We start from the raw sequence: 54545 nt of genomic DNA on the forward strand, positions 1-54545 counted from the left end.
GGTTGATAGGCCAGGTGTGGAAGACCGGTAACGGTTGGAGCTGACTGGTACTAATAGGCCGAGGGCTTGTCCTCAGTTGCTCGCGTCCACTGTGTAGGTTCTGAAGTAACGACCTGTGTCAATGCCGGGTTGGTTAACTTCATAGTGTTTCGGTGGTCATAGCGTTAGGGAAACGCCCGGTTACATTCCGAACCCGGAAGCTAAGCCTTTCAGCGCCGATGGTACTGCAGGGGGGACCCTGTGGGAGAGTAGGACGCCGCCGAACAAATTGTGAAGCCGCAGGCCCTGAGTCTTTGACTCGGGGCCTGCGGCATTTTTGCGTTCAGGGTGATTCCGTGTGCGTTCAGGGTGCGTTATGCCAGGCGATCGAGGTCCTCCCTCCGCACCTCGCCCCGCAGCCGGTGCCCGCGCACCCAGCGTCTGACCTCCTCCACCGCGTACGCGCCGAGCCGGCGGACCTCGCTGCCCTGTGCTCCCGCGATATGCGGCGTGACCAGAACATTCGGCATTCCGAACAGCGGATGCCCTGGCGGCAGCGGCTCCGGATCGGTGACGTCCAGAAAGGCGGCCAGGCGTCCCGAGGCGCATTCCCGCACCAGAGCCTCCGTGTCCACGAGCGTGCCGCGCGCGGTGTTGACGACCGTGCCGCCGTCCGGAATGAGGGCCAGGCGTGCCGCGGTCAGCAGACCTCGAGTCTCCGGCAATTCCGGTGCATGGAGGGTGATGATCGAGCTGTTGCCGCACAGGGTGTCGAGATCGACGGCCGTGGCTCCCAACTCCCGGGCTTCCGCAGCCGATACATACGGGTCGTACAGCAGAATGCGATATCCGGCATCCGCCGTGCGCAGCCGGTCCATGACCAGACGGCCGATGCGCGAGGCCCCGACGACACCGACCGTTCGGGCGTCGGCGCCCCTGCGTTCGTGGAAGTCCGGCCACTGGGATACGGCCGAGTACGCGGCAGCGGCGGGGAGAGCCCTTTTCGAGGCCAGGACGATCAATGCGTAGGTGTAGTCCGCGACCGGGCCCGCATTGGCGGCCGCGGCGGACGAGACGACGATTCCCCGCTCCCAGACGGCCGGCGTGAGCAGCCATTTGACCGAACCGGCAGCGTGAATGACGGCTCGCAGCCGAGGGGCCCGGCCGAGGAGTTGCTCCGTGAGCCGGGGGCTTCCCCAGCCCGTGAGCAGGACGTCGGCACGGGCCAGTTCGTCCTGGTCGGCCACGACACCGAATTCCGCGAGCCGGGCGCGTAGGTCTGCGGGGAGCACGGCCGTGGCCTCGTCCGTACCCATGGCGATCACGATGGTTCGGGCGTCCTCCATCATGCGCTGCCCACTGCCCGCCGCGTGGCGAGCGAAAACGTGCTGAGCGACATCGTGCTGAGCGAAATCGCGCGTGCAGGCGTTGTCCGCGTCATTCGGGCACGCGAGGATCGGTGAATGCACCAGATCGTCACGGCCGTTCGGGCCGCCCGGCCGCCGAGGGCCGGATGCCGTCCCTGATACTCCGGCTCCGTCCTTCCAACCCGTGGGCCGTCGACGCCCTGATCACCGCCGTCGTCCAGGCCGCGGTGACGATTCCCTTCGTCGTACCGCGCCCGGCCGACGCCCCGCCCGCCACCTGGCCCATGTACGGCATGACCACGCTGACCGTGCTGCCTCTGCTCTGGCGTACGCGGGCGCCGTTCACCGCCTTGCTGTGCATCACGGCCGCCGGCTTCGTCTATCTGCCGCTGGAAGGGCCGGGGCAGCCGATGCCGTACAGCCCGGTGGTGGCGATCTTCAGCGTTGCCGCCCACGCGGGGCTCCGGCAGCGGCGGTTCACCATCGGGCTCGGCCTTCCGCTGGTCGCGGTGGCCGTGGCCCTCAAGACGAACACGGCCCGCGAGTACCTCTTCTCCTACTTCCTCTTCGGCATGGTGTACGTGCTCGGGGTGCTGGCCCGCACCCGTCAGGCCTACACGGAGACGGTCGAACTGCGGGCTGCCGAGCTGGAGAAGGCGCGGCAGGTGGAGGCGGAGCGGGCGGCGGAGCGGGAACGGGCGCGGATCGCGCGCGAGATGCACGACATCCTGTCCCACGCCGTGAGCCTGATGATCGTGCAGGCCGAGGCGGGGCCCCTGGTCGTACGGTCCGATCCCGAGCGGGCGGAGGCGGCCTTCGACGCCATCGCGGGGGCGGGGCGGGACGCGATGGTGCAGTTGCGCCGGATGCTCGGCGTGCTCCGGGACGATCCCTCGGATGGCAGCGAGCCCGGCGGATCGCGCAGCCCGCAGCCCACGCTGGCCGGGATCGAGGACCTGGTCGCCGCCGTCCGGCGTACCGGGCTCTCGGTGACCTGCGGGGTGGACGGGGACCCTCGACCGCTCGCCCCGGACGTCCAGGTGACGGTGTACCGGGTCGTCCAGGAGGCCCTCACCAACGTGCTCAAGCACGCCGACGCCTCGACCGTGTCCGTACGCCTCACATGGACGCCGGACGGCCGTCTCGGCGTCACTGTCGAGAACGACACGGTCGACGACGCCGTGGGTGCGCGGGAGGGGCGTACGGGCGCCGGAGGCGGCCGTGGGCTGATCGGCATCCGCGAGCGTGCGGCGGCCCATGGCGGGACGGCTTCCGCGGGGCCCGGGCCCGGCGGCCGGGGGTTCCGCGTTGCCGTGGACCTGCCCGTCGTGTTCTCCTCTGGCTCGGAGCGCTCGGAGGTGCGAAGTTGACGATCCGTGTGGTGGTGGCCGACGACCAGGAGCTGGTGCGCGGCGGCTTCGCGATGATCCTGGTGGCGCAGCCGGACATCGACGTGGTCGCGGAGGCCGGCGACGGGGTCGAGGCGGTCGAGGCCGTGCGGCGTCATGCGCCGGACGTCGTGCTGCTGGACATCAGGATGCCGCGCATGGACGGCATCGAGGCGGCCCGGAAGATCTGCGCGGAACCCGGGACCAAGGCCGTCATGCTGACGACGTTCGATCAGGACGACTATGTGTACGAGGCGTTGCACGCCGGCGCGAGCGGCTTTCCCCTGAAGGACGTACGCCGTGACGATCTCGTGCACGCGGTACGGGTCGTGGTCGCGGGGGACTCGCTGCTGGCGCCCTCGGTGGCCCGGCGTCTGGTCGCGGACTACGTCGGGCGCGGTCCGCAGCGCGGGCCCTCGCCCGAGCTGGGGGCGCTGACCGCGCGCGAGAGCGAGACGCTCGTCCTGCTCGGGCGGGGGATGTCGAACGCGGAGATCGCGGCCGAGCTGGTCGTCAGCGAGCACACCGTGAAGACCCATGTGAGCAATGTGCTGTCGAAGTTGGGGCTGCGCGATCGCATACAGGCGGTGATCTGCGCGTACGAGACCGGCCTGATCGCGCCCGGTCGGCTCTGACCCCGGCTGTCCGGCGCGAGGCCGTGCGCGTCCGTATCCCTCGCGCGAGGGATACGGACGGGCCGTGGAACCGCTCGCGTCGGCGATTCGCCGGGCGTCGCCGGTCTCCAGGATGGAGCACGTCAGCAAGTGCTCCATCGAGACCTGGGGGAACCCGTCGTGCACCGAAGCCCTGTGAGAGCCGTCGTCATCGCCGCCGCAGTCGTCGCCATGAGCGCAGGTGCGGTCGCTCCGTCGCTTGCCGCGCAGGCCGCTGAACGAGCGCCCGGGCACGCGCCCGCGCACGCGCAGAAGCTCACTCCGTCGGCCTCGGACGCACTGCGCAAGGCCATAGCCGGGCTCCCGGACCCGGCGGTCGCCACCGCCGCGCAGGTGCGGCTCGGCGGCAAGGAGGAGAGCCGGCAGGGCACCTCCGGCGAAGCCGACATCCGGACGCACCGCGCTCCGAAGGGGGACGAGCGCTTCCGGGCCGGCAGCATCACCAAGACGTTCACGGCCGCCGTCGTGCTGCAGCTCGTGCACGAGGGGAAGCTGAGCCTCGACGGGACCGTGCAGCAGTACCTGCCGGGTCTGCTGCCCGCCCGCTACCCGGACGTCCGGGTCAGGCACCTGCTGAACTACACCAGCGGCCTGCCGAGCGCCGACGGCTCCCAGGCTTCCGATTTCGCGCACCGGTTCACCAGCTGGGACCACCGGGAGCTGGTGCGGCGGGGCTTCGGCAAGCCCATGGAGTTCACTCCGGGGACGCGGCAGCACTACTCGAACATCGGCTACAACGTGCTGGGCCTGCTGATCGAGAAGGTCACCGGCCGTTCGTACGAGAGCCAGATCCAGGACCGTGTCGTACGCCGTGCCGGGCTGACGGACACGTACAGCCCGGGCGATGACCCGACGATCCGGGGCCGGCACACGCGCGGCTACCAGAGGGTGAGCGGGCCCGGCGGTTCCGCCGGGCTCGTCGACGTCACCGAGTGGAACCAGTCGATCACCTGGGCCTCCGGCGATCTGATCACGACCACCGCCGACCTCGAGCGCTTCACGGCCGCGCTCTTCCGGGGCCGTATCGTGCCGAAGCCCGAACTGAAGCTGATGTTCACCGTCCCTGACGTCCCTTCGTACGAGGACGGCGGGAAGGCGTCCCACTCCAGCGGCATGAGCCGCATCGAGGTCGGTGACAGCGTCGTCTGGGGCAAGTCGGGCGGCCGCTACGGCTACCTCAACGGCTTCGGCGCCACCGAGGACCTCTCCCGCACGCTCGTCTACTCGGTCAACGCCACGGACGCGAAGAGCGAGCAGCGCAATCCGGTGGTCGACCGGATCATCGCCGCGGCGGGTTTCTGACCCCCGCGGACGCATCAGCGCGCCGGGGCCCTACCGGGGCGAGAGGGTGTGGCGGGGCCAGCGGGCGCGGGCCTGTTCCTCGGAGCGCATCAGGGCGAAGGTGGGCAGGCCCTGCGCCTCCCCGCTCTCCAGCAGCTCCGGGAGGGCGGGGAGCGGGGCCACGGCAGCCACGTCGTCGAGGACGAGGGTGAGTGGTGGGTCGAGCCGGCCGGAGGATGACCGTTCGGCCATGCGGCGGCCGCGCTCGACCACGCTCGAGGCGAGTGCGGTGAGCAGCGGCATCGCACCCGGGCGGGTGCGGGGATCCTCAATCGCCTCACCCACCACGTACAGCGTTCCCCCTTCGGCGATGAATGATTCCGATGCCGACGAATTGGCTCGATTGGGGTTGCACGCGTCGCGGATGTGGACCGAGGCGAGCGCGCCGAGGGCCCGTGCCGCCAACTCCTGGGCCATGTCGCGGCGCTCGGGATGGCCGGTGAGGGCGGACTCCAGCTCGCCGGCCGTGCCGCCGGTGGCCTTGGGGTTCGTACGCAGGATGCGGACGGGCTCATGGGCCGACGTGCCCTGTGCCCAGCGGTGCACCTGGCGGAAGGGGCGGCCGTCCACAGCGGCGGCGTGCAGCCAGCAGCGCAGCAGGGTCTCGGCTGTGTCGGCGGTGGCCGAGTCGAGGGCGCTCAGCGGACGTACGGGCGCGAGCAGGGCTGCCGCGCGGGAGGCGGCCGCCGCACGGGACTCGCAGCCGGTGGTGGGGTTCCAGCGGAGGCGGTCGGGGGTGTCGAGCAGGTGGGCCGGGTCGAAGACGTGGACCGGGCCCAGCTTGGCGCGGGGCGCCTTGGTGTCGGCCCAGAGCCCGGGGTCGCTGGTGACGACGAGCACGGGGCCGGTGGCCTCGAAGACCGCGCGGGTGGCGGGGCCGCGGCGCTCGGTGGTGTAGACGAGGTGCCGGGGGGTCTCGGGGGCGGGGGCGGGAGGCTGGGGGCGGGGGGAGCTCGGGGCCGGCGCTTCGGGGGGTGTGGCGGTGACCGCGGCCGGTGGTGCTGCTGAGGTCGCCGCCGCTGCGGTTGCTGCGGTCGGCGCGTGCCATAGGCCCGGGGCGGGGCCGCCTGGCGCCGGGGCCGTCGCCATCGGTGCCGTTCCTGCGGCCGGTTGGCTCTGGCCGGGAATTCCGCCGTGAGCCTGGCTCTGGACCTGGGCCTGGGCCTGGGCCTGGGCTTGGGCCTGGGCCTGGGCTTGGGCCTGGACCTGATTCGGCCCCTGTCCCGGCCCCTGCCCCAGCTGTCCTTGCCTCCGTGCCCGCGTCCCCCGCCACCGGGCCACCGTCCCGATCACGAAGGTCATCAGGACCACCGTCACCAGGACCTCGCTGACGAGGATCCCCCAGAACAGCCCGTACCCCGACAGCTCGTCCGGCGACGTCTCCGACCAGGCGGCGGGCAGGTCGCGCGGCTGCGTCATGAGGTGCCGCAGGGCCTGGGGCGTACGGGTGAGGGAGACGCCCTCCGGCCAGGCGCCGTGCGCGAGGAGGGCCGCGAGGCCGGTCGCCGTCCAGACCAGCAGGGTCAGCCCCAGCAGGAAGGCGAGGATGCTGACCAGGAGGCCATCCGGAATTCCACGTTCCGGTGCGGGTTCCCGGTCCCGTATGGGGGCCACGTCACGCCACCGTCGGCTCGGACCCGTAGGGCTCGTCAGTTAACCGCGCGTCCAGGGCCGCGGCCGCCCGCTCGGCGGCGGCCGCCTCGGCCGCGAGCTCGCGCGCGAAGTCACCGTCCTCCGTCATGGCCCGGTCGGTGTAGACCAGCGGGCGTTCGGCGTCCGTGATGAGGTGCTTGACGACCTGCACGTTGCCGTTGACGTCCCAGACGGCGATGCCCGGCGTGAGCGTCGGAATGATCTCGACCGCCCACCGGGGCAGGCCCAGCACCCGGCCCGTGGCCCGGGCCTCGTCCGCCTTCTGGGCGTAGACGGTCCGCGTCGAGGCCATCTTCAGGATCGCCGCCGCCTCCCGCGCGGCTGCGCCGTCGACGACGTCGGACAGGTGGTGGACCACCGCCACGAAGGACAGGCCGAGCCGTCGGCCGAACTTGAGCAGGCGCTGGAAGAGCTGGGCGACGAAGGGCGAGTTGATGATGTGCCAGGCCTCTTCCACCAGGAAGATGCGCTTCTTGCGGTCCGGCCGGATCCAGGTGTGCTCCAGCCAGACGCCGACGATCGCCATCAGGATGGGCATGGCGATGGAGTTGCGGTCGATGTGGGAGAGGTCGAAGACGATCAGCGGGGCGTCGAGGTCGATGCCGGCCGTCGTGGGGCCGTCGAACATGCCGCGCAGGTCACCGTCGACCAGCCGGTCCAGGACGAGCGCCACGTCCAGGCCCCAGGCCCTTACATCGTCTATGTCGACATTCATCGACTCGGCGGACTCGGCCTCGGGGTGGCGCAGTTGCTCGACGATGTCGGTCAGGACCGGCTGGCGGTCGAGGATGGTGTCGTTGACGTAGGCGTGTGCCACCTTCAGAGCGAAGCCGGCCCGTTCGTCGAGGCCGCGGCCGGTGGCGACCTCGATGATCGTGCGGAGGAGGGCGAGCTGGCCGGTCGTGGTGATCGCCGGGTCGAGCGGGTTGAGCCGGATACCGCCGTTGAGGGCGGCCGTCGGGTCGAGCCGGATGGGGGTTATGCCCAGCTGCTGCGCGATGAGGTTCCACTCGCCGACGCCGTCCTCGCCCTGGGCGTCCAGGACGACGACCTGCCGGTCGCGGAAGCGCAGCTGGCGCAGGACGTACGTCTTCTCCAGCGCGGACTTGCCGTTGCCGGACTCGCCGAGGACGAGCCAGTGCGGGGCGGGCAGTTGCTGACCGTAGAGCTGGAACGGGTCGTAGATGTAGCCCTTGCCGGAGTAGACCTCACGCCCGATGATCACGCCCGAGTCGCCGAGGCCGGGGGCCGCGGTGGGGAGGTAGACGGCCTGCGCCTGACCGGTGGAGGTACGGACGGGCAGCCGGGTGGTTTCGACCTTTCCGAAGAGGAAACTGGTGAACGCGTCGGTGACGGCGGCGAGCGGATCGAGCACGGCATTGCCCCTATCGTCGGATGCCGGTCGCGAACGGCAGCGTGTTGACGAACGCCCGGTGGTGCTCGCGGTCGCACCATTCGAGCTTGAGGTAGCTCTTGCCTGCCGACGCTCTTATGGTCCGCTTGTCGCGCGCCAGCGCCTCCGGTGAGCGGGACGAGACGGTGATGTACCCGACGAGGTTGACGCCGGCCGCGCCACTGGCGAGGTCCTCGCCGCGCTGGTCGACGCGGGAGTGGTGGGCGACGTCGCGCGGGTCGACGACCCGGTTCATCTTGGCGGCGCGGGAGGCGTCCGCGTCGTCGTTCGTCTTCTCGGTGAGCATCCGCTCGATGGCCACGTCGGTCGGCTCCAGGTCCATGCAGACCGCGACCGTACGGATCACGTCCGGGGTGTGGACGAGGAGGGGCGCGAGGAAGTTGACGCCCACCGGCGTCATCGGCCACTCCTTCACCCACGCGGTGGAGTGGCACCAGGGCGCGCGCGTGGACGACTCGCGCGTCTTCGCCTGGAGGAAGGTGGCCTCCATGGCGTCCAGTTCCGCCGGCCAGGCGTTCCGCTTCGTCATCGCCTGGATGTGGTCGATGGGGTGGTCCGGGTCGTACATGGAGTGCACGAGCGACGCGAGCCGGCCCTGCCCGAGCGGCTGGCGCACCCGGATGTCCGCCTCGGCCAGTCGTGCGCAGATATCCGTCAGCTCACGGGCCATGACCACGGCCAGTCCCGCGTCGCGGTCCAGCCGGCGCTTGCCGCCCTCGTGCCGGGACGCCCGGGCGATGGCCTGCGCCTCGGCGGCCAGCTCACGGCCGTAATGCATGCAGGCGACGAGGTAGGCGCGGTGCTGCTCCGAGGACGTCGACACCATCGACTGCAGCTGGTCGTACGAATCCTTCAGCCACTCCGGCGCCGTGCCGTCGCCGCGCCGCTCGACGTCCTTGGCGTGCGCGTCGGGGTCGGCGGGGAGCGTACGGGCCAGCATCTGGATGCGGGTGACGTAGCCGTCCCCGTTGGCGACATGCTTCAGGAGCGTGCCGAACCGCTCGACCAGGGCCTCCTGGTCCTCCGAGTCGCGCAGCCCGACGCCCGGGCCCTCGATCTCGATGGCGGCGGTGACGGTACGGCGGTCGGCGTGCAGCAGCACGGCGATCTCGTCGGGCCCGAAGGGCGCCGAGAGCCAGTTGATCCGCCCGATGCCGGGCGGCGGACCCACCTCGACCTCGCGTCCGTCCAGACGCGTGCCCGCCTCCATGGTGCCGGAACGGTACGTCGTGCCCCGGCGCAGCGTCCGTTTGTACGACCGGTTGATTTCAAACCACTTGTAGAACGTGCGGTTCTTGTACGGCACGTAGACGGCGGCCAGCGCCAACGCCGGGAAGCCGGTGAGGGTGAGGATCCGCAGGGGCAGGATCGGCACCAGCAGCCCGGACATCATGCCCAGGAACGCGCCCGCGATGATCAGCGCGATCTCGCCGGTCTCGCGGTTCTTGCCGACGACCGCGTTGGGGCGCGCACGGCCGATCAGATACGTACGGCGGGCCGCGATCGGCTGGGACTGGGCCGGGACCGTCAACTCCGCTCACCTCCGGATGTATTGCTCGTGCTGTTGTTCTGTGCGCGGGGCGCGGGGGCCGGTGCTGCGGAGGGAGCGCTTCCATTGCCGCCGTGGCCGCCGCCGGTGGCGGCGGGGCGGGCACTGTGGGCGGCGACACCGCCGGAGACGGGGTTGGCCGGTCGGGCCTGCTGGGGAGCGCCGCCGTTGCCGCGGGCGCTGTGGGTGGTGATGCCCTGCTTGACGAGGGCGGCGGGGGAGGAGATCACGGCGGCGGCCTGGCGGGACGCCGCGTCGTTGCTGGCGTTGCGGCTCTTGACGATCTCGTCGCCGAAGCCGGGGACGAAGCGGTAGATCATCGCGCTGGCGAAGATCGCGAGAATGATGATCGCGAGCCCGGACACGACGGCTGAGAAGGCGGTCGGCCCGTCACCGGAGGACAGCGCTCCGGCGAGACCGAGCACGATCATGATGATGGGCTTCACCAGGATCACCGCGATCATGATCCCGGCCCAGCGGCGCACGTGGCCCCACATGTTCTTGTCGACGAGCCCCGAGTACACGGCCGTGCCGAGCAGCGCGCCGACGTAGAGCAGGGCGGCCCTGATGACCAGCTCCAGCCAGAGCACGCCGGCGGCGAGGACGGACACCAGGGAGACGACGATCAGCATGATCGGCCCGCCGCCGATGCCCTCGCCCTTCTTGAGGGCCTCGGCGAAGCCGCCGAAGAAGGCGTCGTTGTTGACCCCCGAGCCGCTGGCGATGACGTCGGTCACGGCGTCGGTGGCCGATACGACGGTGTAGAGCACGAGGGGGGTGAACGCGGACGCCAGCACCGTCAGCCACAGGAACCCCACGGCCTCGGTGATCGCCTCCGTCACGGGCACGCCCCGTACGGCCCGCTTGGCCACGGCCAGCAGCCACAGGACGAGGGTGAGGATGGTGGAGGCGGCGAAGACGACGGCGTACTGGCGGAGGAAGGGCGCGTTGGTGAAGTCGACGTTGCCGGTGGAGCGGATGGCCTCGGAGAGCTTGCCGATGATCCAGGAGCCGGCGTCGGCACAGCCTTTGGCCAGGGAGGCGAGGGGGTCGAGGGCGGCTTGGTCGGAGGGGGGCGTCACACTGCCGGAGCCGCCGCTGCCGCCTTTGCCGCCTTGGCAGTACTCCTTGGCGGGGCCGACGATGAGGTCGCAGTTGTCCTTGGCGGACGCGCTCGGGCCCGGCGTCGGTGTCGCGTTCGGTGTTCCCGTCGGTGTGGGCGTTGCGCCGGGAGACGCACCCGGGGAGGAAGGAGGCGGCGACGGCGCGGCGACGGCGCGGGACGCCAGGAGGATGAGGCTCGCCTGGGCGCTGGTCAGGACAGCGGCGAGCCGAAGGCTGCGTCGGGGGGGCTTACCGGGCATAAGTAAACCCTCCGTACTGCTCGACTGCCTTCGCGATCTCATCGGCGTTGGATGCGGTCCTGTCGCTGTTGACCGGGGCCGGGCCGTCCTTCTGCGAGAAGCCTTCGGCCTTCCAGTCGTCGTTCACCCAGCGCAGGTTGATGGTCATGGTGAACCAGTCGTTGGCCACCGGGTTGGTGGAGCTCGTCCCGGCAGTCCCGAACGCTCCTGTGCACCAGACCTCGACGGATGCGGCCGCATCGCTGTAGGCCGTGGCCTTGGTCCCCACGGGGGCGGTGCGCGACACGTAGATCATGCCCTTGGCGGCCTCGCCCTTCTCGTTCAGTCCGAGCTTGGACAAGAAGTCCTTCGAGTAGGCGGCGTCGAGTTTGCCCTGGAGTTCGGTGACCTTGTCGCTGACGAAGATCTGCGGAACGATCGCGTGCCGTCTCTCCGGCTTGAGGATGTCTGCCGACACCAACGCCACCGCGAAATTCGCCGCCGCGGACTGCGCCCCCTGCTCCGAGTGGGCGAACCCGGAAGCGATTCCTCCGGTCTTGCCGTCCACCGGCTTGACGCCCGACGGCGCGGTCGCCTCGCTGCGGGCGCCCTTGCCGCCGTCGCCGCCGCCCTCCGAGCCGCCGGAGCCGGAACCGCCGCCTCTGTTGGCGAAGGCGATGGCGGCGATGAGCAGCACGACGACGCCGACCACCGTCATCAGGCTCCGGCTGGAGGACCGCCCCGCGCGCCCGCCGCGGCCGCCACCGCGCCGCGGTGGGGCGTACGGGTCGACCTCGCCCTCGGGGAGCCGCGTACGCGTCACGTGCTGATCGCCGCCACTGCCGTAGCCGTCGTCGCCGAGACTCATCGCTCGCCTGCTCCCTCATACGTCGTGGCTGGCTTGCCGCCCGTATATGACGGTAGCGGTGTGAAGGGAATCCGGGGGGAGGACGAGGGGGAGTGAGGGGGCATCAGGTGGCAGCCTCGGTGCGGGGGGACTCGGGGACGAGGGGGTCTGCGCGGGGGCGATGCGCGGTGGGGCAGACGGGGGCGGAAGGGGGGCGCGTGGGGCGGCTCAGACCGCCATGCCGTAGACGATCGTGAACAACGTGCCGAGCGAGCCGATGATGAACACACCGGTGAGACCGGCGACGATCAGGCCCTTGCCCTGTTCCGCGCTGAAGGTGTCGCGAAGCGCCGTGGCGCCGATCCGCTGCTTCGCCGCTCCCCAGATCGCGATCGCCAGGCACAGGAGGATCGCTGCTGCCATGATGACCTCGATCATCACGCGGGCCTCCTGGCCGAGTTGGCCAAATGGACCCCATTTCGGGGCGATTCCCCCAATGATGAGGTTGATGTCGCCCTTGCCGGCAGCCAAAAACATTTCTAACTCACCGCCCCTTATGGGTTGTTGTATCCCCTCTGCCGCACGGCAAAGGTCAGGACCTATCTTCGCCGACGATGCCGCCCTTGCATGTCGATTTGGCGGCAATTTTTGTCGGGACCCGTATGGGTGAGCGGTGGTACCGCTCTGACCTGCGGCGAAGCCCTGTTGTCAGTGGGGAGCCCTAGGGTGACTCTGTGTATCACGCGTATGGACGCCGAGCAATGTTCGGTGGGGCAGGGGGGCGCGGAGATGTTCAAACGACAGTGTGTTCGGTGGGTACTCTTCGTGATCGGCGCATGGGTCGAGATCAAGGGTGGTACGGGTGCTGGTTGCCGGTCGTTACCGGTTGGGGGAGCCGCTCGGCCGGGGCGGCATGGGCGAAGTCTGGCAGGGCCACGACGAAGTGCTGGGCCGTCAGGTGGCGGTCAAGCTGCTGCTGGGCGACGACGGCGACGAGTCGGCCGCGATCCGCTTCCGGATGGAAGCGCAGACGGCCGCCCGCCTGAATCACCCTCAAGTCGTCGCGGTGTACGACTTCGGCGAGTGGGAGGGCCGCTTCTACCTGGTCATGGAGCTGGTCAAGGGGCCGAGCCTGGCCGCCGAGCTGTCCGCGCAGGGCATGCTCGCCGTGCCGCGCGTCGCCGACCTGGCCGCTCAGACGGCCTCCGGCCTGGCGGCGGCGCACCGGCAGGGTGTGGTCCACCGGGACGTGAAGCCGGGCAACCTCATGGTCGACGCCTCGAGCGGCGCGCTGAAGATCGGCGACTTCGGCATCGCCCGCTTCGTCGACGAGACCTCGGCCGGGCTGACCCGGGCGGGCCAGATCGTCGGTACGAGCACGTACCTCGCCCCCGAACGGGCCCTGGGCCGGACCGCGGGTCCGGAGTCGGACGTGTACGCGCTGGGATGCGTGCTGTACCAGCTGCTGGTCGGCCGGCCGCCGTTCTGGTCGGACAGCCCGACCACGTTGCTCTACATGCACGTGGACACCCCGCCCGAGTCGCCGCGGCTGCGGCGCGGCGAGGTGCCGTACGCCTTCGAGGCGTATCTGCTGCGGATGCTGGCCAAGCAGCCGGAGGAGCGGCCGTCGGCGCAGGAGGTGGCGGACTTCTTCGCGGGCTCGTCCTGGCAGGACACCCCCCAGCCGCTGCCGCCGCCCGTCGCGCCGCCCGTCGCGCCGGCCGCGATGCCGCAGGCGCCGTTCGCCCGGCCTGCCGCACCGGCCCCCTTGCCGCGGGCGCCGTTCGCGCCGCCTGCGGTGCCACCACCGGCGGCGCGGCAGGAGAGGACGACGACCTACGCGGCGGTTCCTGCGGCGAACCGGAAGAGAAAGGTGCTGCTCGGCGCCACGGCCGGCGTGGTGGCCTTCGTGGCGGCGGCGCTGATCGGTGCGTCACTGTTCGAGTCCGACAGCGGCTCCGACAGCCCGCGCCCGGCCCAGGCGCCGAGCACCGCTCCGCATGCCGACCTCGACCCGGACGCCGGTCCCGCACAGGAGACGAGGCGGCCGAAGCCGGTGAAGCCGTCACCGTCGTCGAGCAAGCACAAGAAGCCGTCGAAGCCGAAGTCGTCGAAGTCGCCGAAGCGGGAGGAGGTCGATGACGACGACCGGGCCTGAGGGCCGTCAGTCGTCGAGGCCCTCAAGGCCCTCGACGAAGTGGTCGAACTCCCCGGCCTTCACGCCGAGGACGAAGGCGTCCCACTTGGCGTCCGTGGTCACGACGACCTTGCCGGGGTTGATGTTCTCCCGGATGTAGACATTGCCGTCGTCACCGAAGGCGACCTCCAGATACTCGGTGACCGTCTCGTCGTCGGTGGCCGGGATCCAGTTGAGCTCGGGCACGTCCTGCCCTCCTCGCGGGGTGGGATGTTCGGATGAACGCCGCCGCTCACCATAGAGGAGGAGCCTGCGTCCGGGCTCGCGATCAAGCAGGCTCGTGGATCTGTACCCCGAGCGCCTCCAACAACGCCGTACAGGACCGGCAAGGCCGAGTCGGCTGACCGTGCTCGGGATCACCATCGGGCCGGATCTTCCGGGACATGATGATCGCTCCCTGGAAGTGAGGCAGAGCCTCCGCGAGGGTGGTGGTACGGCCGTCGTGACGCTCCGAGTCCAGCGCCCGAAACTGGTCGGAGACGAGGGCGGACTCGGCACAGGTTCCGATGTAGCGCTCGCGCTGGTCGGCCGGCAGGCTGTCAAGGAATTCCTGCACGGCCGGATGCAGTTGGGGGACGCCCTCGCCGAAAAGGCTTGTGAGACTGACGATCGTGCCCTTTACGAGCAAGGAAGCAGCCACGGATGGAGTGATGTCAGACAAAGAAATCCTCCGCATCAGGGCGAGACTTTCCGCTCAACGCACGATCAAACGCTTCGTATTCGTTCTCGCCCAGAAAGTAACCGCCGGTGTGATGTAGGTAGAAGAATCGACCGATCTCGTCAACGAGCCAGATCCCGAACTCGTGAGTTTCGTAGCCTACCGGGAAGATCTTCTTGCCCAGTCCTTGGGCAAGTTCATCGAACGCTTCCACGTCCCCGTCGTATCCTGCTGTCGGGTCGAATTTCAAAGCGGCTTCAAGTGGCGCCCACGGGTACGGAAGCTCAAGCTCCCCGTAGGAACGAATGAAGCGGGTCGCCGTCTCGAGGTCGCCCAGATGCCAGCCCTGACGCGCGGCATCCTCGACTCTGATCCGAATAAGATCATCAGCCATCGAACCGATGTCGCGGCTGGGAGACCAGCCGTTTGAGGTAAGCCAATCGGCAACCTCAGCGGTGTGCTTGCTCAGTGTCACAGAACGAATCCCTTCTTCAACCGCTCACCCTTATACGGGGAGAATCCCAAGCTCTGGAAGGATGTGAGTGCACGTACCGCAAGGTGGCAGGTAATCGCCATGGCGTTGCATCACCTCACCCGTTTTCCTGGAAACGAAGTCTCCGATCTTCCGGGTGTGGATCTTTGCGCCCTCCAGTTCCCGCTTGGCGTCGTCGAGAGTCCGTATCTGCACACCATTGTTTTCCAGCATTTTGATCCGGTCGTTGATGAGCGCGATCTCGGCGCACTTCCCATGCCCAGAGCCTGTGGGAGGTATCACCCCGGCGTCGCTCTGAGCCTTGATCCTATCGAGCAGACCCTTGAGCACCGGATGAGTGTCAGGCATCGCCTGCCCACTCATCTTGGTCATGCTGGTGTGGGAGGTGATCACGTTGTCGTGGAGCAGGCTTCCCGCACATGCCTCGACGAGCTTGTTCTCCCCGGGATTAGGCTGTTTCTGCTTGGCCTTGGCCTTCTTCTCCGCCTCAGTCAGTGGCTCCTGCAGCGCCTCGTCAGCCAGCTGCACGGTCCTTTGCTCAAGGGCGGCAACTTGCTCAGCAGGGCTCAGATGACTCACGGATTCTGCGGGGAACCGGTAGTGCCGCATCTTGCCGGCGCTCTCCCCATGCCAACCCGGCTGCGGATCCAGCTGCACGCCTCGCGGCCCGCTACCCCTTCCGCCCTGGCCACTACCGTCATGGCCGTGCGGCGACGTGGCGTCGGAGCCATGGGCCCCACCGGAGTCGGCGGCATGGTCGGAGGGTCCACTCGCCTCTTGGGCGTGTGCACCATCGGCGTCGTGGACGCCGTGACCGCCAGTGTCGTGACCGCCGTGGCCCGAGCCCGTACCCGGCGTGTTGTGACCGGAGTGTGCCGGGGTGCCGTGGCCGCCACCGGACGGCGTGTGCGAACCCGAGCCGCCACCGGTGGGATGGTCCGCGGCGTGGCCGCCCGTCGGGTGTGTCCCGTCCCCCGGGTGCGCCGAGCTCGAGTGGCCCGCCACGTTCTCCACGCGGCTGGGGCCGCCCGCGCCCTCGAGGATTTTCTCGCGCTTCCTGACCGGCGGCACGTCCTCGGGTTTGACGTTGGGCAGGTCGTGCTTGCTCGGTTCCTTCCGCGCCTGGGAGCCGGGCTGTTCCACTTCCTTGGCGTTGCGGATGGTGCCGTCGATGTCCAGGTACCTGGTGGTGCCGTCTGCGGCGTCGTACTTGAGGGATGTCGGGGTGTGATCGGACGTCCGGCCCAGGCTCGGCTTGAGCTCGGACACCAGGTCGCCGATCTTCGGTATCGCGGTTTTCGTCGCGTTCACGCCCAGCCCGGTGGCCTTCCAGACATACGTCCCGGGGTCGCTGTAGAGGCCGACCTTGCCGATCGCGGCGGCCGCCCTCGCGGCAGCACTGGCTTCACCGGCGGCTGTGCCGGCTGCGCCCGTTCTCCCTGCCATGCCGGCCTTCGTGAGAGGGCCGGAAGCGAGGGTGACCACGTTGAAGGCGGTTGCTCCGAATGCGCGTCCCGGGTTCTTCTGCCACTGGTCCCAGGCGACGAAGGACTTGCCGAACTCTCTGGCGGCCTTCTTCGCACGGATCTGGTCGGCGCTGTCCTTGTCCCTGAGCATGGTCTGGTCGAAGACCATGTCGAACGGCTTCGTGGCGTACAGGCCGATGCCATGAGCGACCGTGCCGAGGTTGCGCCAGGCTTCCTCGCATTTTTCGGAGTCAGTGAAGTTGGCCAGGGTGAAGAGCCCCTTGGCGGCGGCCCCTACGCCGTCCACGAAGAAGCCCTTGACGAGGCCGGTCGCGTTGTCCGACGTCCAGTGCCAGACCGCTTCCAGGCCGTCGTAGTCACGGCCCTCGACCGTGCCCCAAGGGGTCTTTTCTGCCTTCCCCGCGTCGCTCGGCTTGTAGCCGTACATCCCCTTCTTGTGGGTGCCGTCGTCCACGGTCAGCTGGAGGCTCTTGTCGAAGAGGCCGGTGATTTTGTTGAACGCGGTGCGTTCCGCCGCGTGGAACTTCTCCTGGGCGACCGCCACCGCCTGGATCAGGTGCTTGTTGCGGTCGACCTTGCCCTGGTCCTTGAGCCAGCGGTCGCTGTCGCCTATGTCCGCGCGGAACGCAACGGCCTGTTCGCGGAGCTGGTCCAGCTCCTTCACGATCGGGCGGATCTCCGTCGCGTACTCGGACAGCGCGGACTTCACCTTCTCGAGGTTGTCCGCGAATTGGTCCGCCCTCTGACTCACCGGGAGGGTGGAGTCCAGCAGCTGCTTGGCCTCGGGGGCTACGTAGCAGGACGACAGGCCCTGGAAAGTGGAGTGGGTGTCCGCGCCCGTGGTGCGGATGTCGGAGGCGTCCTTCGCCAGGGCCGCTACGTCCTTCTCCAGGGCGCCGATGTCGCCCGTGAAGTGGGGGATGAATATCGGGTCGATCGGGGAGCTGTTCACTTCTCGCTCCCCTTCGTGACCGCCTTGAGCTCCTCCGGGGTGGGGGCCTGACACGCCGTTCGCTGTGTGTTCGCGGCCATTTCCAGGTCGCCCTCCTCGTAGTGGCCCGTCGCGTCCATCGCGCCCTGCAGCGACTTCCTCGCCCGCGCCGCGATGAAGACGAGCTCCGGGGTGGCGTGCTGGGTGTATGCCGCCAGGGCCAGGCCCACCAGCCCCTGGCTGGCGTCGCACGGGCCCACGAGGGCACCGGCGTGGCCGCCGGCGGACTGCGCGTGATTGCCGTACGACGTGGCCTGATCGCCGAGCTTTCCGGCGACGTCCGCCGTCCGGCCGACCACCGCTCGTACACCGGCGGGCTTGATGTCCCATCCCCCAGACATGGCGGTGCCTTCCCCCAGGAATAATTCTGTTTGGCAGTCAGGTGGATGCCCTCATGCATCCGGCCTGGAGTGACAGTGTGTCACTTCAGGGACTGGAGGGTCGTGAGTATTCGTACTCACGTTTGATGGTTGCCCCGGAGGGTGGGTCGGGCATCGGGTGGCTGTGGCACAGTCTCCACCCGTGGAAGCACTACGCCCTCAGGACCCCGCAAGCATCGGTACGCACACTGTTCTCGCCCGGATCGGGGCCGGGGGAATGGGACAGGTGTATCTGGGGAGGTCGCCCGGGGGGCGGCAGTTGGCCATCAAGGTCATTCGGGAGGACTTCGCCGAGTCGCCCGAGGCCCTGGCGCGCTTCCGGCGCGAGGTGGCGACCGTACGGGCCGTGCGCAGTGCGTTCACCGCGAACCTGATCGACGCCTCGCTGGACGCGGCGCCGTACTGGCTGGCCACGGAGTACGTGCCCGGGCCCACGCTGATCGAGGCGATACGCGAGCGGGGACCGGTCCCCGCCGCCACGTGTTCGCGGCTGTTCGCCGCGCTCGCCGAGGCGCTGGCCGATGTGCACGCGCACGGGGTGATGCACCGGGACCTGAAGCCGCACAACATCATCCTGTCGGCGGTCGGGCCCAAGCTCATCGACTTCGGCATCGCCCGCGGGGCCGAGCAGACCGCCCTGACGCAGGCGGGGACCGCGCCGGGCACGCCCGGCTACACCGCCCCCGAGATCATCACCCGCAACGACGTCACGGCCGCCGCCGACGTGTTCGCGCTGGGTGCGACCGTCGCCGCCGCGGCGACCGGCCGGCCGCCCTATGGTGAGGGCTCGCTGGAGTCGGTGACGTACCGGGTCGTCCACGGCGAGATCGACGTGGCCGGGGTCGAGCCGGCACTGGCGGAGCTCGTTCGGGCGTGCGTGGCGGGTGACCCGGCGAAGCGGCCCACCCCCGCCGAGATCATCAGCCGGTGCGCGGTGACCTCCGCGCTCGTCGAGGACCCGGTGTACCAGGAGCTGGCGGGCAGCGGGCCCGGGGCGCCGCCGTCGCCCGGCTACGTACCGACGGTGATGTCCGCCCAGGCCGCGCCCCCGGCCGCCTCCCCGGCCGCATTCCCCGCCGCGCCCACGGCGCCCGGGACGCCTCCGGCTCCCGGGGCCCTCCCGGTGCCGCCTCCGTCCCCAGCGCCCCAGCGGCCGCGCACGAAGCTGTTGCTCGCGGTCTGCGCCGCCTCGGTCGTGCTCGGGGTCATCGTGGCGATCTCGGTCCAGGCGGCCGGCGACGACTCCAAGCAGGGCGGGCAGAAGACGGCCGGTACGGCGGACGCCAAGCCTTCGGCGTCGTCCTCGCCGTCCGCGGCCGATTCCGGCGCTCCGTCGGGTCCGGCCGGGAAGGAGCCCGCCTACCTCGAGGCGACCGCTCCGAACCGCGACTACTGGACGCCGCAGGAGGGCTCCAGCCCCGGCGAAGGAGCCTGTCAGCTTCCTGCGGAGGAGCGTTCCCCGCAGTTCCAGTTCTCGGTCGTGAACGCCGAGAACCCCGACATCAATGTGATGTCCGGCAAGGTGAAGGCCACATTCCGCTTGAAGTACGTCGCGCCCGAGCTCGGCAAGTCCTACTACGTCTCCGTGTCCGTCAAGCCTCCGCACGAGATCGACGCGAAGACCGGCAAGCCGTTCGAGGGCCTGCGCCAGCAGAACCTCGGCCTGGGCTACACCAGCAAGCCCGTGGACCTCATCGCCAAGAGCGACGGCTACGGGACCTCGTCCGTCGAGTTGACCTACCCCGACGACTTCAAGCAGACGGTCAACGGCAAGCCCTATGCGGACGGCATCCCCGTCGCCAACGACCCCGGGAACTGGACGGTGCTCTTCCAGCACGTCAAGGGCCCGAAGGAGTATGCGAGCATCGCCTGTTACGGCTTCACCGCGAAATAGGGGAGCGAGGGCCCGGAACACAGGACATTCCGGAAACGGCAGTGCACCGGCCCCGCGTTGGGGGAAGGTTGACGGGTGCGCAAGTTCTGGGTGGGCGTGGGTGTCGGCATCGGGATGTGCCTGTGTTTCCTCGGGCTGCTCGTCGCCGGGGTGTACGCAGCCGCTGGGAACATCATGGGCGGCGGCGGCAAGGGCACGGTCGGGCTGGCCAAGGGCGCGGTGCCGGACCAGTACCAGGCCCTCGTCACCAAGTGGGGCAACCTCTGTTCCGCCCTCAACCCCGCCATCCTCGCAGCCCAGCTCTACACCGAGAGCAACTGGGACCCGACGGCGGAGAGCCACGCCGCGGCGCAGGGGATAGCGCAATTCATCCCCGAGACGTGGGCGACGCAGGGGATGGACGGCAACGGCGACGGCAAGCGGAACGTCTGGGATCCGGCGGATGCCATTCCGTCAGCCGCCTCCTACGACTGCGAGTTGGCCAAGGACGTCAAGGGCGTATCGGGCGATCTGACGGACAATATGCTCGCCGCGTACAACGCCGGCCCGTACCGGGTCATCAAGGCCGGCGGGATCCCGTCGATCAGTGAGACCCAGGGCTACGTGAAGTCCATCCGCAGCCTGGAGAAGAGCTTCGCCCGGCCCGTCGGCAGGGTCGCGCCCTCGCAGGCGGCCGCCGGCGCGATCTACTACGCGCAGGACAAGCTCGGCACGCCCTACCTGTGGGGCGGTGACGGGACGAAGGAGGACGGCGGCCGGTTCGACTGCTCGGGGCTGACGAAGGCCGCATACGCCTCGGTCGGGATCGAATTGCCGCGCGTGGCCAACGACCAGTGGAACGCCGGCGCCCACCCCAAGCGGGACGAATTGCTGCCGGGAGACCTGGTCTTCTTCGCCAACGACCTGAAGGACCCACGGACGATCCACCACGTGGGGCTGTACGTCGGGGGCGGGTACATGATCCACGCGCCGCGCACGGGGGCCGTGATCCGGTTCGAGAAGATCGACGCGCAACCGGACTACATCGGGGCGACCCGGGTGACCGCTGACGGAGCGAAAGCTCTCCCGAAGCCGGACAGGGCATGAACGGCGGACCCTGGAACCGGACGATCGGTCACCCTTCGATAACGTCCTGGTGATCATTGGGTGGAGAGTGGAACGGCTGGCCGGAGTCGGGCGTTCCATGGAAGTGTCGAAGCAGCGCCGCGGCTGCGGCGCACGGACCACGGGGGTCGGTAGCTGGACGTAGCGACGGGCGACAGATAGGGGCCGGGGCGATGGCTGGACTCGTGACGGGAGACTCCATGCCGGTGGCCGGGGGTGAGTCGAACCCCGACGTCAGCCTGCTCTACGACATCAACGGCATCGCCAAGTCCGCGCCGAACTGGGCGGACCGGACGATGGAGTTCATCGGCGAGTACGGCATCGTGTTCGGGCTCGCCGTGCTCATGCTCTGCGCCTGGTGGAGCCTGCGGAAGAGCGCGGACGCCCCCGCGGGCGTCGCCGCGCTGCTGTGGTCCCCCCTCGCGGCCGGGATCGCCCTGCTCGTCAACATCCCCATCCGGGACTTCGTCCGGCGGCCACGGCCCTTCCTCGACCATCCCGGGCTGGAGGTGCTGGTCGACGGCAAGAAGGACTACTCCTTCGTCAGCGACCACGCGACGCTGACCATGGCGCTCGCCGTCGGCTTGTTCGTAGCGAACCGGAAGTACGGGTTCATCGGCATCGGCCTGGCGCTCCTCGAAGGCTTCTGCCGCGTCTACATGGGAGTGCACTACCCGACCGACGTCGTCGGCGGTCTCGCCCTGGGCACGGCCGTGGCGCTGCTCCTCGCGCCGCTGGCCATGATGCTGCTCACCCCCCTGACCCGGATGATCGCGGGCACCCGCGCCGGACGGCTCGTACGGTCGCCCGACGCGCCCCTGCCCGTGGTGCCGGCCGCCGGCGACCCGGCGCTGCCCGGGCAGCAGCCGTTCCACCACGACCGCGACCTCGCCGCCTAGCCCAGCGGGGGCGACGCCCGGCGCTGGCCGGGGAGATCGCCGCCCGCCGTCGTCACATGGGTCTCGGCGTCCTCACGGGCCAGCGAACGGGCCCGGCGCGCCGGGCCGTACCAGCCGCAGGAGCAGCGGGCCGTGCAGAACGAGCCGCGCTCGCTCGTCGTGGTGCTGTGTGCGGCGCCGGACGGCGCGAAAGCTGGTTCGGACACGGGACCACGCTACCCGGCCGTGACGGCTACCCCGGGGCGGTCGTTGAAGAGAACGGGTTCCACTAGCGTGCGGCAGGGGGCTTTCCTTCATGGCGGTGCAGGGGCGCAGACGCAAAGGCGCGGTCGTCGCCGGCGCGGTCGCGGGCGGCCTGGCCCTCGGGCTGCTCGTGGTGTCCGGCTGCGCCGAACCGCCGCAGGGCGACGAGGCCCGGGGCGCCGGTGCCGCCCACGGCCGTGGGAGCAGCCAGGTCCGGCAGGTCCACGAGGCGGCGGGCCCCGCGGCCGCCGACCCCGCCCGCGCGCTCGCCGCCGTGCGGCACGCCCCGAAGGCCCTGGCGGGCGTGGGCGGGGCGCGGGTGCGTACGTCAATGGAGACCGTCAGCGGTGGCACCCGGCTGACCATCCGGGGCAGGGGCGTCTACGACTTCACCCGGCCGGTCGGGCGGTTGACGGTGATGTTGCCGGAGGGGTCGGCAGGCCGGGCCGGGCACCGCCCGATCACCGAGGTCTTCGCGCCCGGCGCCCTGTATATGAAGAACCGCGGAGCCGGGGTGCCCGCCGGCAAGTGGGTACGCATCGACACGGGCGCCCTCCCCGACGGCGATCTGCTCACCAGCGGGGCCACCGACCCCCTCGCCGCGGCCGAGCTGCTGGGCGGCGCGCGCGAGGTCGCGTACGTCGGGGACGAGCGGGTCGACGGGGAGCGGGTGACGCACTACTGGGGGACGATCGACCTCTCCCGGGCCGCGCGCGTCGCGCCCGCGCGGGACCGGGCGGCGCTGGCCGCTGCGGCGAAAGGGTTCTCCAGTGGGACGGTGGGTTTCGACGCGTACCTCGACGAGCGGGGCAGGCCGCGCCTGCTGCGCTACCGCTTCGGGGTCGCGGACAGGGTCGCCGCCCGTGAGCGGACGCCGGGGGACGGCCAGCGGCCGGTGACGACGGCGGCGGCCTCGGCGATGGCGCCGGCCGCGTCCGTCTCCCCGGCCGCCGTGGCCACGGGGGCCGCCGTTTCGGCCCCGCCGTCACCCATGACGGTGGTCTCGACCGTGGAACTGTTCGCCTTTGGACACCGGCCGGTCATCGCCTTGCCCGCACCGGCCGAAATCTATGCGGGCACGGTCGCTTCGCCGCAGAAATAGCGCGGCAGGGCGTAGTTGGCCATGGAAATGGTCCTTCTGTGCCATGCGCGGAGTGTGTACCGATCACTACGCTGGAAGGCCGTGGGCGAGGTGACCCGAGGAGGTGAATCACGTGGTTTCGCGACGCGGTTCGTCCGGCGGGCCGGATCCCGTGGCCCTCATCGAGATCGATCTCTACGGGGAGCTGATGATCGCGGCGTCCAGTGCCGTTGAGGAACGGCTCAGCTTTGACCGGATCGATGAGGTTTTGCGGGTTGTGCGAGGGCAACGGGCTGAGGGGGCCGTGGAGCCCGAGGCCTGAGCGCTGGCGCGGGTCGGGGGTGGGCGCAAACGGGTTACGTCCTCAGCAGGCGGGCGATTGCTGCGCTGGCTTCTTCTACCTTTGCGTCGATCTCCGTGCCGCCCTTCAGGGCCGCGTCGGCCACGCAGTGGCGGAGGTGTTCCTGGAGCAGCTGGAGGGCGAAGGACTGGAGGGCCTTGGTGCCGGCCGACACCTGGGTCAATATGTCGATGCAGTAGACGTCCTCCTCGACCATGCGCTGCAGGCCCCGGATCTGGCCCTCGATGCGGCGCAGCCGCTTGAGGTGCTGGTCCTTCTGCTTGCTGTAGCCGTGGGGGCCCGGATGGGCGCTCTGGTCACCCTGGACGGCGGTGTCGCCGTGGCAGGAGCCGCCCGCCGCTTCAGTGGTGCTGGTCACTGTGGCATCCGTGGGCGTCATGGCGTCCTCCGTTGTCCTGCCGGCGCCTCAGTGCGCGCTGGTCATCAGCCCGTGGCGGGGGCGTCGCGCCGCGTGGTGGCCGCATGTCGGCTATCCGCCATTTGCATACCCCCGCCGGGTATATGGTACCGAAATTTATCGCCGGAGGCCCGTACCGCCTTCATGAGCACTCTGCCCGATGGGCGACACTGAGGGAATGCCAGTTAGCTGTGGCTGGATGATGCGCCTAGCATCAACGAGACCGAATCCGCTGCACCCCGAGGATCCCACGTGCGCTTTCGTCTGACCCCCAGGGAGACGAGCTTCTACGACATGTTCGCCGCCTCCGCGGACAACATCGTCACGGGCTCCAAGCTCCTGATGGAACTGCTCGGAGCGGAGACCTCCGCCCGGGCCGAGATCGCCGAGCGGATGCGTGCAGCGGAACACGCCGGGGACGACGCGACGCATGCGATCTTCCACCAGCTGAACTCCTCTTTCATCACGCCGTTCGACCGTGAGGACATCTACTCCCTCGCGGGTTCGCTCGACGACATCATGGATTTCATGGAAGAGGCGGTCGACCTGGTCGTCCTCTACCAGGTGGAGGAATTGCCGAAGGGCGTCGAGCAGCAGATCGAGGTCCTCGCGCGGGCCGCGGAGCTGACCGCCGAGGCGATGCCGAATCTGCGGACCATGACGAACCTCACCGAGTACTGGATCGAGGTGAACCGGCTCGAGAACCAGGCCGACCAGATTCACCGCAAGCTCCTCGCCCAGCTCTTCAACGGCAAGTACGACGCCATCGAGGTTCTGAAGCTCAAGCAGATCGTGGACGTGCTGGAGGAGGCCGCCGACGCGTTCGAGCACGTCGCGAACACGGTCGAGACCATCGCGGTCAAGGAGTCCTGACCCCCGGTGGATACGTTTGCGCTTGTCGTGACCATCGGGGTCGCGCTCGGATTCACCTATACGAACGGCTTTCACGACTCCGCGAACGCCATCGCCACCTCGGTCTCCACGCGGGCGCTGACCCCGCGGGCGGCCCTGGCGATGGCGGCGGTCATGAACCTTGCCGGTGCCTTCCTGGGCAGCGGGGTCGCCAAGACCGTCAGCAAGGGCCTGATCGAGACGCCGGTGGGCGACAAGGGGATGGGCATCCTCTTCGCCGCGCTGGTCGGCGCGATCGTCTGGAACATGGTCACCTGGTACTTCGGCCTGCCCTCGTCCTCCTCGCACGCCCTGTTCGGCGGCATGGTGGGCGCGGCGCTCGCGGGCGGTACGACCGTCATCTGGTCGGGCGTCGTCGAGAAGGTCGTCATCCCGATGTTCCTCTCGCCGTTCGTCGGCCTGATCATCGGCTATCTGGTGATGGTCGCGATCATGTGGATGTTCCGGAAGGCCAACCCGCACAAGGCGAAGCGCGGCTTCCGTATCGCCCAGACCGTCTCCGCGGCGGGCATGGCGCTCGGCCACGGTCTGCAGGACGCCCAGAAGACCATGGGCATCGTGGTGATGGCCCTGGTCATCGGTGACGTCCAGGACAAGGACGCCGCGATCCCGCTGTGGGTCAAGCTGGCCTGTGCGATCACGCTGTCGCTGGGTACGTACGCGGGCGGCTGGCGCATCATGCGGACGCTGGGGCGCCGCATCATCGAGCTGGACCCGCCGCAGGGCTTCGCCGCCGAGACGACGGCCGCCTCCGTGATGTACACGGCATCGTTCATGTTCCACGCGCCGATCTCCACGACGCATGTCATCACCTCCGCGATCATGGGCGTCGGCTCCACGAAGGGCACGCGCGCGGTCCGCTGGGGCGTCGCCAAGAACATCGTGATGGGCTGGTTCATCACCATGCCGGCCGCGGCGATCGTCGCCGCGTTCAGCTTCTGGATCGTGAACCTGGCATTCGGGTGACCCTCCCGGATCTCGTCCGTTGAACGGATCGGGCCCGCCCCCTGGTACGAACAGGGGGCGGGCCCTTTGCCTTGCGGCGGCACCGCCATGCAGCACCGCAAGGCGGCTGGGGGAGGGGCGGCTCAGCCGAAGCGGCCGGAGATGTAGTCCTCCGTGGCCTGGACCGAGGGGTTGGAGAAGATCCGCTCCGTGTCGTCGATCTCGACCAGCTTGCCCGGCTGGCCGACGCCCGCCAGGTTGAAGAAGGCGGTGCGGTCGGAGACGCGGGCCGCCTGCTGCATGTTGTGGGTCACGATGACGATCGTGAACCGCTCCTTCAGCTCGCCGATCAGATCCTCGATGGCGAGCGTGGAGATCGGGTCGAGGGCCGAACAGGGCTCGTCCATCAGCAGGACCTGCGGCTCCACCGCGATGGCCCGAGCGATGCACAGTCGCTGCTGCTGGCCGCCGGACAGGCCCGCGCCGGGCTTGGTCAGGCGGTCCTTGACCTCCTTCCAGAGGTTGGCGCCCTTGAGGGACTTCTCCACGATCGCGTCCAGCTCCGCCTTGCGGATCCGGCCGCCGTTGAGGCGGACGCCGGCGGCGACGTTCTCGTAGATGGACATCGTGGGGAAGGGGTTCGGCCGCTGGAAGACCATGCCGACGGTGCGGCGCACGGAGACGGGGTCGACGCCGGGGCCGTAGAGGTTCTCGTCGTCCAGCATCACCTTGCCCTCGACGCGGCCACCGGGGGTGACCTCGTGCATGCGGTTCAGGGTGCGCAGGAAGGTGGACTTGCCGCAGCCGGAGGGGCCGATGAAGGCGGTCACGGAGCGGGGCTCCACAGTCATCGAGATGTCCTCGATGGCCTTGTGGGAGCCGTAGTAGGCGGTGAGGCCGCTGACGTCGATTCGCTTGGCCATGGGGATCACTACTTCTTTCGTACGGACGGTCAGCGACCGGTCTTGGGGGCCTTCCAGCGGGCGATGCCGCGGGCCCCCAGGTTGAGGAGCATGACGAAGGCGATGAGGACCAGGGCCGCCGCCCAGGCGCGGTCGTAGCTGGCCTCGTTGCCCGCCGCCCACTGCTCGTAGATGTAGTACGGCAGGGAGGACTGGGCGCCTTCGAAGGGGTTGTTGTTGATCAGCTGGGAGCCGAAGACCAGCAGGACGATCGGGGCGGACTCGCCGGCGATGCGGGCCACCGCGAGCATCACGCCGGTGGCGATGCCACCGATGGCGGTCGGCAGGACGACCTTGAGGATCGTGCGCCACTTCGGCACGCCGAGCGCCAGGGAGGCCTCGCGCAGCTCGTTCGGGACGAGCTTGAGCATCTCCTCCGTGGAGCGGACGACCACCGGCATCATCAGGATCGCCAGGGCCATGGAGCCGGCGAATCCGGAGTAGCCGTTGTCCAGCATCAGGATCCAGAAGCTGAGGATGAACAGGCCCGCGACGATCGAGGGGATGCCCGTCATGACGTCGACGAAGAAGGTCACGGCCTTGGCGAGCCGCCCGCGCCCGTACTCCACCAGGTAGATCGCCGTCAGCAGGCCGATGGGGGCCGCGATGGCGGTGGCGATGCCGACCTGCTCCAGGGTGCCGATGATGGCGTGGTAGACGCCGCCGCCGGGCTGGATGGTCAGGACGCCGCCCATGGAGTGGCCGAGGAAGGCGCCGTCGAGGACCTTGCTGCCGCGCGCGACCGTCTCCCAGATCAGGGAGACCAGCGGCACGACGGCCAGCAGGAAGCAGACCCACACCATGCTGGTGGCCAGGCGGTCCTTGGCCTGCCGGCGGCCCTCGACGCGGGCCGCGAGCGCGTACATCGCGGCGACGAAGAGCACGGCGGCGATCAGGCCCCACTGGATCCGGCTGCTCAGCCCGGCGCCCAGGCCGACGCCCACGCCGACGGCGGCCGCGGCGGCCGCGAGGGCGGCCGGGGCCCAGCGGGGCAGGCGGGGCTGGTGGAGGCTGTACGAGGGCCGGTCGGCGACGGCCGGCTTGTCCAGGGTCGTGGGGCTCATGCCGTGTACTCCTTGCGGCGCGCGATGATCAGCCGGGCGGCGCCGTTGACCAGGAGGGTCAGGACGAACAGCACCAGGCCGGAGGCGATCAGGGCGTCCTTGCCTATCTCGCCGGACTCCTTGAAGCTGCTCGCGATGTTCTGGGCGAACGTGCCGCCGCCCGGGTCCAGCAGGCTCGTGCCGATCTCGAAGCTGGGGGAGAGGACGGTGGCCACGGCCATCGTCTCGCCGAGCGCACGGCCCAGGCCCAGCATCGAGGCGCTGATGACGCCCGAGCGGCCGAAGGGCAGCACCGACATCCGGATGACTTCCCAGCGGGTCGCGCCGAGCGCGAGCGCCGCTTCCTCGTGCATCTTCGGGGCCTGCAGGAAGACCTCGCGGCTGACGCTGGTGACGATCGGCAGGATCATGATCGCCAGCAGGATGCCGATGGTGAAGAGCGAGCGGGCGGCGCCGTCGTTGTACTCGAAGACGCCGGTCCAGCCGAAGTAGTCGTCCAGCCAGCTGTAGAGCCCGCCCAGGTGCGGCACCAGGAAGAGGGCGCCCCACAGGCCGTAGACGATGGACGGCACGGCGGCGAGCAGGTCGATGACGTACGACAGCGGCGTGGACAGCTTGCGCGGCGCGTAGTGCGAGATGAACAGCGCGATGCCGATGGCCACCGGCACGGCGATGACCATGGCGATGAGCGAGCTGACGATCGTGCCGAACGCCAGGACGGCGATGCCGAAGACCGGCGGGGTGGCATTGGCGCGCCACTCGAAGGTGGTGAAGAAGTGGCCCTCGTTGTGGGAGAGGGCGTTCGCGGCCCGGATGGTGAGGAAGACCGCGATGGCGGCCATGATCACCAGAAGCAGGATCCCGGAGCCGCGGGAGAGCGCGAGGAAGATCCGGTCACCGGGGCGGGCGGCCGCCTTCGCCTGGTCGGCGGGGGCCGGAGCGCTGCCCGGCAGGGGCGGCGGTGTGGCTGCTGTGGCTGGGGTTATGTCCATGGGTTTCTCCGGTCTGCGGAGCGGGCCCCCGCTGGGGGCGCCGCTCCTGGCGCGGCGGTGCACCGGATGGTGCGGCCGGGCCCCTGCCGGGGTGGGCGGGGTGCCCGGCCGCACACGGGTCAGGAGAGGTTCGCGATGCTCTCGCGGACCTTCTTGGCGATCTCGGCCGGCAGCGGGGCGTAGCCGAGGTCCTTCAGGACCGACTGGCCGTCCTCGCTCGCGATGTAGGTGAGGAAGGACTTGGTGGCGGGGAGCGTGTCGGCCTTGTTGCCCTTGTCGCCGACGACCTCGTACGTCACCAGGGTGATCGGGTAGGCGCCCTCGGCCTTGGTGGCGTAGTTGAGCTTGAGGGCGAGGTCCTGGCCGGTGCCGGTGATCTTCGCCTCGGCGATGGCCTTGGAGGCGTTGTCGGAGGTGGCCTCGACCGGGGCGGCGGCACCGGTGTTGATCTTCACCGTGTCGATCTTGTTGGCGGTGGCGTAGGACAGCTCGAAGTAGGAGATGGCGCCCGGGGTCTGCTTGACCTGCGAGGACACTCCGGCCGAGCCGTCGGCCGACTGGCCGCCCTTGGCCGCCCAGGCCTTGGCGGGGGCGTAGGGCCAGGACTTCTCGGCGGCGGCCTTGAGGTACTTGGTGAAGTTGTCCGTGGTGCCGGACTCGTCGGAGCGGTGGAATGCCTGGATCTTGAGGTCCGGGAGCTTGGCGTCCGGGTTGAGCTTCTTGATCGCCTCGTCGTTCCACTTCTCGATCTTCGAGTCGAAGATCTTGGCGAGGGTGTCCGCGTCCAGGACCAGGTTGTCCACGCCGGGGACCTTGTAGCCGATGGCGATCGGGCCGCCGAGCAGGGGCAGGTTGATGCCCTGGCCGCCCTTGACGACCTCCTTGGACTTGGCGACCTCTTCCGGCTTGAGCGCCGAGTCGGAGCCCGCGAAGGCGGTCTTGCCCTGGAGGAACTCCTGGATGCCGGCGCCCGAACCGGTGGGCTTGTAGTTGACCTGGATGTCCTTGCAGGCTGCCATGAAGTTCTTGACCCACAGGTCCATGGCGTTCTTCTGCGCGGACGAGCCGGAGGCCAGCAGCTGCCCCTTCCCCTCGCACTTGATGTTGCCTGCGGCCTTGGTCGAGCCGCTGCCGCCGCCGGAGCCGTTGCCGCTGTTGTCGTCCGAGCCGCACGCCGTGAGGACCAGGGCGCCGGAGACGGCGATGGCGCCGAGGGCGACGGTGCGAAGCCGGTTGGTGCGCTGAAGCTTCACTTTCGGGTGTTCCTTCCGGGAGCCGCCGCTCGGGCGGCGTGCGAGAGGTGGGATGAGGCTGTTCCGCTGCATGCGGGCGGGGACCGTTCGGACGGCATGGCCCGCACCCTCTACGGCCGAAATTAGGCAGATCAGGTGAAGCGGTCGATGGGTCAGAGTGAACGGAGGGTGAACCTCGGCCGTCAGGGTGGTGGCCCCTGGAGAGGCCGGTTCCGGTCGAAGTGTGACGCAGCCCTCTGTCGATTTGCGAGCGGACATGACAGCATCCGATCCTTGCGTGACGGCGCGTCAGGCGCGGGGGCGGAGTGGTGGAGGTGTCCGGTGGGGTGTCCTGCGAGGCGTAGCGGCGGCGTCGGCGGTGCGGTGGCGGGCAGACGGTGGCGAGTGGCCGCCGCGACCGCGCTCGCGAGCGCGGTCATCGGCGTCCTGGGCGCCCCGGGCGTGGCGTACGCGGCCCCCGGAACCCCGCAGCCCCCGTCGCCCGGCCCCTCGGCCGGCGCCACGCGGAGCCTCGAGGACGTGCACAAGGAAGTGGAGACCCTCTACCGCAAGGCGGAGGCCGCCACGGACGCGTACAACGCGGCCGGCGAGCAGCTGCGCCTGCAGGAGAAGTCGGTCGAGGAGATCACCCGGCGGATGACCGCCGCGCAGGAGCGCATGGACCGGCTGCGCAACGAGGCCGGCGCCCTGGCCCGCGCCCAGTACCGCAGCGGCGGGCTGACCCCGCAGACCCAGCTCTTCTTCAGCGCCTCGCCCGACAACTTCCTGAGCGGCGTCGCCCTCGCCCGCAAGGGCGAGCAGGCCACACGCGGCCTGCTCGCCCAGGTCGAGGCCCTGCGCGGGGAGCTGCAGGGGCACGCCAAGGCCGCGGACGAGCGCCGGAAGGCGCTGGACGCGGAGCGCGGGAAGAAGGAGGCCGCGAAGAAGGAGATCGAGGCCCGGCTGGAGGCGGCGAAGAAGCTCGAGTCCCGCCTGGAGGAGAAGGAGCGGGAGCGGCTGCGGCAGCTGGAGGAGGAGCGGGCCCGCCAGGCGCAGACGGCCTGGCTGGCCTCCGACGCCGGCAAGGGCCTGGCCGGCCAGGGCTCCGCGGCTACGGGCGAGGGCAAGCGCGCGGTCGACTTCGCGACCGCCCAGATCGGCAAGGACTACGTCTGGGGCGCCGAGGGCCCGCAGTCCTTCGACTGCTCCGGTCTGACGCTCAAGGCGTGGGCGGCCGCCGGCCGCGCGATACCGCGCACCTCGCAGGAGCAGTGGCGGCAACTGGCCAAGGTCGACGTCAAGGACATGCGCGCCGGGGACCTGGTGATCTACTTCTCGGACGCCAGCCACGTGGGGATGTACGTGGGCGACGGAACGATCGTGCACGCGCCCCGCCCGGGCCGGCAGGTGACGCTCGCGGGCGCCGGTTCGATGCCGATCCTCGGGGTCGTGCGGCCGGGATAGGGCGCGGGGGCGGACCGGTGGCGACGGCGCGAGCCGCGGGCTACCGGTCGGCTACAGCGCGTTTATTCATACGCTTGTACGATGTGACGCTCGTCATCGCGCGGTCCCTCATCCGGGGGCATTCCGCCGCCAATTCCCTTTGTGGCGAGGGCATATGACAGAGGCGGGTGGCTCCGTACCATTCCGTTGGGCCGGGCTCTGGCGCTAGGGTCACCCTCGGTGCTCGCCCCTCGGCGAGGCGCCGTGCCCTCGGGGGGAGGGAAAGGAAGCCGACGTGATGCCCGTACCCGCGCCGAGGCAGGCGGAGCCCTCCGCCGTGCTGCCCGACGGCGGGCTGACACTGCTCGTGATCGAGAACGACCCCGGTGGCTCGCTGTCCGGCCCGGACATGGCGGACATGACCGGCGCCGCCGGCAGGCCCGTACGCATCCGTACCGCCCGCAACCTCACCGAGGCGGAACGGTTGCTCACCGACGACGTGCAGTGCATCCTCCTCGACCTCGCCCTGCCGCCCGTGGACGGCCCGTCCGGCAAGCAGCCCGGCGGGGCGTGCGGATCCGACGGGCCGGACGAGATGGACACGCTGCGCCAGGTGCTGCGGCTCGCCCCGCACCACGCCGTCCTCGCCCTGACGGCCGAGGCGGACGCCGAGCGGGCGGCGGAGGCGGTGCGCGTCGGGGCGCAGGACTACCTCTGCCGCGACGAGCTCGACGGACGGGTCCTGAGCCGGGCCATCCGCTACGCCGTCGAACGCAAGCGCGCGGACTTCGCGCAGCGGCAGCTCACCGAGACGCGGCTGCTCGCGAAGGAGAACGCCCGCCTGGAGCGCGGCCTGCTGCCGCACCCGCTGCTGGCCGGCTCGGAGCTGCGGTTCGCCGCCCGCTACCGCCCCGGGCGCAGCCGGGCCCTGCTGGGCGGGGACTTCTATGACACGGTCCGCACCGAGGACGGCACGGTGCACGCGATGATCGGCGACGTGTGCGGCCATGGCCCGGACGAGGCCGCCCTGGGCGTCGAACTGCGCATCGCGTGGCGCGCCTTGACGCTGGCCGGGCTGTGCGGCGACGAGCTGCTGGCCACGCTGCAGCAGGTGCTGGAGCACGAGCGGGCGGACGAGGAGATCTTCGCGACGCTGTGCACGGTCGACATCGCCCCGGACGGCCGCACGGCGGCCCTCTGTCTGGCCGGGCATCCGGCCCCGCTGCTCGTGAGCCCCGGCAGGCCGCCCGTGCTGCTGCCCCAGGACGGCGGGGGGCCGGCGCTGGGTCTACTGTCGCCCGCCCGCTGGCCGCACCAGGAGGTCGAACTCGGCGACGCCTGGAGCCTGCTGATGTATACGGACGGCCTGATAGAGGGCCGGATCGGTGCGGGCACGCGGCGGCTGGGCCAGGAGGGCATGATCGAATTGATTGCCCGTCAGGTGAAGGAGGGGCTGGGCGGCGAGGAGCTGCTCGACGCGGCCGTCACCGAGGTGCGGGCGCTCAACGGCGGGGAGTTGACGGACGACCTGGCCGTGATGCTGCTGGACCGCGGGTAGGCCGGCCGCCGTCGTCGCGCTACCGGCCGCCGTTGTACGGGCCGTAGGGGCCGTCCGAGCTGGAGCCGCCGCGCCGGCGCGGGCCGCCGCGGCCGGTGACGTGCCGCAGGGCGGGGCGGACGTCGACCATGTAGACGATCGTGGCGATCAGGCCGAGGACCGGCAGGAAGGCCAGGATCCCGAAGAAGATGTTCACGGCCACCGCGATGGCGAGGATGATCAGCCAGAAGCCCTTGGTCTGCTTGTCCGCCGCCCGGTAGGCGTCCTCGCGCCGGACCGCCGCGTCGACCAGGGCGACCGCCGAGAAGACGAGCAGGCCAACCGAGACCCAGGACAGGACTTCGCCGAAACCTTCTACCAGCATGCCGTCCACCTCTTGTCAGTGCGTCTGCTGCCCACCGTACCGGGAGAACGATCCGGGCACGCGGGGCGTGCCCGGATCGCCGCGGGTCACCGGCCCGGCCGCCGCCGGGCCGGCCGGTCGCTACTCGCCGGTCTTGGCGTCCGCCTTCTTCGCCGCGGGCTTGCGGGCAGCGGGCTTGCGGGCGCCCGCGGGCTTGTCGTCCGCCTCGGAGGCGCCGGCGTCGGCCTCGGCCGGCCGGCCCTCCTCCTTGGCCTTCGCCTCGTCCCCGTTCGCGGATTTCGCGGGCTCCGGGTCCGGCTCGACGGCGACGGCGATCTCGGAGATCTCCTCGGCGGCCTCGCCGCGCCAGGTCTTCACGGCCGTACGGCCGCGCTCGACCAGCTCCTCGAACTTCTCGCCGGCCTGCGCCGCGATGGTGAGGGCCTGCCCGACGCCCTGGCCCGCCAGGTCCTGGGCGGTCTGGCCCAGCTTCTTGGCGTCGGTGTCGATCGTCCCGACGATCTCGGTGAACTTCGCGGTGACCTGCGTCTGGACCTGCTTGGCCTGCCGGGTCACCCGCTCGCCCAGAACCTTGGGGTCGGTGTTGCGCAGCTGCTCGAAGCGCTCGGGGGCCTCGGTGACGAGCTGCCCGATCTTCTCGGCCGCCAGGTCCGCGGCGCCCGCGGCTGCGTAGGCGGTGTCGGTGGCGGTCTTGCGGATGTCTTGGGTGATGGCCATGTCGATGGGTCTCCCGGATCAGCTCGAAGGTGTGCTGCTCGAAGGCTTGTCGTGGTCGTCCGGTACGTCCGTCGCGAGCGCGTTCTCCTTGCGGAAGGACTCGTAGATCTGGAGCAGCACCTGCTTCTGCCGCTCGTTGATCGAGGGATCGGCGAGGATCACGCTGCGGACCTCCGCCTCGTCCCGGTCCCGCTCGTCGAGGATCCCGGCCTGTACGTACAGCGTCTCGGCGGAGATCCGCAGCGCCTTGGCCAGCTGCTGCAGGATCTCGGCGCTCGGCTTGCGCAGGCCGCGCTCGATCTGGCTGAGGTACGGGTTGGACACTCCGGCGGCATCCGCGAGCTGCCGCAGCGTCAGCTGCGCGGTGCGCCGCTGCTCGCGGAGGTACTCGCCGAGATTGCCGACGTTGAGTGATGCCATGGGAGCGATGCTGCCCCACGTTGCTAACTTTTGCAAGCAGGTGCTTGCAAAAGTTTTTCGGCCGAGGTGTCACGGTTCCCCGCTCCGGCGTGTCTCGATGGACGTCGCAGGAGAGTCGAAAGAGGGGAGCCGGGTGTGGTCGACGCCTTCACCGAACACCGTCCGCTGTTGTTCACCATCGCCTACGAGATGCTGGGCAGCGCCGCCGACGCCGAGGACGTGCTGCAGGAGAGCTACCTGCGGTGGAGCGCGGTCGATCCGGCCGCGGTGGAGCATCCGCGCGCCTACCTGGTCCGCGTGGTGACCCGGCAGGCCCTCAACCACCTGCGCGCGGTCAGGGCGCGGCGCGAGGAGTACGTCGGCACGTGGCTGCCCGAGCCGATCCGCACCGCACCCGACGTGAGCGAGGACGCGATCCTGGCCGAGTCGGTGTCGATGGCCATGATGCTCGTCCTGGAGACGCTCGGCCCCACCGAGCGCGCGGTGTTCGTGCTGCACGACGTGTTCGGCTACACCCACGGCGAGATCGCCGCCTCGATCGGCAAGACCGAGGTCACCGTCCGGCAGATCGCCCACCGGGCGCGCCGGCACGTCCACGCGCGGCGCCGCCGCTTCGAGCCCGGGTCCGACGGCGGACGGGAGATCGTCCAGCGGTTCCTGCTCGCGGCGACGACCGGCGAGGTCCAGGAGCTGATGGACCTGCTGGCGCCCGATGTGGTGTCGCTCTCCGACGGCGGCGGGAAGGTGGTCGCCGCCCGCCGCCCGATCACCGGCCGCGACGAGGTCGCCCGGTTCGTCCTCGGCGTGATCCGCACCGGCACCACCGCGGCGACCCGCGTCGAGCACACCACCTACAACGGCATGTCCGCAGCACGGTTCCTGACGGACGGTGAGCTCGACTGGCTGGTCGCCTTCGAGATCCACGACGGACGGATCACCGGCCTCTACGGCATCCGCAACCCCGACAAGCTGCTGCACGCCGACACCGTGCACCCACTCGACAGAGGGGAACACCAGCCGTGGAAACCATGACCGTCGAACGTGTCGTCAACGCCCCGATCGACGACGTGTTCGCCTGGCTCACCACGACCACCCACTACACGCGTTCGCCCCTGGTGATGCGCTGCCGTCTGACCCGGCGCGGTGAGGGCGCGCCCTACGGCGTCGGCGCGGTGCGCAGTCACCTGTGGCTGATCGGCTGGTTCCGGGAGCGCATCACCCGCTACGACCCGCCGTACGCCACCGACTACGTCGTCGAGCGCAGCCTGCCGCCGGCCCGGCACGAAGTCGGCCGCATGACGTTCACCGAGGTCGAGGGCGGCACCCGGGTGTGCTGGACCACCCGCGCCGAGATCCCCGTCCCGCTCCTGGGCGCCTTCCTCACCCGGCACGTCGCGCGGCCGATCATCACCCGTACCTTCGGCAACATCCTCGCCGCCGCCGACAGCGCGCTGTCCGCACGCCCTCAGCGGTGACCGGGCGGGAGTTCACCCGCCGAGGACGCTCAGATCGATGCGGGCGAGGCGCTCGGGGTCGGTGAGGATGTCGAGGGCGGTGACCCGGTCGTTCCGGATGGTGAACGCCATGACCGAGAGCACCCGCCCCTCCGCCACCGCGACCACGCCGGGGGTGCCGTTGACCAGGGCCGGGAGCGAGGCCTCGGCGAAGCGGGCGAAGGTGATCGCCTGGGAGGCGACGGTGGCGGCGCCGCGGCGGATCAGGCCGGGGCGCAGTGCGCCGCCGTCCGAGCGGGCCACGATCTGGGGGTCGAGGACCGCGACGAGGGCCTCGAAGTCCCCACCGCGGGCGGCGGCGAGGAAGGCGTCGACGACCGAGCGCCGGCGGGCCAGGTCGGTGTCGGGAGCGGGCGCCTGGCCCTGGACGCGGCGGCGGGCGCGGCTGGCCAGCTGCCGGGTGGCGGCGGGGGTGCGGCCGAGGACGTCGGCGATCTCGTCGAAGGGCACGGCGAACATGTCGTGCAGGACGAAGGCGAGCCGCTCGGCCGGGGCGAGGGTGTCCAGGACGACGAGCAGGGCGATGCCGACCGAGTCGGCCAGCAGGATCTCCTGCTCGGGGTCGAGGCCGTCCGGGCCCGAGACGACCGGGTCGGGGAGGCGGACGTAGCCGTCCTCGTCGTGCAGGGGGTCCTCGCGCCGCGTGGTGCGCGAGCGCAGCATGTCCAGGCACGTCCGGCCGACCACCGTGGTCAGCCAGCCGCCCAGGTTCTCCACCTCGGTGACATCCGCGCGGCTCAGCTTGAACCAGGCCTCCTGCACGGCGTCCTCGGCCTCGCTGAGCGAGCCCAGCATCCGGTAGGCCACCGCCCGCAGATGGGGGCGCTGCTCCTCGAACCGCTGCGCCAGAAAATCTTTTTCGCTCACCTGTCACATCCTCGCGTTCCGATCCGTCAGTGCAGTGACGGACACCAAGCGGGCGGCGCGGCAAGCGCACCGACCGGCCGACGAACGGAGAATATGATCATGAATGCCCGGATGAAGAACCCCGCGATGGTCCTGCCCGACGCCATGAAGGGCATCCAGAACCTCTTCAAGGCCATGCACCAGGGCGGCGTGCCGCAGGAGATCATGGAGCTGGTGCACCTGCGCGCCAGCCAGATCAACGGCTGCAGCGCCTGTGTGTACGGCGGCGTGGACAGCGCCAAGAAGGCCGGTGTGAGCGACGAGCGGCTCCACGCGGTCGCCGCCTGGCGCGAGGCCCCCTTCTTCACCGACGCCGAGCGCGCCGCGCTGGCGCTCGCCGAGGCCGCCACCCGGATCGCCGACCGTACCGGTCAGGCCGTGCCGGACGACGTGTGGGACGAGGCCGCCGACCACTTCGACGAGCAGCAGCTCGCCGCCATCATCCTCATGATCGCGACGACCAACTTCTTCAACCGCATCAACACCACGGTCCAGGAGCCCGCCGGCGCGACGTGGGCCTGAGCGCGCACCGGGCGGACGAACCCGCCGGGCCGACGGCTACTTCGCGCCGGCGACCTTGCCCGTCCAGTGCGAGGGGCGGGTGAGCGCGGGCGGCAGCTTGGTGGCGGCGTTGCCCTTGGCGGCGTTGACCTGGGGCTGGGTGAGGAAGAGGGACCCGGTGAGGTCGGCGCCGCTCAGGTCGGCGTCCCGGAGGTCGGCGCCGATGAGGTCGGCGCCCCGCAGATCGGCGCCGGTGAGGTCGGCGGCGATGAGGTAGGCGCCGCGCAGGTTGGCGCCCCGCAGGTCGGCCTTCTTGAGGCGGGCGCCCATGAGGTCGGCGCCCCTGCGGTCCTTGCGCTTGCCGCCGGACCCGGCCCGCGCGAGTTCGCTCGTGCGCAGCAGGAGGGTGTTGACCTGCTGCCGGTGCGCCGCCACGTCCACGTCGGCGAGCGGCCCAGCGTCGAGGAGGGTGAGGCGCTCGGTCTCGTCGAGGGCGCGGCGCAGATCCTTGTGGACCGGGCGGGCCGCGGGCAGCGTGAGGGCCTCGGAGAGGTACCAGAGCAGCTCGTGCAGCTGCCGGACGACCGGGAACACGTCGAACATCTGCTGCGCGGTCTCCGGGGCCTGCCGCCAGTCCCGGCCGCCGAAGGTGACCTGTGAGACCTTCTGCCCCGCGCCGAAGCAGTCGTAGACGGTGCAGCCCCGGAAGCCGCTCTTGCGCAGGCGGGTGTGGATGCCGCAGCGGAAGTCGCTCTGGAGGTTCGTGCAGGGCTTGCCGGCGTTCTTGTTGACCGCGAAGTCCGCCGAGGCCGCGAAGGGCAGGGCCACGCAGCACAGGCCGAAGCAGTTCCCGCAGTCGCCCAGCAGGTCGAGCCGGCGGCGGCCGCCGGCGTCGGCGTCCGTGCTCCGGCCCGCGTCCGAGCTGGTGTTTCGGTCTTTCTCGGACACGGTGTGCCGCTCTCCCCGCGCCCTAGGGCGACTCGACTGCTTCCACTACGACAAGGACGTAGCAGTCTAACGTTCCGGGCATATGGACCGACCAGGCATTTTCGACCGGGCCGGGCCGGGCCTCGTCCTAGGCGCCGGGCACCCGGCGCCCGCGGGCGAGGACGACGAGGCCGCCGGCGACCGCGAGGCCGGCCAGGGTGGCCGCGAACGTCGTCGCGCCGTCGGCCAGGCCGATCGCGTCGCTCAGGTAGCCGGCCGAGACGGCCAGGGCTCCGGCGGGGAGGTAGCCGCCGACGTTGAGGGCGGCGTTGGCCTCGGCGAGGCGCGAGGCGGGGATGCCGGAGTTCAGCAGGGAGAGCCCGCCGAACTGCCCCATGCCCTGTCCGGCGCCGGCGAGCAGCGCGGCGACGACGAGGAGGGCGACGGAGGAGGTGTGCACGGCCGCCGTGAGGACGCTCATGCCGGCCACGATGCTCGCCGAACCGGCGAGCAGGATCGTACGGATCCGCAGCCGTGTGACCGCGAACTGCACGCCTGCCGAGGCGAGGAACATCACGAAGGCCATCGCCCCGGCGGCCCCGCGGTCGGCCGTGCCCAGCAGGCCGGACAGCAGGGACGGGCCGAGCGCGAGCACGAACGAGGTCGACGCGAGGCCGGGGGCGAACACCGCGACGCCGAGCAGGAGCCGGCCGCCGTCGCCCCGCGGGACCCTCGGCACCCGGATCCAGGCGCCCCGGCCCGCGGCGGCGGGGCGGTGCACCGGCATGCGCAGGACGACCGGGAGCGCCAGGGCCAGCAGCGCGATCTCGACGAGGAAGACCGTGACCGTCGGGGCGGGCAGCGTCTCGGAGAGCACGCCGGCCAGCAGCGGGCCGAGGCCGGCGCCGAGGACCATCGCGCAGGACGCCAGCAGGGCGGCGAGGCGCTTGCGGCCGGGGCCCGCCACGTCCGTCACGGCGGCCATGCCGGCGGAGACGACGGCGCCCACAGCGATCCCGGTGAGCAGCCGGGCCGTGATCAGTGCGGCTACCGAGGTGGCGGTGGCGAAGATCGCGGAGGCCAGTGCCGCGAGCACCAGCGCCGGTACGAGGACGGGCTTGCGGCCGAGCCGGTCCGAGGCCACGCCCGACACCAGCAGCGAGGCGGTCATCCCGACGACGTAGAAGGCGAAGACGACGGTCAGCGTGCCCTTCGAGAAGCCGATGTCGCGCTGCCAGAGCCCGTACAGCGGGGTCGCGGCGTTGGAGAGGACGAACACCGCCATGACCGGCCAGGCCGCCAGCCACACCCACCACCGGGGCACCGCTGCCGGTGCGGGTGCGAGGGAGTGGCCGGGCTCCGTTTTCGGGCGTGCGGACAGGGTCGACGGCATGGGTTCTCCTCGGCGGGCTCCAGTACGAGTCGAGTCGAACATAGCATGCGGTACGATTGGAGTCGTACAAAGGAATCGACTGGTGAACCGCCCGACGGAGGGGATGTCCCGATGACGTCAACGGCCCGTGCGCATACGGTCGTCAAGGCTCTGCCCGAGCCCGAGGGCCTGCCCGAGCCCCTGCCGGAGCCGGCCGTCGACGAGCTGCGCCTGGATGTCGTGATGGGCGCCCTCAGCGATCCGCTGCGCATGACGATCGTGCGGAAACTCCTGCTGGAGTCCGAGCGGTTCGACCATTCCTGCGGGTGGTTCGGGCTGGACCGCCCCAAGTCCTCGCTCACCCACCACTTCAAGGCCCTGCGCGAGGCCGGCGTCACCCGCCAGCGGCAGTACGGGCTCGAACGGCGCAGCCACGTCCGCATCGACGACCTCGAAGCCCGCTTCCCCGGACTGCTCGACCTCGTGGTCGCCTGGACGCCGCCCGCGGCGCCCTGACGCTACGCGCTCGCCGCCCGCAGGCGGGCGAGGCGGCGGCCGCCCCAGGCGCCGAGCGGCGCCAGGGCCCGGTGGAGGTCGTGGCCGTCCTCGGTGAGGGAGTACTCCACCTTGGGCGGCACCACGTCGAACACCTCGCGGTGCACGATGCCGTCCGCCTCCAACTCCCTCAGCTGCTGGGCCAGCACCTTCTCGCTGATGCCCGGCAGCAGCCGCCGCGTCTCACCGAAGCGGCGAGGACGCTCGTGCAGTGCCCACAGGATGAGCACTTTCCACTTGCCGTCGATGACGTCGACGGCGGCGTCCAGTCCACACTCGTACGACGGCGGCTGTTTGTTCATGCCCCCACGGTAAACGTGTCACTTGCCGTACGGGCGGGCCGCGCGCGCCTCGCGCAGGGACTTGGCCCACCAGCCGAGCTGGTCGAGCATCGCCTTGGCGGCGCCGGCGGCGGAGATGCCCGCCTCCTCGTCCAGGTGGCGGCCGGACTCGTCCAGCTTGCCCCAGGGGCTGTGGAAGCTGACGGTCTCGCGAATGGTGACGGCGTGCAGCTCGGCGAAGACCGGGCGCAGGTGCTCGACCGCGCGCAGGCCGCCGGAGAGCCCGCCGTAGGAGATGAAGGCCACCGGCTTGGCCTGCCACTGGGTGTAGTGCCAGTCGATGAGGTTCTTCACGGAGGCCGGGTAACTGTGGTTGTACTCGGGGGTGATGACGATGAAGGCGTCCGCCTCCGCCAGCCGCGGGGTCACGGTGGCGAGGGCGGCCGACTCCTGCGGGCCGGGCTCGCTGCTGAGGTTCACCGGCAGCGGGTGGTGGGCCAGGTCGATGACGTCGACGTCGATGTCGTCGCGCTGCGCGGTCTGTTCGGCGAGCCACTTGGCGACGGTGGGGCCGAAGCGGCCCTCGCGGGTGGAGGCGACGACGACGGCGAGGCGGTACGGGGACTCGGACATGACGGGCTCTCCTCGGCAAGGGTGGCAAGGCAATGGGGAGGCCCCCGGGCTGTTGACCGCGGGGCCGTTGAGAAGAAGCCTCTTACCTCAACCGCGCTTGAGGTCAAGCGTGGATCTGTGAGGCCGGGAAGAGCCCGTACCGCCGCGCCTCAGAAGTGGTCGGGGCACCAGGGCCGGCGCGCCGTGCGCAGCATGAGTTCCGCGCGCTGTGCGGCGCCGGTGCGCTCCTCGTCGAGCCGGCCCAGGGCCGCGAGCCGCACCGCCGACTCGTCGCCGAGGTAGAGGGCGGCCAGTTCGGCGACGCCCAGGGAGAGTTCGGCCGGCCGCTTCGAGGGCGTGCAGCTCGTGCCGCCGGGGTCCGCCTCCAGCAGGAAGCGCCCGCCGGCGTGGCCCCCTGGGTCGGTGACGTCCAGTACGAGGGAGCCGGGGCAGGCGTACGTACGGGCCTCCAGCAGGGCCGGCACGTCGAGGGGGCGCAGCCACAGGTAGTCGGAGTGCAGGGTGAGCTTGGCGGCGCGCGGGTCGGGCAGCAGCAGCGGCAGGATGTCGTCGGGCGCGCGGAAGCCGGAGGTGACCTTGGTGACCCAGTCGACGGACAACAGGAAGTGCCACAGGGCGCGTTCGGCCTCCGTCGAGACCGCTATCAGGCCGTGCACCGTGGCGGTGTTCTGCGGCCGCTTGCCGTCCCACACCTCGTCGCAGGTGTAGGTCACCAGCCCGTCGACGCTGCCCTCGGGGGAGCGGTAGAGGGCGTAGTAGGGCTCCGTCCACGCGGGCATGCCGGGCTGGGGGATGTCGCCCGTGGCCAGCCGCCACCAGCGCTCGGTGCGGTCGACGACGCCGTGGCGGACGGCCCGCAGCCGCTCGTGCAGGGCGGGGCCGAGCCGCCGCACGGTCCCGGCGTCCACGAAGTCGACGCGGCCACCGTCCGCCGGGCCCGCGTAGCGCTTGTCCAGGCCGGCGCGGGCCACGTCGACCTCCCACTCGGAGACCCAGGCGGCCGGCCCGAACCCGTACCGGCCGTAGATGAGCCACTCGGACGCCAGGAGCGTGGCGGCCACCTCGCCACGGTCCCGGGCGGCCCGCAGGTCGTGCTCCATCATGCGGCTGAGCAGGCCGCGCCGGCGGTGGGTGGCCGAGACGGTGACGTTGGAGACCGCGCTCGCGGGGACCGCCGCCCCGCCGGGCACGGTGATGCGCTGCGGGAAGCTGCGGAACGTGCCGACGCACTGTTCCGCGTCGAACGCCCCCTGTACGCGCTCGAGGTCCATGCCCGAGCGCCGGGTCTCTATCTCTTCCTTGGCCACGGTGGGAGGCCGTAGGAAGCCGGTGTGCATGGCTCGGATCCAGTCGGGCAGGTCGGGGTCGCCGATCGTACGCACCTCGAGGCTCATACGAGCACGCTAGGGGCCCTGCCCGGGCGCACGCATGCGATTTGTGGCCGCTATCGGATCCTTACGAGCGTCAGCGGTACATCACACGGCTTGCTCAGAACGCGACGCGGATCTCCCCGACCCGCCGCCCGCCGCCCAGCAGCGGCTCGTCGGCGATGCGGGCGACGACGGGGGAGTCGACGCCCAGCAGTTCCAGGGCGCGCGCCAGCACCGGGCCCAGGGCGCGCAGGGCACCGTCGTCGATCTTGAAGGCGAGGGCGCGGCCGTCCGGCAGGGCCACCGCCTGCACCGCCTCGGCGCCCATCTTCGACAGCGCGCCCGGTATCGCGCGCATCAGCCAGGTGTCCGGGCGGCGGGTGCCCGCGACGTACTCGGGGTGGGCGCGCATCGCGTCGGCCACCCTGCGCTCGGGCGTCCCCGGCTCGGCCAGCACGAAGCTGCGGAAGGCCCGGGCGAGACCGGTCAGCGTCAGCGCCATCAGGGGCGCCCCGCAGCCGTCCGTGCCGACGTGGGCCACGGACTCGCCGCTCGCCTCCTCCACGGTCCGCAGCACCAGCTGCTGCAGCGGGTGCTCGGGGGCGAGGTAGCTCTCCACCGGCCAGCCGTTGGCGACACACACGGCGATCATCGCGGCGTGCTTGCCGGAGCAGTTCATGGTGACCTTGTCGCGGACCTGGCCGGAGGCCAGGTAGGACTCCGCCTCGACCGGGTCCAGGGGCAGGTCCGGCGGGGTCTGCAGGCCGTCCTCGGGGATGCCGAACTCGGCGAGCATCGTGCGGACGAGATCGAGGTGGAACGATTCTCCGGAGTGGCTGGCGGCGGCCAGTGCCAGCCGCTCGCCGGACAGTTCCAGCCCGGCCCGCAGTATCGCGGCCGCCTGCATCGGCTTGTTGGCCGAGCGGGGGTAGACCGGGGCGTCCGGGTCGCCGAGCGCGTACTCCACGCTGCCGTCGGCCGCCAGGACCACCAGCGAGCCGCGGTGCCGGCCCTCGACGAAGCCCGAGCGCACGACCTCGGCGAGGACGGGGGACACGCCCGGTATGCCGGCGGGAGCCGCGTTCGCGGGCGATGCAAGGGTCGAGGAGGTCATCGTCGGCCTTCCGGGGGGTGGTGCGAGGACCCCTCCGGCGCCCTGCGGGGCGATTACGAGAGGAGGTCGTCTACTTGTGCTTCCCCTTCACGGTACCTGCGTGCGATTTCCGCGCTGCAATCGTCGGCCGTGTGCTGCAGTCCCGTGCGCCGCAGGGACACCTGCCGCTCGTGCGCCTCCAGGCGTCCCATGCCCTCGCGCAGCTCCCGGTCCGTCCGGGCGCCCAGATCCGACAGCTCGACCTCCGAGAGCATGTCCTCGGCCAGCCGCCGGTACTCCTCGCTGTGCGGCGTCCCCACCGTCACATGACGGGCGGACGAGCGGTGCGCGGACGGGCCGTCCGCGAGGATCTCCGACAGCCGCTCCACCAGCAGCCGCTCCACCACCGGCGAGCCCGGGGCCGCCCGGCGCGCCAGCTCGGCCCGCAGGATGTCGATGCGGCCCTGCAGCAGCCGCCGCACATAGCTGAGGTCGGCCTCGTCCCGCTGTGCGTCCCGGCGCAGCACCCGCAGCTCCGCCAGGCGCAGCTCGTTCAGCCGCCGCCCGGGGACGTCCGCCGTTCGCCCGGAGCGCTGGCTCGGGGGTCTGGCGTGCAAGCTGTCCACTGCCTTGAGGTCCTTCAACTTCTTGAGGCCCTTCAGCTCCGTGGCCGCGCGGTCGGCCGCAGTGAGCATGGGGCCATCCTCGGTGGGTGTGGTCATGCGGTTCCGTCCCCTCGGGCGGTGTGCGGCCGGATCACGTTCCCCTTGCCCGCATAAGGCACCGCCTGCACGCATCGTGCCATTCGGTGCGCCCCGGGCGCAGGGTCTCTCCACCCGAACGGACCCTTATGGCCGCAGGGCATCATGGTCCGTATGCGTGCAGTGGTGCAGAGGGTGAACGGCGCGAGCGTCGCCGTGGACGGCCGGGTCGTCGGAGAGATCGTCGGCGAGGGCCTGTGCGTGCTCGTCGGCGTGACGCACGAGGACACACCGGAGCGCTCGGCGCAGCTGGCCCGCAAGCTGTGGTCCCTGCGGGTGCTGCAGGACGAGAAGTCCTGCAGCGACGTGGGCGCACCGCTGCTGGTGATCTCCCAGTTCACTCTCTACGGTGACGCCCGCAAGGGGCGCCGCCCCACGTGGAACGCGGCTGCTCCGGGCCCCGTGGCGGAGCCGCTCGTGGACGAGGTCGTCGCGCAGCTGCGGGCGCTGGGCGCGCACGTGGAGACGGGCCGCTTCGGAGCGGACATGAAGGTCTCGCTCACGAACGACGGCCCGTTCACGGTGCTGCTCGAGGTCTGAGAGAGGCTCTACGGCTCGACGACGGTCTCCTGCGAGGCCGCCGTGCCCTCCCCGACCAGCAGCGGCGCGTCCACCGGTACGTTGCGCTTCACCAGGGCGAGGGCGATCGGCCCCAGCTCGTGGTGGCGGGCCGAGGTCGTGACGAAGCCCAGCTGACGGCCCTCCGGGCCGTCGGAGGCCAGCCGCACGGGGGCGCCGTGGCCCGGCAGGTGCACCTCGCTGCCGTCCAGGTGCAGGAAGACCAGGCGGCGCGGGGGCTTGCCCAGGTTGTGGACGCGGGCGACGGTCTCCTGGCCGCGGTAGCAGCCCTTCTGGAGGTGGACCGCCTCCCCGATCAGGCCCAGCTCGTGGGGGATGGTGCGGTGGTCGGTCTCCAGGCCGAGCCGTGGCCGGTGGCCCTCCACGCGCAGCGCCTCGTAGGCCAGGGCGCCCGCGGCCGGGCCGTGCGCGGCCGCGAAGTCCGTCAGCTGTTCGCGCGGCAGGAACAGGTCCCGCCCGTACGGCGTCTCGCGCACCGTGACGCCCTCGGGCGCCTCGGCGATCGAGCCCGCGGGCAGGTGCACGACCGCGATGTCGGCGCTGCGGTCGGCGACCTCGACCTTGTAGAAGAACTTCATGCTCTCCAGGTACGCGATCAGCGCGTCCTGGGTGCCGGGCTCGACATGGGCCCAGGTCGTCTCTCCGTCGTCCACCAGATACAGCGCGTGCTCGATGTGGCCGTGCGGGGAGAGGATCAGCGCCTGGGTGGCCCGGCCGGGCGGGAGGTCGCTCACGTGCTGGGTGAGCAGCAGGTGCAGCCAGCTCAGCCGGTCGGGCCCGGTGACGGTGACGACCCCGCGGTGCGAGAGGTCCACGAATCCGGTCCCGTCGGCGAGCGCGCGCTGCTCGCGGAAGGGGTCGCCGTAGTGCGCGGCGACGCCTTCGTCCGGGCCCTCGGCGGGGACGGCTCCGGGCAGCGACAGCAGCGGGCTCTTCGAATGACGCTCCATGAGGCAAGCCTAAGGGGCGGTATCCGCAGCCTTCGAGGAAGGCTTCGCGGAGCACTGTGCGCACCGGCCGAAGATCGCGAAGTGCTTCATGTCGGTCTCGAACCCGAAGTCCTCGCGCAGCTTCGCCGTGAAGTCCGCGGCCACCGACAGGTCGGCCTCGATGACCTCCGTGCAGTCCCGGCAGACCAGGTGTATGTGGTGGTGCCGGTCCGCCAGGTGGTACGTGGGCGCGCCGTGCCCGAGGTGGGCATGGCTGACCAGGCCCAGCTCCTCCAGCAGCTCCAGCGTCCGGTAGACCGTCGAGATGTTCACCCCGCCCGCGGTCTTGCGGACCTCGGTGAGGATGTCGTCCGGAGTCGCGTGCTCGAGACGGTCGACCGCCTCCAGCACGAGCTGGCGCTGCGGGGTCAGCCGGTAGCCGCGCTTACGGAGGTCGCTCTGCCAGTCGGTGTCCACCACGCTCCCAGTCTAGGCAGCGTCAGCCGTTGCGTACCCCCTTCAGATAGTCGGCCAGGGCGGCGACGGCCGCGGGGTTGCGGGGGCTCTCGACGAGGTCGACGTAGTCGAGGACGAAGACGCGGTCGTTCTTGATGGCCGAGACGTTCGCGAGCGGCGGGTAGGACATGAGGAACTTCTTCTTCTCCTCCGCGCTCACGTTCCCGTAGTTGTTGATGACGATGACCTCGGGGTCGCGCTCGACGACGGTCTCCCAGCCGACGGTCACCCACGAGTCCTTGAGGTCCTTCATCACGTGGTCGCCGCCGGCCTTGGTGATGATGTCGTGCGGCCCCGCGAACGTGCCCGCCGTCAGCGGCTTGTCGCGGCCGTCGTCGTAGAGGAAGACGCGGGGCGCCCTGCCGTCCTTCGGGACGCCGGCCTGGGCGTCGGCGACGCGCTTCTTGAAGCCCTCGACGAGCGTGCGCGCCCGGTCCTCCACGTCGAAGACCTTCCCCAGGGTCTCCAGGTCGGTGTAGAGCGCCTCCAGCGGCGGCATGACCCCGCGGGACTTGCCGGTGCCGCCGTTGTGGCAGGACTCGGTGAGGACGTACGAGCCCACGCCCAGCTTCTTCAGGGCCTCGGGCGTGAAGGCGTTGCCCTCGCCGAAGCCGTAGTTCCAGCCCGCGAAGACGAGGTCCGCCTTCGCGTCCAGGACCAGCTCCTTGTTGATCTCCTTCTTGGACAGCCACTTCACCTTGTCGTAGCCGCTCTTCCAGGGCGCCTCGCCCTTGTCGTCCCGGCCGGTCTTGTAGTCGGGGGCCACATAGCCGGCCATGTGGTCCTCCAGGCCGAGCGCGAACATGATCTCGGCGATGCCGACGTCGTTGGTGACCACGCGCTGCGGCGCCTTGTCGTACGTCGTCTTCACCCCGCAGTTCTCGACGGTCACCGGGTAGTGGCCCGAGCCCGCCTCGCTCTGTTTGTCGCCGGAACCGTCCGAAACCTTCGCGCCGCAGCTGGTGAGCGTGACGGCGGCGAGCAGGGCGAGGCAGATACGCGCGGTACGCATGGGGGTCCTTAGGGAAGGCGGTCGAAGAGCAGCTGCGGGGCGCCGGAGGCCGGGTGCGGCACACGGTGCGCCCGTACGCCGAAGACCTCGGCGAGCAGCCCGGCGGTCAGCACGGAGTGCGGCGGGCCGGAGGCGACGATGCGGCCGCCGGCGATGACGTACAGGACGTCGCAGTGGGTGGCGGCGAGGTTGAGGTCGTGCAGCGCGGCCAGGACCGTCAGGCCGGAGGAGCGCACCAGCGCCAGGACCTCCAGCTGCTGGGCGATGTCCAGATGGTTCGTCGGCTCGTCCAGCACCAGCACCTTCGGCTGCTGGGCCAGTGCCCGCGCGATCAGCACCCGCTGCTTCTCGCCCCCGGACAGGGTCAGGAAGCCGCGCCCCGCGAGATGGGCCGCGCCCACCCGCTCCAGGGCGCTCGTGCAGACCTCGGTGTCGGCCGCCGTGGCGCGCCCGGCGGCACTCTGGTGCGGCAGCCTGCCCATCGCCACGACCTCGAAGACGGTGAAGTCGAACTCGCTCGCCGACTCCTGCGGCAGCGCGGCCAGCCTGCGGGCGCCCTCGCGGGCGCCGAGGGCGTGCAGGTCGTCGCCGTCCAGCAGCACCCGCCCGGCGGCCGGCCGCAGCGCGCGGTAGGCGCAGCGCAGCAGCGTGGACTTGCCGCTGCCGTTGGGGCCGACCAGCCCCACGAACTGTCCGCTGCCGGCCCGCAGCGCGATGTCCTCGACGAGCCGTGTGCCCGCGATGTCGACCGCCAGGCCCTCGATGTCGACACGCATCACGAACCCCCGAAGGTGTAGCCGCGCCGCCGCATCAGCAGCACGAAGCACGGCACGCCGATGAGCGCCGTGATGACGCCGACCGGCAGCTCCACCGGTGCCAGCAGCAGCCGGGAGACGACGTCCACCCACAGCAGCAGCACCGCGCCCAGCAGCGGGGCCACGGCCAGCACCCGGCGGTGGTCGGCGCCCACGATCATGCGGGTGATGTGCGGGACCATCAGCCCCACGAAACCGATCGCGCCGCTGACGGCGACGACGGCCCCGGTGACGGCGGCGGTGACGACGAACAGCACCCGGCGCAGCCGTTCGGCGTCCACGCCGAGCGAGGCGGCGGTCTCGTCGCCCATGGCGAGGGCGTTGAGGCTGCGCGCGGACCACAGCAGCGCGCCGATCCCGGCCAGGACGACGGCGGCGGCGATGGGCAGGGACGACCAGGTGGCGCCGCCGAGGCTGCCGAGCAGCCACATCATCGCCGAGCGGGCGGCCTCGCCCCGGTCGGCGCTGAAGACCATGAGCGTGGTGATGGCGGAGAAGCCGTAGTACATGGCGCTTCCGGTCAGCACCAGGCGCAGCGGGGTCAGTCCGTGGGCGGTGCGCGCCGCCGCGTAGACCAGGGCCATGGCGGCGAGCGCGGAGACGAAGGCGGCGCCGGAGAGCGCCCACACGCCCAGCGAGGCGAACGCGCCGAAGAGCATGACGGCGTTGGCGCCGACGGCGGCGCCGGAGGAGATGCCGAGGGTGAAGGGGTCGGCGAGGGCGTTGCGCACCATGGCCTGGGCGCCCACGCCGATGGCGGAGAGCCCCGCGCCGACGACGGCGGCCAGCAGGGCGCGCGGGAAGCGCAGCTCCCAGACGATCGTGTACGCGGAGACCTCGTCCGGTGCGATGCTCGCGCCGGTCAGCCCGGCCCGCAGGTAGCGCAGCGTTTCGCCCCAGCCGATGCCGGCCGAGCCGAGGGCCACGCAGCACAGCAGCGAGGCGAGGAGGGCGAGGACGAGCCCTGCCATGAGCGGCGGCAGGGGGAGCCTGCGGGGCGGTGGCGCGACGCCGCCGGGCGGGCCCGGCGTCTTCGCGGCCATGGCCAGGGGGTCGATCGCCACGGGCGGTGTGCCCTTCGCCTCGGGCCGCTTCCGTACGTACTGAGGAGCGGCCCGCGGCGGGCTCCGCCGGGGTGTCCCCTCGCAGTCCACGGCGAGTTGTGCAGGGATCCGCGCGCCGCGGGCGATCGGGCTCGCGGAAGGGGCCCCGAGGGGCCCTTCCGCCTACCGTTGCGGGTCAGCGCCGGACTTCGACCGGACTTCCCCCGCGGGGCGCTCGGGTGGTGATTACGGCTGGTAGGGCGTGCCGTCCTCGCGGAAGAAGGAGACGCCGTCCGGCATGTCCTCGGGCAGGCTCTCGGCCCACTCCTGCAGGCTCTGCTGCGTGGCGACCTTCTTCAGGTGCGCGGACATGTACGGGCGCAGCGGCACCTCGGGGGTGGCCTTCTCGCCGACCCACATCAGGTCGCCCTTGACGTAGCCGTACAGGCGCTTGCCGCCGGTGTAGGGGCCGGAGGCCCCGGTGCGGGCGACGGCGTCCGTGGCGAGGTCGATCTGCGGCTTCTTGTCGGCCAGCTCGCCGTACCAGACCTCGGCGACACCCGAGTCGCGCGTCATGACGATCTCGACCTTGCGGTCCGCGTCGATGCGCCAGTAGCCGCTCTCGGTCTCCAGCGGGCGGACCATCTTGCCCTCGCTGTCGAGCACCCAGGTGTGCGAGGTGTACTCGAGGAAGTCGCGGCCGTCGTGCGAGAAGGTGACTTCCTGCCCGAAGTTGCACTTCTCGGCGCCGGGGAAGTCGGCGACGCCCGCGCCCTCCCACTTGCCGAGGAGGAAGACCAGGGGCACCAGGTCACGGTGGAGGTCGGACGGAATCTCGATCATGAGCTCAGGCGATCTGTAGGGGGTGCGGACAGGGGGGTCAGCGCTGGCCCTGGTACAGCTTCTTCCAGGTCAGGCCCGCGAAGGCGAGAACGCCTACGGCGACCAGGACGAGCAGGGTGGTGAAGACTGCCTCAAGCACGAGCGCGCTCCTCGGTCGGAGTGAGGGTTGTACGGACCGTGGACGAGTCTAGTCGGCCGTCCCGGCGGAGGCGCTGTGAGGTGGATCGTGGCCGGGTGTCCGGCCGCGCGGGACGCCGTGGACCTAGAGTGGCCGCATGGCGAAGAAGCTCGTGATCAAGGTGACGGCGGGCGCCGACGCGCCCGAGCGGTGCTCGCAGGCGTTCACGGTGGCGGCCGTCGCGGCGGCCAGCGGCGTGGAGGTCTCGCTGTGGCTGACCGGCGAGTCGTCGTGGTTCGCGCTGCCGGGGAGGGCGGCGGAGTTCGAGCTGCCGCACGCGGCACCGCTGCCGGACCTCATCGACGGGATCAGGGCCGCAGGCGGAATGATCACGGTCTGCACACAGTGCGCCGCCCGCCGCGACATCGAGGAGAAGGACCTGATCGAGGGCGCGCGCATCGCCGGGGCGCAGGTCTTCGTCAGCGAGGCCATGGCCGACGACGCGCAGGCGCTCGTCTACTGATCGCGTGACCTGGGGGCCCGTGGTCCGGGGCTAGTGCTCCTCCCACGACCCCGGGCGGCGCTTGCCGTCCAGCTCGTCCCACCACTCGTCCGACTTCGGGTCGCCCGACGGGTCGTCCCACCAGCGGTCGTCCGGGCCGCGGCGGTTGGCCACGACGGCCGCGACCGGGGGGATGACCATGGCGAACAGGCACATGCCGACCGCCGCCGGCACCGACCACAGGCGCACCACGGACCACGCCAGGACGAACATGCCGATGCAGGTGCCCATCATGGCGAAGTACAGGTGGCGTCGCCGCGCGTACACACCTTCACCGTACGACCGCGCCACGGGTAGCGCGAAGGGCCGCACCCCACCATCCAGGCGTCCAACCCAGGGGTACGGCCCTCCGGCCGTTCTCGTGTCCGACGCGTCGCCTCAGACGGCGATGGCGATGTCCGCCAGCGCGCCCTTCTGCGCCACGACCGTGCGGTCGGCGCTGCCGCCCGGCACGAGCGCCCGCAGCGTCCAGGTGCCCTCGGCGGCGTAGAAGCGGAACTGTCCGGTCGCGGACGTGGGCACCTCGGCGGTGAACTCGCCGGTGCTGTCCAGCAGCCGCACGTAACCGGCGACGGGCTCGCCGTCGCGGGTCACCGAACCCTGGATGGTCGTCTCACCGGGCTTGGCGGTCGAGGCGTCGGGACCGCCGGCCTTTGCTCCACACATGGGTGATCCTTCTTCTTGCGGTGGGTCGGGAGGTCAGTTGGCGCCGAGCTCGATCGGCACGCCCACGAGCGAGCCGTACTCGGTCCAGGAACCGTCGTAGTTGCGCACGTTGTGCTGGCCGAGCAGTTCGTGCAGCACGAACCAGGTGTGCGCGGAGCGCTCGCCGATGCGGCAGTAGGCGATGGTGTCCTTGGCGAGGTCCACGCCCGCGCCCTCGTAGAGCTCCTTGAGCTCGTCGTCGGACTTGAACGTGCCGTCGTCGTTGGCCGACTTCGACCAGGGGATGTTGCGCGCGCTCGGCACGTGGCCGGGGCGCTGCGACTGCTCCTGCGGCAGGTGCGCCGGGGCGAGCAGCTTGCCGCTGAACTCGTCGGGGGAGCGCACGTCGATCAGGTTCAGCGAACCGATGGCGGCCACGACGTCGTCGCGGAAGGCGCGGATCGAGGCGTCCTGCGGCTTGGCCGTGTACGTGGTGCGGGCGCGCTGCGGCACCTCGGCGACCAGGTCGCGGGAGTCCAGCTCCCACTTCTTGCGGCCGCCGTCGAGGAGACGCACGTCCTGGTGGCCGTAGAGCTTGAAGTACCAGTAGGCGTACGCCGCGAACCAGTTGTTGTTGCCGCCGTAGAGGACGACGGTGTCGTCGTTGGCGATGCCCTTGCCGGACAGGAGCTCCTCGAAGCCGGCCTGGTCGACGAAGTCGCGGCGGACCGGGTCCTGGAGGTCGGACTTCCAGTCGATCCGGACGGCGGTCTTGATGTGGTTCTTGTCGTACGCGGAGGTGTCCTCGTCGACCTCGACGAGGACGGTCTTCGGGTCGCCTGCGTCGATGCGGGCCTGTACCCAGTCGGCGTCCACCAGGACGTCACTGCGGCTCATGCTGTTCTCCTCCGGGGCAGTTGCGGATGTGCGCCAGCGTGTGCGGGTGCGCGGCAGTCGTGCGCGGCGCCGCGCAGTGGGGGGCGGTGGTGCGGGGAGGCGGCCTGAACGGCCGAAAGGGGAGCCGGAAGCGGTCCCCGTCAGACACGGCGACAGAGCATGGCGGCCACGCGGCACAGGTCTACTGCCCGCCGCTTGGTGAGATCCGCCTGTCGCTTCATGGGGCGATCGTAGGGAGGGACCGGGAGCCCTGTCACCAGTCGGCCGAATGGTGAGACGAAATGTCTCGAATAATGGGACCAGTTGGCCGAATCGAGGTTCCGGATCCGCCCGGCGCGGCCCGTGCGGCCCTGTGGTCGCCCGTACGGACTGACGTACGGACGGCCGCGTCTCGCAGCGTGGACGGTCAGCCGGCGAGGTTGACGTCGGTGCCGGTCAGGGTGATGTCGACGCCGGTCGGCGTCGTGACGACCTTGTCGAGCTTGAGGCCCTTGGGAAGGCCCGAGATCTGCCGGTCGAAGTCGGTCTTCTCGCGGACCTTGCGCTCCATGCCGGGGATGCCCTGCGCGGGGACCTCGTCCGCCCGCACCCGGACCGTGTTGCCGTCCACCACGCTCACCGTGGAGACCACGCTGCGCTCCAGGGGCTGGCCCATGACCGTGACCTTGCCGGTGACCTTCACCTGGCTGCGGCCGGCACCGTCCTTGCCGCCGTAGGCGACGGAGACGCCGGGGTCGCCGGCGGCCTTGGTGAGTTCTTCGTACGACAGGTGGGCGGTGCCCGTGGCGCGGCCCGCGACGGCGGAGGAGAAGCTGCTGTCGATACGGACGTTGTGCAGCTGGGCGTCGAAGCCGCTGACCTTCACCGAGCGGTCGCCGGTGCCCGCGGTGATGCCGTCGAGCTTGACGTCGACCTGCTCGAGCTCGGAGGCCGCGACCTGGGTCAGGAAGGGGAAGCCCTTGATCGAGACGTCGGGGGTGCCGGAGAGGCCCTGGCTGCTGCGGATCTTCTCGGCGGCCTGGTTCTCGGCGAAGTAGACGGCGGCACGGTCGGCGGCCACGAAGAGGCCGGCCAGGACCACGGCGACGATCACTATCGTTCGTATCGCACGCATCGGCTGTCGATCCCCACTCTCGGTCAGGCTGTCCCGTGAGCCTAACCGGAGCGTTCGGGTGAATGCGGGGTCGTGTACGTCACCGGTCTGTAACCACCGGTCCTCAAACGCCGGACGGGCCGCATTCGCAGCCCGTCCGGCACGTGAGGGCTATCCCAGCGCCCGTCCCAGCACGTACACCGCCGGTGCGGCGATCGTCAGCGGCAGGGCCACGCCCGCCGTCATGTGCACGAACCGCGACGGGTAGTCGTAGCTCGCCACCCGCAGGCCGATCAGCGCGCAGACGCCGGCCGCCAGGCCCAGCAGCGCGGCCGACGCGCCCATGTCGGTCAGCCGGCCGGCCGCCACGCCCGCGCCCGCGGCCGCGATCAGCGCGACGACGGGGGAGACGACGGACGGCAGCGGCAGGGCGCGCGCCAGGACGGCCGCGGCCACGCCGATCGAGCCGACGACGACCGCGTCGGAGTCCGCCGCCAGATGACCGCCCGCCATGACCGCCAGGGCGGCCGAGGCGGTCGCGGCGGTCAGCCCGTACAGCCGCTCGTCGGGCGAGGCGTGGCTGCGCAGCTGGAGCACGACGACCAGCAGAATCCATACGCCCAGCGTGCCGAGCAGGACGGTCGGCGCCTTCGTCGTGTCCGTGGCCAGCAGGCCGATGTCGGCGACCACGCCGCCGAGGAACGCCAGCGCGATGCCCTGCCGGGCCGGCCACATGCCGTTCAGCCGGAACCAGCCGGCCGCCGTCACCGCCTGCAGCAGCACCAGCGGCACGGCCAGCGCGGGCCGCGCCAGCGGTGCCGTGACGGCCAGCAGTACGGCGAGGAAGGACGTGATCAGCGCCGGTTGGAGCCCCGGGGAAAGGATCTGCGGCCGGCCCTCGGCCCTGGCCTTCTCGGCGGCGGTCATCGGCCGCTCCGGCTCCGCCTCCGGCTCGGGGTGCGCCGCCGCGGCCGGAGCGTAGGCGTCCGCCAGGGACACGTGCGCCGCGGGCGCGGGCGTCGTCTGCGCCTCGTACGCCGACGGCCGCTCCTGGGCCCAGGCCGCGGCACCGGCGGCACCGCCGACGGGCCACGGCGACTCGTACGCCGGCTCGGCGGCCGGGGCCGGGGCAGGAGCCGGGGCGGGCGCCTGCTGCTGCCAGCTCTGCGCGTCCCAGGTCTGGGTCTGCCAGGTCTGGGTGACCGGCCCGTCCTGCTCCGGCCAGTCGTGC

The 54545-nt window shown here is 70.8% G+C and carries 59 protein-coding genes, 1 rRNA gene and 1 riboswitch (1 of these 61 running past the window's edge); of the genes, 20 read left to right on the top strand and 40 right to left on the bottom strand.

Translation table 11 applies throughout. The features are described from left to right. The first annotated feature begins 148 nt into the window (after positions 1-148). A 5S ribosomal RNA gene (rrf, locus tag ACIGXW_RS07155) occupies positions 149-265 on the top strand. A gap of 88 nt (positions 266-353) precedes the next feature. Here the strand turns inward: rrf and ACIGXW_RS07160 are convergent. After that, positions 354-1295 carry a hydroxyacid dehydrogenase gene (locus ACIGXW_RS07160; protein ID WP_399572450.1) on the bottom strand — a complete coding sequence of 314 codons (942 nt, stop codon included), beginning with the start codon at positions 1293-1295 and terminating at the stop codon, positions 354-356. A 197-nt stretch (positions 1296-1492) separates the two neighbouring features. Here ACIGXW_RS07160 and ACIGXW_RS07165 point away from each other — a divergent pair, with 197 nt between their 5' ends. The 3 genes from ACIGXW_RS07165 to ACIGXW_RS07175 all read left to right on the top strand — a co-directional run bounded on the left by ACIGXW_RS07165 (position 1493) and on the right by ACIGXW_RS07175 (position 4710). Continuing rightward, a complete protein-coding gene (locus tag ACIGXW_RS07165) occupies positions 1493-2716 on the top strand; it encodes a sensor histidine kinase (RefSeq protein WP_399572452.1) in 1224 nt (407 codons plus the stop codon). Then, positions 2713-3369 (top strand): response regulator, encoded by a 657-nt coding sequence (locus ACIGXW_RS07170; RefSeq protein WP_399570884.1) that lies wholly within the window; start codon positions 2713-2715, stop codon positions 3367-3369. Before ACIGXW_RS07165 ends, ACIGXW_RS07170 begins: the two co-directional genes overlap by 4 nt. A 174-nt stretch (positions 3370-3543) precedes the next feature. Then, positions 3544-4710 carry a serine hydrolase domain-containing protein gene (locus ACIGXW_RS07175; protein ID WP_399570886.1) on the top strand — a complete coding sequence of 389 codons (1167 nt, stop codon included), beginning with the start codon at positions 3544-3546 and terminating at the stop codon, positions 4708-4710. 30 nt (positions 4711-4740) lie between these two features. Here the strand turns inward: ACIGXW_RS07175 and ACIGXW_RS07180 are convergent, their stop codons facing one another. The 6 genes from ACIGXW_RS07180 to ACIGXW_RS07205 all read right to left on the bottom strand — a co-directional run bounded on the left by ACIGXW_RS07180 (position 4741) and on the right by ACIGXW_RS07205 (position 12092). After that, positions 4741-6363 (bottom strand): type VI secretion protein, encoded by a 1623-nt coding sequence (locus ACIGXW_RS07180; protein ID WP_399570888.1) that lies wholly within the window; start codon positions 6361-6363, stop codon positions 4741-4743. 1 nt (position 6364) lies between these two features. After that, a complete protein-coding gene (locus ACIGXW_RS07185) occupies positions 6365-7777 on the bottom strand; it encodes an ATP-binding protein (RefSeq protein ID WP_399570890.1) in 1413 nt (470 codons plus the stop codon). A 10-nt stretch (positions 7778-7787) separates the two neighbouring features. Beyond that, on the bottom strand, positions 7788-9347 hold the full coding sequence (locus ACIGXW_RS07190) for an SCO6880 family protein (protein ID WP_360916889.1): 1560 nt from the start codon (positions 9345-9347) through the stop codon (positions 7788-7790). After that, complete coding sequence (locus ACIGXW_RS07195; protein WP_399570892.1) at positions 9344-10729, bottom strand: hypothetical protein; 1386 nt, start codon at positions 10727-10729, stop codon at positions 9344-9346. The genes ACIGXW_RS07190 and ACIGXW_RS07195 overlap by 4 nt, the downstream gene beginning before the upstream one ends. Beyond that, positions 10719-11576, bottom strand: a complete 858-nt coding sequence (locus tag ACIGXW_RS07200; protein ID WP_399570895.1) for a hypothetical protein — start codon at positions 11574-11576, stop codon at positions 10719-10721. The genes ACIGXW_RS07195 and ACIGXW_RS07200 overlap by 11 nt, the downstream gene beginning before the upstream one ends. 207 nt (positions 11577-11783) lie before the next feature. Then, positions 11784-12092 carry a hypothetical protein gene (locus ACIGXW_RS07205; RefSeq protein WP_071965919.1) on the bottom strand — a complete coding sequence of 103 codons (309 nt, stop codon included), beginning with the start codon at positions 12090-12092 and terminating at the stop codon, positions 11784-11786. Positions 12093-12417: 325 nt separating this feature from the next. Here ACIGXW_RS07205 and ACIGXW_RS07210 point away from each other — a divergent pair, with 325 nt between their 5' ends. Next, positions 12418-13713: a serine/threonine-protein kinase gene (locus tag ACIGXW_RS07210; RefSeq protein WP_399570897.1), complete on the top strand. Its 1296-nt coding sequence runs from the start codon at positions 12418-12420 to the stop codon at positions 13711-13713. 6 nt (positions 13714-13719) lie between these two features. Here ACIGXW_RS07210 and ACIGXW_RS07215 read toward each other — a convergent pair whose 3' ends face one another. The 5 genes from ACIGXW_RS07215 to ACIGXW_RS07235 form a co-directional block, all read right to left on the bottom strand. After that, positions 13720-13938: a DUF397 domain-containing protein gene (locus ACIGXW_RS07215; RefSeq protein ID WP_071965917.1), complete on the bottom strand. Its 219-nt coding sequence runs from the start codon at positions 13936-13938 to the stop codon at positions 13720-13722. Between the two features lie 82 nt (positions 13939-14020). After that, entirely contained in the window at positions 14021-14392 is a 372-nt protein-coding gene (locus tag ACIGXW_RS07220) for a YwqJ-related putative deaminase (protein WP_399570899.1), read from the bottom strand. 13 nt (positions 14393-14405) lie between these two features. Further along, complete coding sequence (locus ACIGXW_RS07225; protein ID WP_399570901.1) at positions 14406-14885, bottom strand: SUKH-3 domain-containing protein; 480 nt, start codon at positions 14883-14885, stop codon at positions 14406-14408. 30 nt (positions 14886-14915) lie between these two features. After that, complete coding sequence (locus tag ACIGXW_RS07230; RefSeq protein ID WP_399570903.1) at positions 14916-17342, bottom strand: YwqJ-related putative deaminase; 2427 nt, start codon at positions 17340-17342, stop codon at positions 14916-14918. Next, positions 17339-17722: a DUF6507 family protein gene (locus tag ACIGXW_RS07235; protein ID WP_071964958.1), complete on the bottom strand. Its 384-nt coding sequence runs from the start codon at positions 17720-17722 to the stop codon at positions 17339-17341. Before ACIGXW_RS07235 ends, ACIGXW_RS07230 begins: the two co-directional genes overlap by 4 nt. Before the next feature lie 181 nt (positions 17723-17903). Between ACIGXW_RS07235 and ACIGXW_RS07240 the strand changes: the two genes are divergently transcribed. The 3 genes from ACIGXW_RS07240 (at position 17904) to ACIGXW_RS07250 (ending at position 21658) form a co-directional block, all read left to right on the top strand. Continuing rightward, on the top strand, positions 17904-19655 hold the full coding sequence (locus ACIGXW_RS07240) for a serine/threonine-protein kinase (protein ID WP_399570905.1): 1752 nt from the start codon (positions 17904-17906) through the stop codon (positions 19653-19655). Between the two features lie 75 nt (positions 19656-19730). Continuing rightward, positions 19731-20741 carry an NlpC/P60 family protein gene (locus tag ACIGXW_RS07245; protein ID WP_399570908.1) on the top strand — a complete coding sequence of 337 codons (1011 nt, stop codon included), beginning with the start codon at positions 19731-19733 and terminating at the stop codon, positions 20739-20741. Between the two features lie 191 nt (positions 20742-20932). Further along, complete coding sequence (locus ACIGXW_RS07250; protein WP_399570911.1) at positions 20933-21658, top strand: phosphatase PAP2 family protein; 726 nt, start codon at positions 20933-20935, stop codon at positions 21656-21658. On the opposite strand, the gene ACIGXW_RS07255 is transcribed toward ACIGXW_RS07250, so the two are convergent. After that, complete coding sequence (locus ACIGXW_RS07255; protein WP_399570915.1) at positions 21655-21864, bottom strand: hypothetical protein; 210 nt, start codon at positions 21862-21864, stop codon at positions 21655-21657. The genes ACIGXW_RS07250 and ACIGXW_RS07255 overlap by 4 nt on opposite strands. An 89-nt stretch (positions 21865-21953) precedes the next feature. Here ACIGXW_RS07255 and ACIGXW_RS07260 point away from each other — a divergent pair, with 89 nt between their 5' ends. Beyond that, a complete protein-coding gene (locus ACIGXW_RS07260; protein ID WP_399570917.1) occupies positions 21954-23003 on the top strand; it encodes a hypothetical protein in 1050 nt (349 codons plus the stop codon). 112 nt (positions 23004-23115) lie between these two features. Continuing rightward, the gene (locus ACIGXW_RS07265) at positions 23116-23304 is read left to right on the top strand and encodes a hypothetical protein (protein WP_399572453.1); all 189 of its coding nucleotides are present in this window, start codon (positions 23116-23118) and stop codon (positions 23302-23304) included. 34 nt (positions 23305-23338) lie between these two features. On the opposite strand, the gene ACIGXW_RS07270 is transcribed toward ACIGXW_RS07265, so the two are convergent. Then, the gene (locus ACIGXW_RS07270; protein ID WP_071965891.1) at positions 23339-23722 is read right to left on the bottom strand and encodes a metal-sensitive transcriptional regulator; all 384 of its coding nucleotides are present in this window, start codon (positions 23720-23722) and stop codon (positions 23339-23341) included. A gap of 270 nt (positions 23723-23992) precedes the next feature. Here ACIGXW_RS07270 and ACIGXW_RS07275 point away from each other — a divergent pair, with 270 nt between their 5' ends. Together ACIGXW_RS07275 and ACIGXW_RS07280 are read left to right on the top strand one after the other, a co-directional pair. Beyond that, positions 23993-24613, top strand: a complete 621-nt coding sequence (locus ACIGXW_RS07275; protein WP_071965890.1) for a DUF47 family protein — start codon at positions 23993-23995, stop codon at positions 24611-24613. 6 nt (positions 24614-24619) lie between these two features. Further along, complete coding sequence (locus tag ACIGXW_RS07280) at positions 24620-25618, top strand: inorganic phosphate transporter (RefSeq protein WP_071965889.1); 999 nt, start codon at positions 24620-24622, stop codon at positions 25616-25618. A 122-nt stretch (positions 25619-25740) separates the two neighbouring features. On the opposite strand, the gene pstB is transcribed toward ACIGXW_RS07280, so the two are convergent. The 4 genes from pstB to pstS form a co-directional block, all read right to left on the bottom strand. Next, entirely contained in the window at positions 25741-26520 is a 780-nt protein-coding gene (gene pstB / locus ACIGXW_RS07285; protein ID WP_071965888.1) for a phosphate ABC transporter ATP-binding protein PstB, read from the bottom strand. A 29-nt stretch (positions 26521-26549) separates the two neighbouring features. Next, the gene (gene pstA, locus ACIGXW_RS07290; protein ID WP_399570919.1) at positions 26550-27623 is read right to left on the bottom strand and encodes a phosphate ABC transporter permease PstA; all 1074 of its coding nucleotides are present in this window, start codon (positions 27621-27623) and stop codon (positions 26550-26552) included. Beyond that, on the bottom strand, positions 27620-28615 hold the full coding sequence (gene pstC / locus ACIGXW_RS07295) for a phosphate ABC transporter permease subunit PstC (RefSeq protein ID WP_399570921.1): 996 nt from the start codon (positions 28613-28615) through the stop codon (positions 27620-27622). Before pstC ends, pstA begins: the two co-directional genes overlap by 4 nt. Positions 28616-28734: 119 nt before the next feature. Further along, positions 28735-29868: a phosphate ABC transporter substrate-binding protein PstS gene (gene pstS / locus ACIGXW_RS07300; protein ID WP_399570923.1), complete on the bottom strand. Its 1134-nt coding sequence runs from the start codon at positions 29866-29868 to the stop codon at positions 28735-28737. Positions 29869-30252: 384 nt separating this feature from the next. Between pstS and ACIGXW_RS07305 the strand changes: the two genes are divergently transcribed. Next, on the top strand, positions 30253-31311 hold the full coding sequence (locus tag ACIGXW_RS07305) for an NlpC/P60 family protein (protein WP_399570926.1): 1059 nt from the start codon (positions 30253-30255) through the stop codon (positions 31309-31311). A gap of 277 nt (positions 31312-31588) precedes the next feature. Then, positions 31589-32848 (top strand): fused response regulator/phosphatase, encoded by a 1260-nt coding sequence (locus ACIGXW_RS07310; protein ID WP_071965725.1) that lies wholly within the window; start codon positions 31589-31591, stop codon positions 32846-32848. A 19-nt stretch (positions 32849-32867) separates the two neighbouring features. On the opposite strand, the gene ACIGXW_RS07315 is transcribed toward ACIGXW_RS07310, so the two are convergent. From ACIGXW_RS07315 to ACIGXW_RS07325, 3 genes are all read right to left on the bottom strand, one after another. Next, the gene (locus ACIGXW_RS07315) at positions 32868-33212 is read right to left on the bottom strand and encodes a DUF2516 family protein (RefSeq protein WP_071965727.1); all 345 of its coding nucleotides are present in this window, start codon (positions 33210-33212) and stop codon (positions 32868-32870) included. A 120-nt stretch (positions 33213-33332) separates the two neighbouring features. Continuing rightward, positions 33333-33929 (bottom strand): hypothetical protein, encoded by a 597-nt coding sequence (locus ACIGXW_RS07320; protein ID WP_071965724.1) that lies wholly within the window; start codon positions 33927-33929, stop codon positions 33333-33335. Between the two features lie 18 nt (positions 33930-33947). Continuing rightward, positions 33948-34349 carry a helix-turn-helix transcriptional regulator gene (locus tag ACIGXW_RS07325; protein WP_071965723.1) on the bottom strand — a complete coding sequence of 134 codons (402 nt, stop codon included), beginning with the start codon at positions 34347-34349 and terminating at the stop codon, positions 33948-33950. A 189-nt stretch (positions 34350-34538) separates the two neighbouring features. On the opposite strand from ACIGXW_RS07325, the gene sigJ reads away from it, so the two are divergent. Further along, positions 34539-35381 carry an RNA polymerase sigma factor SigJ gene (sigJ, locus tag ACIGXW_RS07330; RefSeq protein ID WP_399572455.1) on the top strand — a complete coding sequence of 281 codons (843 nt, stop codon included), beginning with the start codon at positions 34539-34541 and terminating at the stop codon, positions 35379-35381. Then, positions 35369-35824: an SRPBCC family protein gene (locus tag ACIGXW_RS07335; protein WP_399570929.1), complete on the top strand. Its 456-nt coding sequence runs from the start codon at positions 35369-35371 to the stop codon at positions 35822-35824. The genes sigJ and ACIGXW_RS07335 overlap by 13 nt, the downstream gene beginning before the upstream one ends. A 12-nt stretch (positions 35825-35836) precedes the next feature. On the opposite strand, the gene ACIGXW_RS07340 is transcribed toward ACIGXW_RS07335, so the two are convergent. Further along, entirely contained in the window at positions 35837-36730 is an 894-nt protein-coding gene (locus tag ACIGXW_RS07340; protein ID WP_399570932.1) for a sigma-70 family RNA polymerase sigma factor, read from the bottom strand. A gap of 99 nt (positions 36731-36829) precedes the next feature. Between ACIGXW_RS07340 and ACIGXW_RS07345 the strand changes: the two genes are divergently transcribed. Further along, positions 36830-37291 carry a carboxymuconolactone decarboxylase family protein gene (locus tag ACIGXW_RS07345; protein WP_399570934.1) on the top strand — a complete coding sequence of 154 codons (462 nt, stop codon included), beginning with the start codon at positions 36830-36832 and terminating at the stop codon, positions 37289-37291. Positions 37292-37327: 36 nt separating this feature from the next. Here the strand turns inward: ACIGXW_RS07345 and ACIGXW_RS07350 are convergent, their stop codons facing one another. After that, the gene (locus tag ACIGXW_RS07350; protein WP_399572457.1) at positions 37328-38137 is read right to left on the bottom strand and encodes a pentapeptide repeat-containing protein; all 810 of its coding nucleotides are present in this window, start codon (positions 38135-38137) and stop codon (positions 37328-37330) included. Positions 38138-38345: 208 nt separating this feature from the next. Further along, positions 38346-39482 carry an MFS transporter gene (locus tag ACIGXW_RS07355; protein WP_399572459.1) on the bottom strand — a complete coding sequence of 379 codons (1137 nt, stop codon included), beginning with the start codon at positions 39480-39482 and terminating at the stop codon, positions 38346-38348. Between the two features lie 219 nt (positions 39483-39701). Here ACIGXW_RS07355 and ACIGXW_RS07360 point away from each other — a divergent pair, with 219 nt between their 5' ends. Then, on the top strand, positions 39702-40085 hold the full coding sequence (locus ACIGXW_RS07360) for a helix-turn-helix transcriptional regulator (protein WP_071963658.1): 384 nt from the start codon (positions 39702-39704) through the stop codon (positions 40083-40085). Between the two features lie 2 nt (positions 40086-40087). On the opposite strand, the gene ACIGXW_RS07365 is transcribed toward ACIGXW_RS07360, so the two are convergent. The 5 genes from ACIGXW_RS07365 to ACIGXW_RS07385 form a co-directional block, all read right to left on the bottom strand. Continuing rightward, on the bottom strand, positions 40088-40426 hold the full coding sequence (locus tag ACIGXW_RS07365) for a winged helix-turn-helix transcriptional regulator (RefSeq protein WP_399570936.1): 339 nt from the start codon (positions 40424-40426) through the stop codon (positions 40088-40090). Between the two features lie 18 nt (positions 40427-40444). After that, the gene (locus ACIGXW_RS07370) at positions 40445-41038 is read right to left on the bottom strand and encodes an NADPH-dependent FMN reductase (protein ID WP_399570939.1); all 594 of its coding nucleotides are present in this window, start codon (positions 41036-41038) and stop codon (positions 40445-40447) included. Between the two features lie 149 nt (positions 41039-41187). Beyond that, the gene (locus tag ACIGXW_RS07375; protein WP_399570941.1) at positions 41188-42432 is read right to left on the bottom strand and encodes a GNAT family N-acetyltransferase; all 1245 of its coding nucleotides are present in this window, start codon (positions 42430-42432) and stop codon (positions 41188-41190) included. A gap of 94 nt (positions 42433-42526) precedes the next feature. Next, the gene (locus ACIGXW_RS07380) at positions 42527-43522 is read right to left on the bottom strand and encodes an asparaginase (RefSeq protein ID WP_399570944.1); all 996 of its coding nucleotides are present in this window, start codon (positions 43520-43522) and stop codon (positions 42527-42529) included. 53 nt (positions 43523-43575) lie between these two features. Continuing rightward, the gene (locus tag ACIGXW_RS07385; RefSeq protein WP_399570947.1) at positions 43576-44223 is read right to left on the bottom strand and encodes an AmfC protein; all 648 of its coding nucleotides are present in this window, start codon (positions 44221-44223) and stop codon (positions 43576-43578) included. 153 nt (positions 44224-44376) lie between these two features. Here ACIGXW_RS07385 and dtd point away from each other — a divergent pair, with 153 nt between their 5' ends. Beyond that, a complete protein-coding gene (gene dtd, locus ACIGXW_RS07390) occupies positions 44377-44802 on the top strand; it encodes a D-aminoacyl-tRNA deacylase (protein WP_071963663.1) in 426 nt (141 codons plus the stop codon). 8 nt (positions 44803-44810) lie between these two features. On the opposite strand, the gene ACIGXW_RS07395 is transcribed toward dtd, so the two are convergent. The 6 genes from ACIGXW_RS07395 to ACIGXW_RS07420 all read right to left on the bottom strand — a co-directional run bounded on the left by ACIGXW_RS07395 (position 44811) and on the right by ACIGXW_RS07420 (position 49999). After that, positions 44811-45791 carry a glycine cleavage T C-terminal barrel domain-containing protein gene (locus tag ACIGXW_RS07395; RefSeq protein ID WP_071963664.1) on the bottom strand — a complete coding sequence of 327 codons (981 nt, stop codon included), beginning with the start codon at positions 45789-45791 and terminating at the stop codon, positions 44811-44813. Positions 45792-45800: 9 nt separating this feature from the next. Beyond that, positions 45801-46250 (bottom strand): transcriptional repressor, encoded by a 450-nt coding sequence (locus ACIGXW_RS07400; RefSeq protein WP_071963665.1) that lies wholly within the window; start codon positions 46248-46250, stop codon positions 45801-45803. 19 nt (positions 46251-46269) lie between these two features. Continuing rightward, positions 46270-47298 carry an ABC transporter substrate-binding protein gene (locus ACIGXW_RS07405; RefSeq protein WP_399570950.1) on the bottom strand — a complete coding sequence of 343 codons (1029 nt, stop codon included), beginning with the start codon at positions 47296-47298 and terminating at the stop codon, positions 46270-46272. A gap of 8 nt (positions 47299-47306) precedes the next feature. Then, positions 47307-48074 (bottom strand): ABC transporter ATP-binding protein, encoded by a 768-nt coding sequence (locus ACIGXW_RS07410; RefSeq protein WP_399570953.1) that lies wholly within the window; start codon positions 48072-48074, stop codon positions 47307-47309. Further along, positions 48074-49156 carry an iron ABC transporter permease gene (locus ACIGXW_RS07415; RefSeq protein WP_071963674.1) on the bottom strand — a complete coding sequence of 361 codons (1083 nt, stop codon included), beginning with the start codon at positions 49154-49156 and terminating at the stop codon, positions 48074-48076. The genes ACIGXW_RS07410 and ACIGXW_RS07415 overlap by 1 nt, the downstream gene beginning before the upstream one ends. Positions 49157-49296: 140 nt before the next feature. Beyond that, a riboswitch (cobalamin riboswitch) is annotated at positions 49297-49381 on the bottom strand. Between the two features lie 21 nt (positions 49382-49402). Beyond that, positions 49403-49999 (bottom strand): FABP family protein, encoded by a 597-nt coding sequence (locus ACIGXW_RS07420; protein WP_071963668.1) that lies wholly within the window; start codon positions 49997-49999, stop codon positions 49403-49405. Between the two features lie 275 nt (positions 50000-50274). On the opposite strand from ACIGXW_RS07420, the gene ACIGXW_RS07425 reads away from it, so the two are divergent. Continuing rightward, positions 50275-50640, top strand: a complete 366-nt coding sequence (locus ACIGXW_RS07425; RefSeq protein WP_071963669.1) for a DsrE family protein — start codon at positions 50275-50277, stop codon at positions 50638-50640. A gap of 30 nt (positions 50641-50670) precedes the next feature. Here ACIGXW_RS07425 and ACIGXW_RS07430 read toward each other — a convergent pair whose 3' ends face one another. The 5 genes from ACIGXW_RS07430 to ACIGXW_RS07450 form a co-directional block, all read right to left on the bottom strand. Continuing rightward, entirely contained in the window at positions 50671-50946 is a 276-nt protein-coding gene (locus ACIGXW_RS07430) for a DUF3099 domain-containing protein (RefSeq protein WP_071963670.1), read from the bottom strand. A 111-nt stretch (positions 50947-51057) separates the two neighbouring features. Beyond that, positions 51058-51345 (bottom strand): DUF1416 domain-containing protein, encoded by a 288-nt coding sequence (locus tag ACIGXW_RS07435; RefSeq protein ID WP_399570956.1) that lies wholly within the window; start codon positions 51343-51345, stop codon positions 51058-51060. A 33-nt stretch (positions 51346-51378) separates the two neighbouring features. Beyond that, a complete protein-coding gene (locus ACIGXW_RS07440; RefSeq protein ID WP_360916781.1) occupies positions 51379-52221 on the bottom strand; it encodes a sulfurtransferase in 843 nt (280 codons plus the stop codon). A 406-nt stretch (positions 52222-52627) separates the two neighbouring features. Continuing rightward, complete coding sequence (locus tag ACIGXW_RS07445; RefSeq protein WP_071963673.1) at positions 52628-53335, bottom strand: DUF2993 domain-containing protein; 708 nt, start codon at positions 53333-53335, stop codon at positions 52628-52630. A 150-nt stretch (positions 53336-53485) separates the two neighbouring features. After that, positions 53486-54545: the 3' portion of a hypothetical protein gene (locus tag ACIGXW_RS07450; protein WP_399570959.1), read on the bottom strand. Its footprint extends 179 nt past the window's final position; only the last 1060 of its 1239 coding nucleotides appear in the window; its start codon lies off the right edge, out of view; the stop codon is at positions 53486-53488.

The sequence above is a fragment of the Streptomyces sp. NPDC053079 genome, assembly GCF_044546695.1.
Classification (GTDB): Bacteria; Actinomycetota; Actinomycetes; order Streptomycetales; family Streptomycetaceae; genus Streptomyces.

Excerpts from the sequence above, each read along its gene's own strand:
- ACIGXW_RS07235 (WP_071964958.1), bottom strand. The coding sequence starts at position 17,722 with ATGTCTGGGGGATGGGACATCAAGCCCGCCGGTGTACGAGCGGTGGTC.
- ACIGXW_RS07395 (WP_071963664.1), bottom strand. The coding sequence starts at position 45,791 with ATGGAGCGTCATTCGAAGAGCCCGCTGCTGTCGCTGCCCGGAGCCGTC.
- dtd (WP_071963663.1), top strand. The coding sequence starts at position 44,377 with ATGCGTGCAGTGGTGCAGAGGGTGAACGGCGCGAGCGTCGCCGTGGAC.
- ACIGXW_RS07165 (WP_399572452.1), top strand. The coding sequence starts at position 1,493 with ATGCCGTCCCTGATACTCCGGCTCCGTCCTTCCAACCCGTGGGCCGTC.
- ACIGXW_RS07380 (WP_399570944.1), bottom strand. The coding sequence starts at position 43,522 with ATGACCTCCTCGACCCTTGCATCGCCCGCGAACGCGGCTCCCGCCGGC.
- ACIGXW_RS07270 (WP_071965891.1), bottom strand. The coding sequence starts at position 23,722 with ATGACGCCCACGGATGCCACAGTGACCAGCACCACTGAAGCGGCGGGC.
- ACIGXW_RS07420 (WP_071963668.1), bottom strand. The coding sequence starts at position 49,999 with ATGATCGAGATTCCGTCCGACCTCCACCGTGACCTGGTGCCCCTGGTC.
- ACIGXW_RS07375 (WP_399570941.1), bottom strand. The coding sequence starts at position 42,432 with ATGAGCCTCGAGGTGCGTACGATCGGCGACCCCGACCTGCCCGACTGG.
- ACIGXW_RS07425 (WP_071963669.1), top strand. The coding sequence starts at position 50,275 with ATGGCGAAGAAGCTCGTGATCAAGGTGACGGCGGGCGCCGACGCGCCC.
- pstA (WP_399570919.1), bottom strand. The coding sequence starts at position 27,623 with ATGAGCCCCACGACCCTGGACAAGCCGGCCGTCGCCGACCGGCCCTCG.
- ACIGXW_RS07310 (WP_071965725.1), top strand. The coding sequence starts at position 31,589 with ATGCCCGTACCCGCGCCGAGGCAGGCGGAGCCCTCCGCCGTGCTGCCC.
- ACIGXW_RS07250 (WP_399570911.1), top strand. The coding sequence starts at position 20,933 with ATGGCTGGACTCGTGACGGGAGACTCCATGCCGGTGGCCGGGGGTGAG.
- ACIGXW_RS07440 (WP_360916781.1), bottom strand. The coding sequence starts at position 52,221 with ATGAGCCGCAGTGACGTCCTGGTGGACGCCGACTGGGTACAGGCCCGC.
- ACIGXW_RS07415 (WP_071963674.1), bottom strand. The coding sequence starts at position 49,156 with ATGGCCGCGAAGACGCCGGGCCCGCCCGGCGGCGTCGCGCCACCGCCC.
- ACIGXW_RS07160 (WP_399572450.1), bottom strand. The coding sequence starts at position 1,295 with ATGGGTACGGACGAGGCCACGGCCGTGCTCCCCGCAGACCTACGCGCC.
- ACIGXW_RS07385 (WP_399570947.1), bottom strand. The coding sequence starts at position 44,223 with ATGACCACACCCACCGAGGATGGCCCCATGCTCACTGCGGCCGACCGC.
- sigJ (WP_399572455.1), top strand. The coding sequence starts at position 34,539 with ATGCTGGGCAGCGCCGCCGACGCCGAGGACGTGCTGCAGGAGAGCTAC.
- ACIGXW_RS07205 (WP_071965919.1), bottom strand. The coding sequence starts at position 12,092 with ATGTTTTTGGCTGCCGGCAAGGGCGACATCAACCTCATCATTGGGGGA.
- ACIGXW_RS07370 (WP_399570939.1), bottom strand. The coding sequence starts at position 41,038 with ATGTCCGAGTCCCCGTACCGCCTCGCCGTCGTCGTCGCCTCCACCCGC.
- ACIGXW_RS07260 (WP_399570917.1), top strand. The coding sequence starts at position 21,954 with ATGGCGGTGCAGGGGCGCAGACGCAAAGGCGCGGTCGTCGCCGGCGCG.
- ACIGXW_RS07355 (WP_399572459.1), bottom strand. The coding sequence starts at position 39,482 with ATGGCGGTGTTCGTCCTCTCCAACGCCGCGACCCCGCTGTACGGGCTC.
- pstC (WP_399570921.1), bottom strand. The coding sequence starts at position 28,615 with ATGGACATAACCCCAGCCACAGCAGCCACACCGCCGCCCCTGCCGGGC.
- ACIGXW_RS07405 (WP_399570950.1), bottom strand. The coding sequence starts at position 47,298 with ATGCGTACCGCGCGTATCTGCCTCGCCCTGCTCGCCGCCGTCACGCTC.
- ACIGXW_RS07200 (WP_399570895.1), bottom strand. The coding sequence starts at position 11,576 with ATGAGTCTCGGCGACGACGGCTACGGCAGTGGCGGCGATCAGCACGTG.
- ACIGXW_RS07410 (WP_399570953.1), bottom strand. The coding sequence starts at position 48,074 with ATGCGTGTCGACATCGAGGGCCTGGCGGTCGACATCGCGGGCACACGG.
- ACIGXW_RS07315 (WP_071965727.1), bottom strand. The coding sequence starts at position 33,212 with ATGCTGGTAGAAGGTTTCGGCGAAGTCCTGTCCTGGGTCTCGGTTGGC.
- ACIGXW_RS07345 (WP_399570934.1), top strand. The coding sequence starts at position 36,830 with ATGAATGCCCGGATGAAGAACCCCGCGATGGTCCTGCCCGACGCCATG.
- ACIGXW_RS07365 (WP_399570936.1), bottom strand. The coding sequence starts at position 40,426 with ATGAACAAACAGCCGCCGTCGTACGAGTGTGGACTGGACGCCGCCGTC.
- ACIGXW_RS07360 (WP_071963658.1), top strand. The coding sequence starts at position 39,702 with ATGACGTCAACGGCCCGTGCGCATACGGTCGTCAAGGCTCTGCCCGAG.
- ACIGXW_RS07195 (WP_399570892.1), bottom strand. The coding sequence starts at position 10,729 with ATGCCCGGTAAGCCCCCCCGACGCAGCCTTCGGCTCGCCGCTGTCCTG.
- ACIGXW_RS07445 (WP_071963673.1), bottom strand. The coding sequence starts at position 53,335 with ATGCGTGCGATACGAACGATAGTGATCGTCGCCGTGGTCCTGGCCGGC.
- pstB (WP_071965888.1), bottom strand. The coding sequence starts at position 26,520 with ATGGCCAAGCGAATCGACGTCAGCGGCCTCACCGCCTACTACGGCTCC.
- ACIGXW_RS07325 (WP_071965723.1), bottom strand. The coding sequence starts at position 34,349 with ATGGCATCACTCAACGTCGGCAATCTCGGCGAGTACCTCCGCGAGCAG.
- ACIGXW_RS07320 (WP_071965724.1), bottom strand. The coding sequence starts at position 33,929 with ATGGCCATCACCCAAGACATCCGCAAGACCGCCACCGACACCGCCTAC.
- ACIGXW_RS07435 (WP_399570956.1), bottom strand. The coding sequence starts at position 51,345 with ATGTGTGGAGCAAAGGCCGGCGGTCCCGACGCCTCGACCGCCAAGCCC.